At 55.9% G+C, this 57,671-nt stretch carries 58 protein-coding genes and 3 tRNA genes (2 of these 61 cut by a window edge); 37 read left to right on the top strand and 24 right to left on the bottom strand.

Translation table 11 applies throughout. From position 1 onward, the window contains the following. The 4 genes from HY868_04985 to HY868_04970 form a co-directional block, all read right to left on the bottom strand. On the bottom strand, positions 1 to 1,084 hold the 5' portion of the coding sequence (locus HY868_04985) for an ATP-binding protein (protein MBI5301471.1). 710 nt of this gene lie to the left of the window's left edge; 1,084 of the gene's 1,794 nt are visible here — the first part of the coding sequence; it begins with the start codon at positions 1,082 to 1,084; the stop codon falls past the left edge of the window. A gap of 218 nt (positions 1,085 to 1,302) precedes the next feature. Beyond that, on the bottom strand, positions 1,303 to 2,142 hold the full coding sequence (locus HY868_04980) for a hypothetical protein (GenBank protein MBI5301470.1): 840 nt from the start codon (positions 2,140 to 2,142) through the stop codon (positions 1,303 to 1,305). Further along, positions 2,143 to 2,754 (bottom strand): hypothetical protein, encoded by a 612-nt coding sequence (locus HY868_04975; protein ID MBI5301469.1) that lies wholly within the window; start codon positions 2,752 to 2,754, stop codon positions 2,143 to 2,145. Between the two features lie 20 nt (positions 2,755 to 2,774). Next, on the bottom strand, positions 2,775 to 3,635 hold the full coding sequence (locus tag HY868_04970) for a deoxyribonuclease IV (protein MBI5301468.1): 861 nt from the start codon (positions 3,633 to 3,635) through the stop codon (positions 2,775 to 2,777). Positions 3,636 to 3,929: 294 nt separating this feature from the next. Between HY868_04970 and HY868_04965 the strand changes: the two genes are divergently transcribed. Together HY868_04965 and HY868_04960 are read left to right on the top strand one after the other, a co-directional pair. Continuing rightward, the gene (locus HY868_04965; GenBank protein ID MBI5301467.1) at positions 3,930 to 4,196 is read left to right on the top strand and encodes a hypothetical protein; all 267 of its coding nucleotides are present in this window, start codon (positions 3,930 to 3,932) and stop codon (positions 4,194 to 4,196) included. Beyond that, positions 4,126 to 4,599 (top strand): putative toxin-antitoxin system toxin component, PIN family, encoded by a 474-nt coding sequence (locus HY868_04960; protein ID MBI5301466.1) that lies wholly within the window; start codon positions 4,126 to 4,128, stop codon positions 4,597 to 4,599. Before HY868_04965 ends, HY868_04960 begins: the two co-directional genes overlap by 71 nt. Before the next feature lie 15 nt (positions 4,600 to 4,614). Here HY868_04960 and HY868_04955 read toward each other — a convergent pair whose 3' ends face one another. From HY868_04955 to HY868_04935, 5 genes are all read right to left on the bottom strand, one after another. Further along, positions 4,615 to 5,805 (bottom strand): glycine C-acetyltransferase, encoded by a 1,191-nt coding sequence (locus HY868_04955; protein MBI5301465.1) that lies wholly within the window; start codon positions 5,803 to 5,805, stop codon positions 4,615 to 4,617. A gap of 55 nt (positions 5,806 to 5,860) precedes the next feature. Then, entirely contained in the window at positions 5,861 to 6,892 is a 1,032-nt protein-coding gene (tdh, locus tag HY868_04950; protein ID MBI5301464.1) for an L-threonine 3-dehydrogenase, read from the bottom strand. 72 nt (positions 6,893 to 6,964) lie between these two features. Further along, the gene (locus tag HY868_04945) at positions 6,965 to 7,819 is read right to left on the bottom strand and encodes an alpha/beta fold hydrolase (GenBank protein ID MBI5301463.1); all 855 of its coding nucleotides are present in this window, start codon (positions 7,817 to 7,819) and stop codon (positions 6,965 to 6,967) included. A 133-nt stretch (positions 7,820 to 7,952) separates the two neighbouring features. Further along, positions 7,953 to 8,768 carry a PIG-L family deacetylase gene (locus tag HY868_04940; protein MBI5301462.1) on the bottom strand — a complete coding sequence of 272 codons (816 nt, stop codon included), beginning with the start codon at positions 8,766 to 8,768 and terminating at the stop codon, positions 7,953 to 7,955. Next, positions 8,768 to 9,109 (bottom strand): hypothetical protein, encoded by a 342-nt coding sequence (locus HY868_04935; GenBank protein MBI5301461.1) that lies wholly within the window; start codon positions 9,107 to 9,109, stop codon positions 8,768 to 8,770. The genes HY868_04940 and HY868_04935 overlap by 1 nt, the downstream gene beginning before the upstream one ends. A 148-nt stretch (positions 9,110 to 9,257) precedes the next feature. On the opposite strand from HY868_04935, the gene HY868_04930 reads away from it, so the two are divergent. From HY868_04930 to HY868_04855, 16 genes are all read left to right on the top strand, one after another. Further along, positions 9,258 to 10,760, top strand: coding sequence for an aldehyde dehydrogenase family protein (locus HY868_04930; GenBank protein MBI5301460.1), 1,503 nt, complete (start codon positions 9,258 to 9,260; stop codon positions 10,758 to 10,760). 202 nt (positions 10,761 to 10,962) lie between these two features. After that, positions 10,963 to 11,739, top strand: coding sequence for a metallophosphoesterase (locus HY868_04925; GenBank protein MBI5301459.1), 777 nt, complete (start codon positions 10,963 to 10,965; stop codon positions 11,737 to 11,739). Between the two features lie 89 nt (positions 11,740 to 11,828). After that, entirely contained in the window at positions 11,829 to 13,229 is a 1,401-nt protein-coding gene (locus tag HY868_04920) for a B12-binding domain-containing radical SAM protein (GenBank protein MBI5301458.1), read from the top strand. 4 nt (positions 13,230 to 13,233) lie between these two features. Next, on the top strand, positions 13,234 to 13,902 hold the full coding sequence (locus HY868_04915) for a glycosyltransferase family 2 protein (GenBank protein ID MBI5301457.1): 669 nt from the start codon (positions 13,234 to 13,236) through the stop codon (positions 13,900 to 13,902). Positions 13,903 to 14,073: 171 nt separating this feature from the next. Next, positions 14,074 to 15,570 carry a radical SAM protein gene (locus HY868_04910; GenBank protein ID MBI5301456.1) on the top strand — a complete coding sequence of 499 codons (1,497 nt, stop codon included), beginning with the start codon at positions 14,074 to 14,076 and terminating at the stop codon, positions 15,568 to 15,570. Further along, on the top strand, positions 15,560 to 15,886 hold the full coding sequence (locus HY868_04905; protein ID MBI5301455.1) for a hypothetical protein: 327 nt from the start codon (positions 15,560 to 15,562) through the stop codon (positions 15,884 to 15,886). Before HY868_04910 ends, HY868_04905 begins: the two co-directional genes overlap by 11 nt. Next, the gene (locus HY868_04900) at positions 15,883 to 17,241 is read left to right on the top strand and encodes a B12-binding domain-containing radical SAM protein (protein ID MBI5301454.1); all 1,359 of its coding nucleotides are present in this window, start codon (positions 15,883 to 15,885) and stop codon (positions 17,239 to 17,241) included. Before HY868_04905 ends, HY868_04900 begins: the two co-directional genes overlap by 4 nt. Before the next feature lie 74 nt (positions 17,242 to 17,315). Beyond that, a complete protein-coding gene (locus HY868_04895; protein ID MBI5301453.1) occupies positions 17,316 to 17,522 on the top strand; it encodes a hypothetical protein in 207 nt (68 codons plus the stop codon). 113 nt (positions 17,523 to 17,635) lie between these two features. Next, positions 17,636 to 18,007, top strand: a complete 372-nt coding sequence (locus HY868_04890) for a hypothetical protein (GenBank protein ID MBI5301452.1) — start codon at positions 17,636 to 17,638, stop codon at positions 18,005 to 18,007. After that, positions 18,004 to 18,189 (top strand): hypothetical protein, encoded by a 186-nt coding sequence (locus HY868_04885; GenBank protein MBI5301451.1) that lies wholly within the window; start codon positions 18,004 to 18,006, stop codon positions 18,187 to 18,189. Before HY868_04890 ends, HY868_04885 begins: the two co-directional genes overlap by 4 nt. A 4-nt stretch (positions 18,190 to 18,193) precedes the next feature. Further along, the gene (locus HY868_04880; GenBank protein MBI5301450.1) at positions 18,194 to 18,409 is read left to right on the top strand and encodes a hypothetical protein; all 216 of its coding nucleotides are present in this window, start codon (positions 18,194 to 18,196) and stop codon (positions 18,407 to 18,409) included. 8 nt (positions 18,410 to 18,417) lie between these two features. Next, complete coding sequence (locus HY868_04875) at positions 18,418 to 19,881, top strand: radical SAM protein (protein ID MBI5301449.1); 1,464 nt, start codon at positions 18,418 to 18,420, stop codon at positions 19,879 to 19,881. A gap of 23 nt (positions 19,882 to 19,904) precedes the next feature. Further along, complete coding sequence (locus HY868_04870) at positions 19,905 to 20,498, top strand: Uma2 family endonuclease (GenBank protein MBI5301448.1); 594 nt, start codon at positions 19,905 to 19,907, stop codon at positions 20,496 to 20,498. A 109-nt stretch (positions 20,499 to 20,607) separates the two neighbouring features. Next, positions 20,608 to 21,249, top strand: coding sequence for an O-methyltransferase (locus HY868_04865; protein ID MBI5301447.1), 642 nt, complete (start codon positions 20,608 to 20,610; stop codon positions 21,247 to 21,249). 18 nt (positions 21,250 to 21,267) lie between these two features. Continuing rightward, on the top strand, positions 21,268 to 22,401 hold the full coding sequence (locus HY868_04860; GenBank protein ID MBI5301446.1) for a radical SAM protein: 1,134 nt from the start codon (positions 21,268 to 21,270) through the stop codon (positions 22,399 to 22,401). A gap of 37 nt (positions 22,402 to 22,438) precedes the next feature. Continuing rightward, positions 22,439 to 22,510, top strand: a tRNA-Gly gene (locus tag HY868_04855). A gap of 65 nt (positions 22,511 to 22,575) precedes the next feature. On the opposite strand, the gene HY868_04850 is transcribed toward HY868_04855, so the two are convergent. Both HY868_04850 and HY868_04845 read right to left on the bottom strand, forming a co-directional pair. After that, the gene (locus HY868_04850; protein MBI5301445.1) at positions 22,576 to 23,154 is read right to left on the bottom strand and encodes a hypothetical protein; all 579 of its coding nucleotides are present in this window, start codon (positions 23,152 to 23,154) and stop codon (positions 22,576 to 22,578) included. After that, complete coding sequence (locus tag HY868_04845; GenBank protein MBI5301444.1) at positions 23,151 to 23,324, bottom strand: hypothetical protein; 174 nt, start codon at positions 23,322 to 23,324, stop codon at positions 23,151 to 23,153. The genes HY868_04850 and HY868_04845 overlap by 4 nt, the downstream gene beginning before the upstream one ends. A 198-nt stretch (positions 23,325 to 23,522) precedes the next feature. Here HY868_04845 and HY868_04840 point away from each other — a divergent pair, with 198 nt between their 5' ends. The 11 genes from HY868_04840 (at position 23,523) to HY868_04790 (ending at position 34,510) form a co-directional block, all read left to right on the top strand. Continuing rightward, positions 23,523 to 23,855, top strand: a complete 333-nt coding sequence (locus tag HY868_04840) for a winged helix-turn-helix transcriptional regulator (GenBank protein ID MBI5301443.1) — start codon at positions 23,523 to 23,525, stop codon at positions 23,853 to 23,855. A 99-nt stretch (positions 23,856 to 23,954) separates the two neighbouring features. Next, positions 23,955 to 25,190, top strand: a complete 1,236-nt coding sequence (locus tag HY868_04835; GenBank protein MBI5301442.1) for an NAD(P)/FAD-dependent oxidoreductase — start codon at positions 23,955 to 23,957, stop codon at positions 25,188 to 25,190. A gap of 8 nt (positions 25,191 to 25,198) precedes the next feature. Further along, the gene (locus HY868_04830) at positions 25,199 to 25,867 is read left to right on the top strand and encodes a DUF1641 domain-containing protein (protein MBI5301441.1); all 669 of its coding nucleotides are present in this window, start codon (positions 25,199 to 25,201) and stop codon (positions 25,865 to 25,867) included. Between the two features lie 58 nt (positions 25,868 to 25,925). After that, entirely contained in the window at positions 25,926 to 26,240 is a 315-nt protein-coding gene (locus HY868_04825; protein ID MBI5301440.1) for a TusE/DsrC/DsvC family sulfur relay protein, read from the top strand. A gap of 90 nt (positions 26,241 to 26,330) precedes the next feature. Beyond that, complete coding sequence (locus HY868_04820) at positions 26,331 to 26,837, top strand: DsrE/DsrF/DrsH-like family protein (GenBank protein MBI5301439.1); 507 nt, start codon at positions 26,331 to 26,333, stop codon at positions 26,835 to 26,837. Between the two features lie 134 nt (positions 26,838 to 26,971). Then, positions 26,972 to 30,010 carry a hypothetical protein gene (locus tag HY868_04815; GenBank protein ID MBI5301438.1) on the top strand — a complete coding sequence of 1,013 codons (3,039 nt, stop codon included), beginning with the start codon at positions 26,972 to 26,974 and terminating at the stop codon, positions 30,008 to 30,010. Positions 30,011 to 30,226: 216 nt separating this feature from the next. Next, positions 30,227 to 30,961: a C-GCAxxG-C-C family protein gene (locus HY868_04810; GenBank protein MBI5301437.1), complete on the top strand. Its 735-nt coding sequence runs from the start codon at positions 30,227 to 30,229 to the stop codon at positions 30,959 to 30,961. A 124-nt stretch (positions 30,962 to 31,085) separates the two neighbouring features. Then, positions 31,086 to 31,736, top strand: coding sequence for a hypothetical protein (locus HY868_04805; GenBank protein MBI5301436.1), 651 nt, complete (start codon positions 31,086 to 31,088; stop codon positions 31,734 to 31,736). A gap of 361 nt (positions 31,737 to 32,097) precedes the next feature. Next, the gene (locus HY868_04800) at positions 32,098 to 33,012 is read left to right on the top strand and encodes a nuclear transport factor 2 family protein (protein MBI5301435.1); all 915 of its coding nucleotides are present in this window, start codon (positions 32,098 to 32,100) and stop codon (positions 33,010 to 33,012) included. A gap of 124 nt (positions 33,013 to 33,136) precedes the next feature. Then, positions 33,137 to 33,514, top strand: coding sequence for a hypothetical protein (locus HY868_04795; GenBank protein ID MBI5301434.1), 378 nt, complete (start codon positions 33,137 to 33,139; stop codon positions 33,512 to 33,514). A gap of 141 nt (positions 33,515 to 33,655) precedes the next feature. After that, on the top strand, positions 33,656 to 34,510 hold the full coding sequence (locus HY868_04790) for an SGNH/GDSL hydrolase family protein (protein ID MBI5301433.1): 855 nt from the start codon (positions 33,656 to 33,658) through the stop codon (positions 34,508 to 34,510). Positions 34,511 to 34,628: 118 nt separating this feature from the next. Here the strand turns inward: HY868_04790 and HY868_04785 are convergent, their stop codons facing one another. Then, positions 34,629 to 35,621, bottom strand: coding sequence for a multicopper oxidase domain-containing protein (locus tag HY868_04785; GenBank protein MBI5301432.1), 993 nt, complete (start codon positions 35,619 to 35,621; stop codon positions 34,629 to 34,631). 239 nt (positions 35,622 to 35,860) lie between these two features. Between HY868_04785 and HY868_04780 the strand changes: the two genes are divergently transcribed. Next, positions 35,861 to 36,865: a Gfo/Idh/MocA family oxidoreductase gene (locus HY868_04780; protein MBI5301431.1), complete on the top strand. Its 1,005-nt coding sequence runs from the start codon at positions 35,861 to 35,863 to the stop codon at positions 36,863 to 36,865. A 60-nt stretch (positions 36,866 to 36,925) separates the two neighbouring features. On the opposite strand, the gene HY868_04775 is transcribed toward HY868_04780, so the two are convergent. The 11 genes from HY868_04775 to HY868_04725 form a co-directional block, all read right to left on the bottom strand. After that, the gene (locus HY868_04775; protein ID MBI5301430.1) at positions 36,926 to 37,633 is read right to left on the bottom strand and encodes a Bax inhibitor-1/YccA family protein; all 708 of its coding nucleotides are present in this window, start codon (positions 37,631 to 37,633) and stop codon (positions 36,926 to 36,928) included. A gap of 146 nt (positions 37,634 to 37,779) precedes the next feature. Then, a complete protein-coding gene (locus HY868_04770; protein ID MBI5301429.1) occupies positions 37,780 to 38,988 on the bottom strand; it encodes a hypothetical protein in 1,209 nt (402 codons plus the stop codon). Between the two features lie 283 nt (positions 38,989 to 39,271). Beyond that, the gene (locus HY868_04765) at positions 39,272 to 39,808 is read right to left on the bottom strand and encodes a hypothetical protein (GenBank protein MBI5301428.1); all 537 of its coding nucleotides are present in this window, start codon (positions 39,806 to 39,808) and stop codon (positions 39,272 to 39,274) included. After that, positions 39,805 to 41,412, bottom strand: coding sequence for a D-aminoacylase (locus HY868_04760; protein MBI5301427.1), 1,608 nt, complete (start codon positions 41,410 to 41,412; stop codon positions 39,805 to 39,807). The genes HY868_04765 and HY868_04760 overlap by 4 nt, the downstream gene beginning before the upstream one ends. Positions 41,413 to 41,529: 117 nt before the next feature. Next, complete coding sequence (locus tag HY868_04755; GenBank protein ID MBI5301426.1) at positions 41,530 to 42,333, bottom strand: hypothetical protein; 804 nt, start codon at positions 42,331 to 42,333, stop codon at positions 41,530 to 41,532. Positions 42,334 to 42,396: 63 nt separating this feature from the next. After that, a complete protein-coding gene (locus tag HY868_04750) occupies positions 42,397 to 43,194 on the bottom strand; it encodes an SDR family oxidoreductase (protein MBI5301425.1) in 798 nt (265 codons plus the stop codon). Positions 43,195 to 43,198: 4 nt separating this feature from the next. After that, entirely contained in the window at positions 43,199 to 43,672 is a 474-nt protein-coding gene (locus tag HY868_04745; GenBank protein MBI5301424.1) for a Uma2 family endonuclease, read from the bottom strand. Between the two features lie 117 nt (positions 43,673 to 43,789). Beyond that, positions 43,790 to 44,254, bottom strand: coding sequence for a Uma2 family endonuclease (locus HY868_04740; GenBank protein MBI5301423.1), 465 nt, complete (start codon positions 44,252 to 44,254; stop codon positions 43,790 to 43,792). Positions 44,255 to 44,332: 78 nt separating this feature from the next. Continuing rightward, entirely contained in the window at positions 44,333 to 45,127 is a 795-nt protein-coding gene (locus HY868_04735) for a PhzF family phenazine biosynthesis protein (protein MBI5301422.1), read from the bottom strand. Positions 45,128 to 45,434: 307 nt separating this feature from the next. After that, positions 45,435 to 46,460 carry an aldo/keto reductase gene (locus tag HY868_04730; protein MBI5301421.1) on the bottom strand — a complete coding sequence of 342 codons (1,026 nt, stop codon included), beginning with the start codon at positions 46,458 to 46,460 and terminating at the stop codon, positions 45,435 to 45,437. A 126-nt stretch (positions 46,461 to 46,586) separates the two neighbouring features. Continuing rightward, positions 46,587 to 49,358 (bottom strand): UPF0182 family protein, encoded by a 2,772-nt coding sequence (locus HY868_04725; protein MBI5301420.1) that lies wholly within the window; start codon positions 49,356 to 49,358, stop codon positions 46,587 to 46,589. Between the two features lie 127 nt (positions 49,359 to 49,485). Here HY868_04725 and HY868_04720 point away from each other — a divergent pair. The 7 genes from HY868_04720 (at position 49,486) to HY868_04690 (ending at position 57,333) form a co-directional block, all read left to right on the top strand. Next, positions 49,486 to 49,558, top strand: a tRNA-Ala gene (locus HY868_04720). Positions 49,559 to 49,650: 92 nt separating this feature from the next. Beyond that, positions 49,651 to 49,723 (top strand) — tRNA-Ala (locus HY868_04715). A 573-nt stretch (positions 49,724 to 50,296) separates the two neighbouring features. Beyond that, positions 50,297 to 51,283 carry an NUDIX domain-containing protein gene (locus HY868_04710; protein ID MBI5301419.1) on the top strand — a complete coding sequence of 329 codons (987 nt, stop codon included), beginning with the start codon at positions 50,297 to 50,299 and terminating at the stop codon, positions 51,281 to 51,283. A gap of 38 nt (positions 51,284 to 51,321) precedes the next feature. Beyond that, positions 51,322 to 51,957 carry an alpha/beta fold hydrolase gene (locus tag HY868_04705; protein ID MBI5301418.1) on the top strand — a complete coding sequence of 212 codons (636 nt, stop codon included), beginning with the start codon at positions 51,322 to 51,324 and terminating at the stop codon, positions 51,955 to 51,957. 57 nt (positions 51,958 to 52,014) lie between these two features. After that, complete coding sequence (locus HY868_04700; GenBank protein ID MBI5301417.1) at positions 52,015 to 54,969, top strand: leucine--tRNA ligase; 2,955 nt, start codon at positions 52,015 to 52,017, stop codon at positions 54,967 to 54,969. Positions 54,970 to 55,103: 134 nt separating this feature from the next. Next, complete coding sequence (locus tag HY868_04695; protein ID MBI5301416.1) at positions 55,104 to 55,508, top strand: hypothetical protein; 405 nt, start codon at positions 55,104 to 55,106, stop codon at positions 55,506 to 55,508. 253 nt (positions 55,509 to 55,761) lie between these two features. After that, positions 55,762 to 57,333 carry a DUF2304 domain-containing protein gene (locus HY868_04690; GenBank protein ID MBI5301415.1) on the top strand — a complete coding sequence of 524 codons (1,572 nt, stop codon included), beginning with the start codon at positions 55,762 to 55,764 and terminating at the stop codon, positions 57,331 to 57,333. Between the two features lie 143 nt (positions 57,334 to 57,476). Here HY868_04690 and HY868_04685 read toward each other — a convergent pair whose 3' ends face one another. Next, positions 57,477 to 57,671 carry the end of a hypothetical protein gene (locus HY868_04685; GenBank protein MBI5301414.1) on the bottom strand. The gene runs 345 nt beyond the window's last position, so only the last 195 of its 540 coding nucleotides appear in the window; the start codon falls outside the window, past its right edge; its stop codon occupies positions 57,477 to 57,479.

Here is a 57,671-nt window from a genome sequence, read left to right as displayed (position 1 = left end):
CATCGAACGATGGCATCTTGGCGTTGTTCGATTTCTTTTCACGTGGCGTGGGTTCATCGGGTATTGGCTTGCCCAAATCTTCCCAGGATACGCCGAGGTTCGCTTTCTCCGCGACGCGTCGGGCGAAATCGCGATCAAACGAATCTTCGTCGCCAATCGCGGGATTCAAGTTGCGCGGTCCGCGCGGCATCCCAGGTTGCGGCGGCGCGCCGGCATCGCCCGCGTTCGCCAGTTGGTCGAGCGCGTCGAGAAAGGTTGCGGCGGTGTAATCTTGCCCTTGCAATTTTTCCCAGACGGTTTGAATCGCTTTGCGAATGTTCGTCGAGGTCTCGCCGATGCCGGTCATCTGGCAAATTTCGTCCGGTTCGAGTTTGGAAAATTGCAGCGTGAATTTTTTCGAGCCGCCGATTTCCTCGTCGGGGATGCGCCCGGCTTGCGTCGTCGGCAGGCGGAAAATTTCGACGTGATTCGCGAACGAGGTCGCGCGATGTTGCGTATCGCGGCGCATCAACACATAATCGCTGTTCGGATCGAACACGACGACCGTGCCACCGAGTTGCAACAATTTTTCGAGGATGACGCCGACGGTGTACGATTTGCCCGCGCCGGTCTGCGCGATCACCGCAAGATGGCGGCGCAAGCCGTTCGGGTTGAGCAACACGGGGACGCTCGGACGATTGATGAGTGTGCCGATCGCGATGCCGCTTTCGACCGCGGAGAAAAATTTGCGTAGCAATTCATCCGGCGCGTTGACGACGCTGGTGCCGGGCGTTGCCGCGTGGCGCGGAAAGCGGACGTTGTTTCCTTCGAGATAACCCAGCACTTGCGCGGTGCCGACGACTATCGGCGGCGAGGATTTGAGACGATTGAGGATGGACTCGACTTCGGTGTACGAGAGCGAGGTGTCGAGCAAGCGCGATGAAACACTAAGCGAGGTCACTTGCGCGAGCACGTCAATGTGCCGCGTCGGTTCTTCCACCGGCACGACGATGTACTCGAGACGCGGCGGCGCGATTTCGCGATTTGTCACAAACGTAAATTCATCCGTGCGTACTTCGCCGACGATATAACCGACTGTGTCCATTTCTACTCCTGTCGTCGTTACGTTTCTCCCTCCCCTGTTTGCGGTTGTTGCGTACGGGGAGGGCAGGGTGGGGGTTGCGTCACTCGACTGAACAATCGTTCTACTGCGAGCATTATAGCGAAACAAAAAACGAGTGTCAAGCATCGCGTAAAAAAACAAGCACACGAAGATACGCGAAAAATTCGTGTTCTTCGTGTGCTTCGTGGATGGATGAAGCGCTACGGCATGCGCTGACTACACACGGTCGCGGTGCCGTCCCAGATCATTTGATTGTAGATCGAGGTGTACACCCAGCCCGCCCATTGTCCTTCGTACCACAAGAGGTGATTGGGTTGATAACCATTGTAACTGCCGTAGCCGTGAATGCCCGCGCCGGTCACGTCCTTCACCGACAAATTGTCGAAACCGCGGAGCAATGTTCCGCGCGCATCCACACTCACGCTCAACAACGCGGCATTCGGTGGTTGATACGCCCAGTTCGGTTGCAGGTTCGTCGGATCGTACACCGCCATCACGAATCCCTCCAAAAAGTTTTCGCTCTGGTCGCCTCTGCCGCTCAACGAATTCGTTTGCCACACATCGCCGGGCGCGGTGCCCAGCATGTACCGATCCGCCGCGCCGAAGACCGCCTTGCCCGATGGTCTGGTCGCGGAGTTGAGTTCATCGTCGAGCCAAATGCGCGTGCGGCGGTCGCCGTACGATTCGAGCTTGAACCACCGATACGCGCCGGCGGGAATTCGGACTAGGGAACAATTCTGCAATTCCGGCGGCATCTCGCCTGCCACGAACGGTTGCCCGCCCCAGATGCCGCCGATGTTGATCGCGCGGCGCGGCGACGTGCCATCGCCGCTATTGCGGCTCGGCAAGCCGCCGGGCAAAGGACCGATCAAACCGAGACGCGCGATCATCGCTTCGTCGCCGGGAATCGTGACCATGATTGGAAATCCGCCAAACGGGTCTTCGTTGTTGCCGGGCTGATCGGCAAGAACGGGGAGCGCAAAAACGAAAAGCGCAACCAGGACAAAAAGGGGAACTAGGATTTTAGCTAACTTGCTCATTCATGCCTCCTTGAGGACTGCTTTGATTTGTTCGACGTGTCGCAACGTGGGCAGCCAGAATGCGCCGACGACGTTGCAGTGTTCGCGACACAGAACCACGTCGAGGTGTTCGCCCGCGAACGCGTGCCGTGTGTTCTTTTTTGCGCGTCCTTTCTGCGCGCGCGGACTGTCGAGAAACACATGCACCTGAATTGTACGCCGATTGCGGGTTACGAGCAAATCCACGCCGCTTTCAATGTCGCGCACCGCGTCGTACTCGACCGCGATGCCGTGCTCGCGCAACAGCGCGAACAAGTACAGGTCGCGCACGAACGAGGGATACGCGCGCTTGAGCCGCGCGACGAGTGCGCGTTTCTTGCGATTGCGTTCGACTTGGTCGCGCCAGCGTTCTTCGAACGCTTGATGCAATTCCTCGCGATGCCGCGCGAAATAATAATCGGCGAACTCGGTTTGCGATGGCACGCGTCTGCATTGCTCGACGAACGCGACGAACGCGGCGACGAACGGCGGCGGTTGATACTTCCACTCGATCTCGTCATCTTTGACGGAATCGAATTGCAATTTGTAATTTGCAATTTGCTTTTCGATAGCGGTAGTGGTGAGTTGAATCATCGGTAAAAAAGAATCCGCGTTTATCCGCGTTTATCCGCGTCCAGTAAACTCCGCAGCACGCGCAAGTTCATCTTGTCTTCTTTCAACTCCGGTCCCTTTTCCGTTTCGAGCAAGCCGGGCAAATCGCGCCAGCGTGGATCGTTCACGATGTTGCGGAATGCGCCGCGACCCAGTTTGCCCTTGCCGATGTGCTCGTGCCGATCCACACGCGAGCCGAGCGGCATTTTCGCATCGTTGAGATGCCACGCCTTGATGTGCTGAATGCCAATCGTATCGTCAAAGCGTTTGAACACATCTGTGTACGTCTCCGGCTTGCGGAGATCGTATCCTGCCGCGAACAGGTGGCACGAATCCACACACACGCCGATGCGTTTTTTCTCCGCGATGAGTTCGCGCATTTGCGCGAGTTCTTCGAACAAGTGACCCAGGTGATTGCCTTGTCCCGCCGTGTGTTCGAGCAAGGTCATCACGCGCACGTTCGGCAATTTCTCGTGGATGCGATTGAACGCGTCGGCGACGCGCTGGATGCCCCACTCGACGCCCTTGCCCATGTGCGACCCAGGATGCAGGACGAGGTACGGAATGCCGAGCAAGTTGCAGCGTTTCAGTTCGTCTTCCATCCCCGCGATAGATTTTTTCCAGAGCGCCGCGTCCGGCGACGCGAGGTTGATGAGGTACGATGTGTGTGCGACGACCTGCCGAATCCCAGTTTCGGCGAGTGCGGCGTTGAATCTGTCCGCGTCTTCCTGGGTGAGCAGTTTCGCTTTCCACTGATTGTTGTTCTTGGTGAACATCGCAATCGCGTCACAGCCGATTTGATGTCCGCTCAGAACCGCGTTCTCCACTCCACCGGCGATAGACATGTGTGCGCCGAGATGCATGAGACCTCCTGTAGTGCGGGCGGCTCGCCCGTATTTCATCAAAAAGTAGGCACTGTGGCATTGCGACCGTAAATCGGATTTAACGCAGAGACGCGGAGAACGCCGAGATCGCAGAGGGAAATTTTTCTAAAAAACTCGGTGTTCTCTGCGCCTCTGCGGTGAATATCTCGATCTCTCCGGTAACAATACTACAGTCTCAAAAAGTACATTTTTTCCGCACTGCCCAAAATTCCTCAATCGTGTTATAATTCAAATCGAACCGAGATACAAAAAGTTAGACGTGAGGTGAATGAAATGACCACCACCAATATCGAATTGACGTTCGAGCAACTGCTTGCCGCTATTGGCAAAATGCCAGTTGCCCAGCAAGTCAAGCTTTGGCGATTGTTAGACGCAAAACTAAATCGCAATGCGATCCGTCGGCAAGCCCGCGACGAGTTTGCAAAAACGGTTGAATCTATCCGTACTGCCAACGAAGGAGTCAACGAAGATGAAGTTATGGCAGATGTTACGGCGGTTGTTAAGCAAGTTCGGGCTGAACGCCGTGCGCGTCGTGGTTGATACGAATGTTCTTGTTAGTGGGACTCTGGCACATAAGGGATTCCCGGCGCGAGTGATTGACGCGGCAATTGCCGGTCAGATCCAATTCGTCGTTTCGACCACTTTGATAGAGGAGTACCTTGAAGTGATCCAGCGTCCGCATATCACCAAACGTTACCTCGAGATAGGTGATCGAGTTGCATCGGTATCATTTTATCTCGATACGAACGCGCTACACGTTTTCACAAATGAGATTGCGCGAGTTGTTCCCAGCGATCCCGACGACGATTTTCTGATTGCCTGTGCCGTTGAAGGTCAAGCCCGATACATCGTCTCCGGCGACGAGCATCTTCTCGAACTGGGTCATTCTCGCGGCGTCGAAATTCTCGCGCCGCGCGATTTTGTGGAGCAAGTGTTAAACTGACACCTGCTCCATTTTTTATTTGATCACCCCCAACTCTTTCCCCACCTTCGCAAACACGTCCAACCCGCGATTCAAATCGTCACGCGAATGCGCGGCGGAAATCATCACGCGGATGCGCGCTTTGCCTTTGGCGACGGTCGGAAAACCAATCGCCATCGCGAACACGCCGCGCTCCGCGTCGAACAGCGCGCGCGAAAATTGTTGCGCGAGCGGCGCTTCGCCAAGCATGATTGGCGTGATCGGCGTTGTGCTGACGCCCGTATCGAAACCCAGCCGCTTGATTTCGGTTTTGAAATAGCGCGTGTTCTCCCAGAGTTTGTCCACCAGTTCGGTGGATTGTTCGAGCAAGTTCACGGCGGCGAGACACGCGGCGGTGTCCGCCGGCGTGACCGCGCTAGAAAATAAAAATGGGCGCGCGCGTTGGCGAATCCAATCCACGACGATTTTCTTTCCTGCGATCACGCCGCCCATTACGCCGAACGCTTTCGAGAGCGTACCGATCTCCAAATCGAACTTGCCGTGCAAACCGAAATGATCCACGATGCCGCGCCCGCCGCGTCCAACTACGCCTTCGCCGTGCGCGTCGTCCACCATCGTGATGACGCCGTACCGTTCGCACACCTCGTACAATTTATCGAGTGGCGCAATGTCGCCATCCATCGAGAACACGCCGTCGGTGACGAGCAACGCGCGGCGATAGTTGCCGACGTTCTCGCGAATGACGCGCTCGGCGTCCGCGACATCGCAATGCGCGTAGATCAAAATTTTCGCGGACGATAAACGACAACCGTCAATGATGCTCGCGTGATTCAGTCGGTCGGTGAAAATCACGTCGTCCTTGCCGACCATCGGCGGGATCGCGGCTTGATTCGCGCAAAAACCGGATTGGACGTACAACGCATCCTCGACGCCTTTGAACGCGGCGATGCGTCGCTCGAATTCGCGATGCAGTTCGAGTGTGCCGGCGATGCTCCGCACGGCGGCAGGACCGACGCCCCAATCGTCAATCGCTTTTTTAGCAGCGTCACGCAAACGCGGATCGTTCGCCAGACCAAGGTAATTGTTCGTGCAAAAATTCAGCACGCGCTTACCATCCACGGTCATCCACGCGCCGCATGGCGACCCGATTGTGCGAATCGTGTTGAAAAGACCTTGCTGCTTGAGCGCGTCGAGTTCGTCGGAAATCCATTGTAGTTTGTTTGACATCATTGCCTCCGTGACTGCCGACCGCCGTAAAATTTCTGCGGTCAGCGGTCTGCCGTCACTCCTCCACCCAATTCAAAATCACCTTGCCCGAATTTCCCGACCGCATCACCTCGAACGCTTTTTCAAACTCGGTGTAGTGAAAACGATGCGTGATGATCGGGCTAATGTCCAAGCCGCTGTTCAACATGGATTGCATCAAGTACCACGTTTCGTACATCTCGCGCCCGTAAATGCCCTTGATCGTCAACATGCTAAAGATGACCTTGTTCCAATCAATCGCGATTTCCTGGTTCGGAATTCCCAGCATCGCGATTCTGCCGCCGTGACACATGTTCGCGATCATTTCCTTGAACGCGTCCGGGTTGCCGGACATTTCGAGCGCGATGTCGAACCCTTCTTTCATGCCCAATTCTTTTTGCACCTGCGCGATCCTTTTCTCGCACACGTTGAGCGCGACGGTAGCGCCCATCTTTTTTGCGAGATCGAGCCGATATGGATTCACATCAGTCGTGACGATGTAACGCGCGCCGGCATGTTTCACAATCGCAGTCGCCATCGTGCCGATGGGACCCGCGCCGGTGATGAGCACATCTTCGCCGAGCACCGGGAATGTGAGCGCAGTGTGCATCGCGTTACCGAATGGATCGAAGATGCTGAGGATGTCGAGCGGAATCCTGGGATCGGCATGCCACACGTTCGACGCGGGAATCGCGAGGTACTCGGCGAACGCGCCGGTGCGATTCACGCCGACGCCTTGCGTGTCTTTGCAAAGATGCCGGCGTCCCGCTAAACAGTTGCGACATTTGCCGCAAACGATGTGTCCTTCGCCGGAAACGATATCGCCAATCGCGAGATCGCGCACGTTGCTGCCAATTGCCGCGACCGTGCCGACGAACTCGTGCCCAATCGTCATCGGCACCGGAATCGTTTTTTGCGACCACGCGTCCCAGTTCCAGATGTGCACGTCCGTGCCGCAAATCGAAGTCTTGTGAATCTTGATGAGTACATCGTCAATGCCGATTTGCGGCACCGGCGCATCGTCGAGCCACAACCCAGGTCGCGCGTGTTTTTTGACAAGCGCTTTCATCGTTCCTCCTTGGCAGTAACAGTGAGCAGTGAACAGTAAACAGTGAACAGTGAACAGTCAACTGTTTACTGTTCACTGTTTACTGAGATTTCGATCCATCCATGCCGCGATATGTTCGAACGCCTCTGCACCGTGAGCGTCGGTCACAAACGAATGTCCCGACCCAGGAACGACGTACCACGCTTTCTCGCTGGGGATCGCGTCGAAAAGCTTGCGCGTGCTCGCGGGGTTCACGACGCGGTCGAGTTCGCTCTGGACAATGAGCGCGGGCACGCGCACGTTCGCCGCGCACGCAAGCGCGTCTTGCATGAACAGATTCGGAATGCTATCGGCGCAAATCCAGCGCTGCAAAAATCCTTGGCGTTCGGCGTTGATGCGCGCGTGATCGTCCGCGAAAATATCCTTATAGCCGACGCGGTAGGGGAGATAGAGCGGATGGCGCGTGAACGATTTTTGAAAACGGTTGAACGAATCCACGATTTTGTACAGCGACATTTCGCTCGGCGCGATTTCATCGCGCAGACGACCGACCGTTGCGCCGGCGACGACCGCGCGCACACGCGCGTCGCGCGCCGTCGCGCAAATCACCGCGCCGCCGCCGAACGAATGACCGAACAATGCGATGCGGTCATTGTCCACGGCTGGGTTCGCTTCGATGTAATCGAGCGCGTGGCGCAAATCCGCCACCCAGCGTTCTTCGGAAATATAGCCGCGCAGTCCATCGCTCGCGCCGTGACCGCGAAAGTCGAACGCGAGTGTCATGTAGCCGCGTTCGCAAAAACGCGCGGGGTAATCGCCAAACTCGTCGTGGGTGGAAAGTAAGCCGTGCGCGAAAACAATGACGGGATGTGGACGAGGTGTCATCGGTTCAAACAGCACGCCGCGCAGAGTGGTGGCATCGTCAGACTTGAATTCGATGCGTCGCATGGGATTACCTCGATGAAAAAACGTGGGGAAGATTTGGGGAAAGCATGGTTGGCATCATTGCCTCTCATGCAAATTATACCACATTCACGCGGCGAATAAAATAGTCGGGGCGACTCAGTGAGTCGCCCCGCTTCTAACGCAGTCCCGCAAACAAATCTTTTTCGCGCCGCGGCTTTTTGTTCAGCCGCGATTCGACGAGCAAGTAGTATTCCATGTTCCAATGCACCTGGCGTTCCTTGGTCAGCCAGCGAATGAAATCGGTGGCTTCACTCCGTTGACAATAGAGCGCCTTGGTCACCGAGCCGGTGAATGCCGAAACGTCAAGCGTCGTCGTAATCGTTTCGTCAGGCACCGAGAACAATCCCTGCGCGCCCCACTGGCTCACGACACTCGCCGGCAAAACGCAATAGTACAATTTTTGCGGCGAGTACGTGCCCAGCCCTTCGCGAAAGTGATGCGGAAACTTGTCGGGATTGCCCGCCGAGCGAAATGCGGCGGTGGTCACGCGGCTGATGAGTTGATGTTCTTTGTCGCCGGACAAACCATCGGGACCGAATGTGACGATGACCTGGGGTTGCAGTTCACGCACCAATCGCACGAGTTGATCTTCGATCACCGACTCGTCAATTTTGTCGAGATCGCCCGGCAGAATGTCAAAGTAGCACGCGCGCCGAATGCCGGTCGTGCGGCACGAGCACAACCGATCACGCGCCTCGCGCGCGTGTTTCAGCGCGTCGAGCGGCGCGACCGGCGCGGTTTTGCCGTGATGCAGATTTTTGCGCGTCGTCGTGACGAGCGAAACCTGGACGCCTTCGCTCGCGTATTTCGCCAGTGTGCCAGCCGGACCAAACGATTCGTCTTCCGGGTGCGCGAAGACGGCGAGCAGAGAAAGTTTCTCGCCTGTCAACGTGTGTTCGCGTAACGTCAAATCTGCTAATGCGCGAGCCATCAAGCCGCCTTTTTGAGAGATGCTGATACTTTGAACGCGCGCGCGATTTCTTTTTGCGCGGCGCGAAATCGGGTCAAGAGATCGGCTTCGTTTTCTTTGTTGAGTGTCGTCAAAACGAATTTGCTACAGCTGGCGCAGCCGCCGCGTTCACGGTAGCGTTTGATGTCGCACGTCACACAGCCATTCACCCGTACCATTGCCAGCGCGAACGCGAGCGCGTCGGGATCGGTCGCGGGCAGCGCGGCGACGCGCGTGACCAGGTCGCGCCAACGCGCGCCGCGTAAATCACGCAGCGCGGGCACCGCCCAATGCGCAAACAAGAATTCCGAGATCAGTCGCATACGCGCTTGTCCTTCATATCCCTAAGATTATAGCATAATTGGATAGAGCGCAACTTAAAGTTGCGTATGAAATGCCGTACCGCGTTGCCATTTTTTAATGAAGCGGTTAAAATAGCTGCGAAAGGAATCCTCAAAGAGGAGGTTTAACGTGACCGAGTTCAACAATTTTATCAATGGCAAATGGGTGCCCTCTCACCGCGGCAACACCTTCGAGAGCCGCAACCCGGCGAATGGGGAACTGATCGGCGTCTTACAAAAATCGGATGCGCGCGATGTGAACGATGCAGTGGACGCGGCGAGTACGGCATTCGAGAAATGGCGCAAGTACCCCGCGCCGAAACGCGCCGAGTTGATCTATCGCGTCGCGGAAATTTTGCGCGCGCGCAAACAAGAGATCGGCGAACTGCTCACGCGCGAGATGGGCAAGGTCATGCCCGAGGCGCTGGGTGATGTTCAAGAAGCGATTGACATGGCGCTGTACATAGCGGGCGAAGGTCGCCGCTTGAACGGTTTGCTCGTGCCGAGCGAACTGCCGAACAAGTGGGCGATGGCAACCCGTGATCCGCTCGGCGTCGTCGCCGCGATCACACCCTGGAATTTTCCGATCGCGATCCCAGCATGGAAAATGTTTCCCGCGCTCGTTTGCGGCAACACGGTCGTGTGGAAACCGGCGAGCGATACGCCGGTGCTCGCCGCGCGCATGATCGAGATTTACGAACAAGCGGGCTTTCCGCCGGGCGTCGTCAACTTGGTGACGGGTGGCGGCAGCGTTGTCGGCGACGCGCTCGTCGCGCATCCCAGGGTGCGCCTCGTCACCTTTACCGGCTCGACCGACATCGGACGCACGGTTTCGATCCAAGCCGCGCAACATTTGAAACGCGTGTCGTTGGAGATGGGCGGCAAGAACGCGATCATCGTGATGGACGACGCCGATCTCGATCTCGCCGTCGAAGGAATTTTGTGGAGCGCGTTCGGCACGAGCGGACAACGGTGTACCGCGTGCAGTCGCGTCATTGCACATCGCGCGATCAAACAGCAACTGCTCGATCGGCTTGTGCCGCGTACCGCGCGTTTGCGGCTTGGCGATGGTTTGCTCGCGACGACGGATGTCGGTCCGGTCATCAATCGTCCCGCCGCCGAAAAAATTCACGCGTACACCGATATCGCGAAACAGGAAGGCGCGGCAGTGTTGGTTGGCGGCAACATCGCAACCCAGGGTGAACTTGCGCGCGGTTCGTTTTACCAGCCGACGATTTTCGACAATGTGACGCCGACGATGCGCGTCGCGCAAGAAGAAATTTTCGGACCGTCGCTCGCGATCATCGAAGCGCAATCGCTCGACGATGCCATCGCCATCAACAATCGCACAAACTTTGGTCTCTCGACCTCCATCTACACGTCGAACGTGAATCGCGCGTTCGAAGCGATGCGTGATGTGACGACCGGCATTCTCTACATCAACGCCGGGACGATTGGCTCCGAAGTGCAATTGCCTTTCGGCGGCACGCGCGGCACCGGCAATGGTCATCGCGAAGGCGGAGGTCCGGTCGTACTTGACACATTTTGCGAATGGAAGACAATCTACGTGGATTACAGCGGGCGCTTGCAACGCGCGCAGATTGATACTGATGAGTTAGTCAAGAAAATCTAGTTTTCAGTCAACAGTGTTCAGTATTCCGTGCGCGTTTTCTGAACACTGAACACTGAATACTAGACTTTATCGGAAACAACTTTTACCTCTCGCCAAGACGCAAGGCACGCAAAGAATCATCTTAAAAAACTTGGCGTTCTTGGCGGCTTGGCGAGAGATGTCTTATTCCCGATAATGTCTACTGAATACTGCCGATTGAATTATGCCTACTCTCGTCCATCTCTCCGATCTCCATTTTGGTCCGGCGTATGTGCCGCATCTTGGCGAATTGATTCTCTCCGAGATTGCCATGCTCAAGCCGGATGTGGTCGTCGTTTCCGGCGATTTTACGATGCGGGGGCGGCACACGGAGTACGCGCACGCGCGCGCGTACCTCGACCGAATGACGACGCCGACCTTGACGATTCCTGGGAATCACGATCAACCGCTCTTTGCGCCGTTCGAACGATTGGTGCGCCCAATGGCGCGCTATGAAAAGTACATTCACAACGGCGCGGATGCAATGCTCGCGACGCGCGGCTGGTTTATCGCGGGGCTGAACGATAATCGTCCGATTCTGCCCGGCGGTTTTTGGTCGCGCGCGCAACGCGCGTGGTTGACGCGCGAATTCGCGAATGCGCCGCGCGCCGCAGTCAAAGTGCTCGCGACGCATCATCAACTCGACTGGGCGGGCAAGTGGAAACCGGCAGGGATCTGGTTCCCGTCGCGCGCGCGCGACTTGCTCGCACACGCCGGCGTCGAGTTGGTGTTGAACGGACACACCCACATTCCGAACGCAACTCAAACTCTGGAAGGCATCGTCATTGCGCGCGCCGGCACCGCGACATGTAATCGCCTGCGACACGGCAATTCGAATAGCTACAATTTCATCACGTTCGACGACAAAGAGATTTGCGTTTTTGTGCGACGATTCGACGAACGCGCGGATGCGTTTGTCAGTGACCGTGCGTTTACGTTTCAGCGAGGAAGGAAATTCTGAATTCTGAATTCTAAATTCGAAATTCGAAATTCAGGACCTGCCGTTTTGAATTTTGAATTTTGAATTACGAATTACGAATTGGATAAACGATGGACATACAGAAAATTGTGCTCATCTGGCCCGGACGCGAAGGTCGCTTGTGGGGCAAAGCGCCCGGCTCGCCCTATACGTTGATGCGTCTCGCGAGTTTGGTGCCCGACGGAATCCCGGTTGAAATCTGGGATGAAGATTTGATCGCGCTGCCGATGTCGCGCATTGACGCACACACCCTGGTCGGCATCACGAGCAAAACGTTGACGATTGAGCGCGCGCGCGACATTGCACTTGAGGCGCGGCGGCGCGGCGCGCGCGTCGTGATCGGCGGCACACACGCGACGTTGATCCCGGACGAAGTTGTGCAATGGGCGGACGTGACGGCGGTCGGCGAGGGCTATCACACGTGGCCCCAAATCATCGGTGACGCGCTGAAGGATCGTCTCCAAAAACTGTACGTGGACGAAACCTGGGCAAACCTTGCCGGCGTCGCGCCGATTACCGACCGCGTGCTCAAGATGGTGGACGAACATCGCAACTATTGGACGCCGTACATGGAAATCACGCGCGGCTGTCCGCGCGATTGTACATTCTGCACGGCAATTCGCGTGAGCGGCAAGGTGATGCGCCATCGTCCGATTGATGAAATCGTGGATGAAATCGCGCGGCGGCGGATCAAACGCTTTTTCCTGACCGACGATAATTTCGGTTTGAATTTTCGGACCAGCCCTGACTATATCACGCAGTTGTTCGACGCGCTCGCGAAATTGGATTTGAACGGCTGGACGGCGCAAGCCGAAATGATGGTCGGCAATTTTCCGGAATTACTCGCGCAGGCGCGCCGCGCCCATCTCGATAAATTCTTCATCGGCTTCGAGTCCATCAATGCGGGCAATCGCCGCGACCTGGGCGGCAAGAGCAAAGGCAACGTCGCGGAGTACAAGCGCGTAATCGAAACCGTGCACGCGCACGGGATCGGCGTCGTCGGTCTATTCGTCCTGGGTCTCGACGGGGACACGCCGGACGTATTCGAGAATACCTGGAACTTTGTGCGCGAGAGCGGACTCGACGCGGTGAGTTTCACGATTATGACGCCGTACCCGGGAACGGAGTTGCGCCGCGAGTACATCGAGCAAGACCGCCTCTTGTCGAACGAACCGTGGAGCAAGTACGACACCGCGCACGTCGTCTTTCGTCCGAAGCAGATGACGGTGGAACAATTGCGACGCGGGTACGATTGGATTTGTCGCCGCGCGTACGCGCCGCTCTCGATTGCGACGCGCGGGTTCCGCGCGTTGCGGCGTCATCCAGTTCATCAGTATCAGCGCCGCGCGTTTTCCAGTTTCAGTACCGATGTCGGTTATCGGCAGACGGTCAGTTATCGCGACCGCGAGCCGGATTTCAAGTGGCGCACACCCGCGCGTTTGAACCTCACCACCCCAACTTTTACGGACTAGCATTTTGCCTCGTCTCACTGTGCTCCTGCCGATCTACAACGAGGAACGCGAACTGCAAGCGTGTCTCGACCGCGTCCTCGCCTCGCCGGTGGCTTGCGAAATCATCGCGGTGGACGATTGCTCCACCGATGCGACGCCGCGCCTGCTTGAGCGTTTCAATGATCCGCGTCTCAAGGTGATTCATCACGCGGCGAATTGCGGCAAGGGCGGCGCGATTCAAACCGCCTTGCAGCACGCGACGGGCGATGTGTGCATCATTCAAGACGCCGACACGGAGTACGACCCGCGCGACTATGCGCGCTTGCTTGCGCCGCTCGAACGCGGCGAAGCGCAGGTGGTGTACGGCGTGCGCGATTTGAGCACACAACCGTTGATCGGTCATCTCGGCAACGCATTTCTCACGGCGATGACGAATCTATTGCTCGGCACGCGGCTTGCAGATATGGAAACGTGTTACAAGGTCGTGCCGACCGCGTTGCTGCGCGCGTTGCATTTATGCTCGCGCGGATTCGAGATCGAGCCAGAGATCACGGCGAAACTGGCGAAGCGGCGCGTCGCGTTCGGTCAAGTACGGATTGCGTATCATCCCCGGCGCGACAAGAAACTGCGCCGCGTGCGCGACGGCATCAAATCGCTCGCCGCGCTGATCCGCTACCGCTTTGCGGCGGCGTAGAATAAATATAAAAATTTTTATAAAAATCACGCTGCGCCGCGAGTCGAATAATTGACGCATCTCGCCCACGATGCTATAATGGCTGCGTCATCACTCTGATCGCTACTCTCCAATCTCTAATTTCCAATTTCCAACGTCCAATTTCCCATCTCCAGTTCTAGGAGGCACGCTTTGCGCGTTCTACTGATAAATCCACGCTTTCAACTTCCGATTGATACTCGCACGACGCCGCACCTGGGTCTGGCGTATCTCGCCGCGGTCAGCGAGCGGCGCGGTGACGAGGTGCGCGTCTTTGATATGGACGTCGAAGAAGTCAAACTGACCGATTTCGTGCGCGACTATCAGCCCGACATCGTCGGCATTACGAGCAACACGCCGCAGGTCAAGCAGGGCTGGTTCGCTGCGCGCGAAATCAAATCGGCGCTCGACGTGACGATTGTGCAGGGCGGTCCGCACGTTTCCGCGTTGCCGGAAGAATCCGCGTCGCGTCCGGAAATTGACGTTGTTGCGCGCGGCGAAGGCGAAGATACCTGGATCAATTTGTGCGAGGTCGTCGAACGCGCCAAAGCCGGCAATCCGAATTTCAAAACGCAAGACCTGCACGACCCCGCGCAAAAATTGCTCGACGGCGTGCTCGGCATTACGTACCAAACACGCGACGGCAAAATTCGCCACATGCACGAACGTCCCGCGATTGCCGATCTCGACGCACTGCCGTATCCGGCGTACCGGTATTTCAAGATGGAGCGCTACACCTCACTGCAACCGGCGATGGATGCGATTGAAATGGGCAAGTCGTTCAGCATTATGACCTCGCGTGGCTGTCCGTATCGTTGCACGTTCTGCTCGCAAAGCGTGATGGCGGAAAAGTGGCGCGCGCGTTCGCCGGAGAGCGTCGTCAAAGAGTGGAAACATCTCGTCGTCGAATTGGGCGCCCAAGAAATCGGCATCCTCGACGATTCGGCGAACATCAATCGCAAACGCTTGCACGAGTTGTGCGATTTGCTCATCCAAGAAAAACTCAATCACGTGCCGTGGATCCTCATCAACGGTATTCGCGCGAATCTTGCGGACGAGGAATTGCTCAGGCACATGAAAGATGCCGGATTGTTGCGGCTCGCGTTCGGCGTCGAGACCGGCGACGAGGATATTCTCGAATCCATTGACAAGCGCGTGACGCACGATCAAATCCGCGCCGCGTTCAAGAACGCGAAAAAGGTCGGACTCGAAACGGTCGGCTTTTTCATCATCGGCTTGCCGGGCGACACCGAAGCAACGATGGAAAAGACGATTCAATTCGCGTGCGAACTCGATCCGCTCGTCGCGAATTTTTCGATGATGACGCCGTATCCAGGGACCAAGGTCTGGGAGCAGGTGCATCGCAACGGCGGACGAATGCTCGTCAAGGATTGGCAGGACTATGTTTTCTTTGAAGGCAAGGCGCGGTTTGAACTAGGCGAAACTACGGCGAGCGCGCAAGAGAAAAAGTGGAAAGAAGCGTACCGCCGATTCTATTATCGTCCGCATCGCATCTTGATGACATTCATGCGTAAATCCACGTGGCAGAATTTTCCGCGTGTGTTGCGAATGGCATGGCACGTCGCGTTCCCCAGAAAAACCAAAGACGACGTGAAAGCGATGGTCGAGGAGACTCAAGTTGCGTGTTAAGCGCGGTGACGATCGCGACTGGATCGCCAAGTGTGAATTTACCGAATTGCTCAAGCTGCTCAACTACTACATGGTGGGCGGTTTGACTCTGGGGATCGCGGTCGCGACGGTCGTTCTGTACGGGGGCATTGTTTTCTTCAAAGATGTTGATGGGCTACCGATGTCTCCCAAATTCATCACCGTCGCCATCGTTCTGTTGATCGGTGCGCTGACTGGCTTACTGGCGTTCCTCATTCTGTTGCCGGCCGAATTGAAGCTGATCCGCCGACAACTAAAACCGAAAATTTTGGCGCAGAGGTTATCACGAAGGAAATGAAACGACTGTGGCTCGACCTGGGTGACCTGGGTGTGTTCGTGCGACCCGCCGGCGCGCACGACCGCTGGCAGGATCACGGCTTGGGTCTGCTTCGAACGGTGTTGAAAAGCAATGGCGTCGAAACCGATTTGGTTTCGACGCGCGCATTGCGAACCTGGGATGAGTTGCCCAAGATAGTCGCGAACTATGATTTGCTCGTGATGAATGTCCGCAGTTACACGTACCCGTTCGCGTACCAAGCCGCGAAAATTTTCAAGCAAGTGAATCCGCACGGCATCGTCATCACCGGCGGAATGCACGCGACGGTTGCGCCGGATGAAATGCAAACGGTCCACGAGTTCGATCACATCTGCCAAGGTCCGGGCGAGAACGTCATCGTGGACTTGCTAAAAGACCCGCGCGCGTTTCCGCGCGTCGTGCAAGGCATCGGCGCGAAATCCATGTCGGACTGGCTCTTGATGGATCGCACCTTGTGGCCCAATCCGAATTTGCCGGATTTTCCCTGGCCCCTCGAACCGGAATGCGGCTGGGGTCCTGGTCCGGTCGCGACGATCCTGACGAGCCGCGTGTGTCCGTGGCAATGCGTGTTCTGCAACGAGTCGTCGTACATTCCGAACATGGGACGCAAATCGGTAGACCAGGTGATTGACGAACTGAACTATCTCGACGACAAGTTCGGTCCGCTCGGCTCGTTCGTGATTCACGATTCGATGTTCTTTCAGCATCCGGCGTGGTTGCGTGAATGGATCGAAAAATATCCGCGCCGGGCGCATCGGCGTTGGTCGTACTGGGCGGCGGGGCGTTCCGATACGGTGCGGCAATGGCCCGATTTGTTCGAGGCGCTCGTGCGCGAAACGAATTGGAATATCATCTCGATCGGTTTCGAGTCGGGCAGCGATCGCGTATTGAAAATCCTGAACAAGGAATGCACTGCGGAGGACAATTATTTCGCGAGTGATCTGTTGAACAAAATCGGCGACGATGTCGAAGCGCGCGGCTACATCCCGCCGAAATTCTGGGCGAACATCATGCTCGGTATTCCCGGCGAAACGCCGGAGGACGCGTTCGACACGATTCGGATGCTCAAGCGTATGAAGCGTGTGCTCCCTTCGATTTCGTACTATGCGCCGTATCCTGGGTCGGCGCTTGGCTATCAACTGATCGCCGAAGGCAAGAGCCGCATGTCGAAAGAAAACTATCATCGCTATCCCGACGATGAAAAAGTCAAGGGCATTGACTACAAGTTCTACAAGCAATTGCTCAAGGGCAAGTTCGAGCGCGAGGTGAACGCGGAACTGCCGCAATTCTTGCGCGGCAAATCCGGCGTGTTCGAGGACGCGCTGATTAAAGCGTAATTCCGATTTCCTTCATTTGAAAAAAGGGAACGGAAGGAAATGAGGGAACGGAAGGAAATTTCTGGAAGGAAACGATGAGCAGTTTCAATAATCCGCACCACTTTTTCCTGTTCGCGATGAAGAACGGCAAAAAGAAATTGGCATACGGCACGACGGCAGAGGATGCGTTCGAAAATCTCAAACTCCGTTTGACGCCGAAAGAGATCGAGCAAATTATGCCGGAGCAGTACGTTCAATTTCCGCAACGCGAACTGCAAAAGCACGTTCACGAACTCGGCTAATTCATCGTCACAATGAGGCGAGGCGTCCTGAGCAGACTCGAAGGATCTCGCCTTTGTTTTTGTTGACCGCGATTCCGGCGCGGTGTATAATCGTTTCGCGAAGGAGGTGCGCGATGGCAAAACTCAAAGAAACGAAAGCAACCTATTCCGCCGAACCGATTACGGTCGTTACCGCGCGCGGCACGACCCAGATTCCGCGTGAGTTCCGCGAACGCTACCGCGTGACCTCCAAGTCGCGTTTGCGCTGGGTAGACACCGGCAAGGGGTTGTTGATTGTCCCAGTCGAGCAACGCGTCGCACCGAAGAATGGCAAACACCAAGTTAGTAAACTTGCCAAACCAAAGACCAAGCCGGAAAATCTTGAAGCGATCAGGATTCTCCGTGAGTGGATGCAAGAACCGGATGATTGGACTCCAGAGCAGTGGGATGAATTTGAACAAGAACTCCGTACACGGCGGTTACGTTTCCGAGACATTGAACTATGACAACATATCTTCTCGATACCAACATCATCTCCTTGCTGTTGCGGCGTAATCAATCGGTTGAACAACGTGCCGAAGACTCGTTTGTTGCGAATGATGTGCTTGTGCTCTCGCCAATTGTGTATTTCGAAATCAAACGCGGTTTACTCAAGCGCGATGCGCAAAAGCAATCGGCGTTTTTTTGAAAGGTTGATCCCCAAGTTTGTTTGGCATGAGGTTGAGCCGCAAGACTGGGCGCGCGCCGCCCAACTGTGGTCGCAACGCGAACTTGATGGCAGACCGATTGCCGACGCGGATGTTCTCATCGCCGCGCAAGTAAAACGACTCGGCGCGATTCTCGTGACCGATAACGAAAAAGATTTCGACGACCTGGGTCTCCAGGTTGAGAATTGGAAAAGTGGGTAAGAAAAAGTATGCGTATTCTGCTCGTTTCTCCCGAATCCAAAGTGTGGAACTCGCGCGCCCATATTCATAACGGCTTGGGCTATCTTGCCGGTTCGCTTCTGGCGAACGGCTATTCCGATGTGACCTTGCACGATGGCGCGGTCGAGGACGACTCGGTCGCGCAAGTGTTGGATCGTGCGCGCGCGGAGAATCGTCCGTACGATGTCGTCGGCGTGTCCGCGCCGACGGTGCTCATCAACGAAGCGTGGAAGGTCGCATCTGAGACGCAAGCGCGCGGCGCGGTTTCGATTCTCGGCGGACCGCATCTCACGCTTCAGCCGGACGAATCCATGCAACATCCCGAAGTGGATCTGGTCGTGCGCGGCGAAGCGGAAAGTACGCTCGTCGAAATTCTGCGCGTGCTCGAAACGACCGCGCAGGGCGGTTCGCGGTCGGCAATCAACGATTCACGATTGCGAAACATTCTCGGCTTGTCCTGGCGCGATGCGACGGGAAACGTGATGCACAACCTGGATCGCCCGCTGCCACTCGATCTCGACAGCATCCCGACGCCGGCGTATCACCTGTTCAAGATCGAACGCTACACCAACTTGAATCCGCTCACCGATGGACTCGATCCGAATGCGCGCGCGTATACGATTGTTACCTCGCGCGGCTGTCCGTACAAATGCACGTATTGCTCCAAGCCGATCACCGGCGACACGTGGCGCGCGCGTTCCGTCGAAAATGTGATGCGCGAATGGCGGATGCTCGTCAAGGATTTGCGCGCGACCGAAATCGGCGTGACCGACGACATTTGGAATCTCGACTTGAAACGCGCGAAAGAATTGTGCCGCGCGATTATCGCGGAAGGGCTGAATACCGTACCCTGGGTGACGGTGCACGGGATGAAGGTGAATCACACCGATCTCGAATTGTTCAAGTTGATGCGGCAAGCCGGTTGCAAGCGCGTGGGCTTTGGCGTCGAAAGCGGTGACGAGTTTATTTTGAAACGCGTCGTCAAGAAATCGCAAACGTTCGATCAGGTGCGCGCCGCGTTCAAGCACGCCAAAGCGGCTGGGTTGCAAACGATGGGCTTTTTCATTTTCGGAATGCCGCACGAGACCGAAGAAACAATGGAAAAGACGATTCAACTCGCGCTCGAACTCGATCCCGACCTCGCGAACTTTATGATCGCCGCACCGTACCCGGGCACCGAGTTGTGGAAGTTGGTCGAGAAGGAAGGCATTCTCTTTTCGCACAACTGGGACGATTACGCAATTCACGCGGACAAGGCGCATTTCCAGGTTGGCGATCTTACCGCCGAGGTCGTCGAACGCAAGTGGCACGAAGCGTACCGGCGATTCTATTTTCGTCCATCGCGACTGGCGCGGCGCTTGTTGATGCGCGATACGTGGATGAACGCGCCAGAGCGCGTCAAGGATGCGTTGCGCTTTTTCCGCGGCGCACGCGCGAATGCGCAAGCGCATTGACTTGGCTCTCAAGGGGGACACTGATGATTAATCCGCGTCACCGATTGTTCACACCCGAAGAGTATTTGTTGTTAGAAGAAAAATCCGATCAGCGGAGTGAGTACTGCGATGGTGAAATTTTTGCTATGTCGGGCGGGTCGGTCAATCACAATCAAATCACCTTCAATGTTGCCAAGTCGTTTGATTGGTTTTTGTCTTCCAAACCCTGCCGGGTGTTTAGCACGGATGTCCGTTTGCGTGTTCAGAAGAGCGGTTTGTACACCTATCCCGATGTGACGGTGATCTGTGGAAAAATCGAATTTGTGCCGGGACGCGATGATACGGTTCTCAATCCGATTGTGCTGGTCGAAGTGTGGTCGGATTCGACCAAAGAGTACGATCGCGGCGCGAAATTTGCCATGTATCGCCACATTCCCAGTTTGAAAGAATATGTGATGATTGATCAGACGAAACCGTACATCGAACATTTTCATCGTGATGGAAATTTCTGGGTTCTGGAAACGTTGGAACAAATGGACGCGATCTTGAACCTGCCTTCGTTGGAAATCCAGATTCCGTTGATGACCATCTACGAAAAGGTCGAGTGGCAGGGCGAGAAAAGCGACAGTTTCGGATAAATCGCGGCGCTTGTTGATGCGCGATACGTGGCTGGACGCGCCAGAGCGCGTCAAGGATGCGTTGCGCTTTTTCCGCGGCGCGCGTGCGAATGCTGAAGCACATTGATAGATGGAGTGCAGGTTGATTTCATCTCAATTACATGACTATCTGGATGCGCTAGTTCCAGCGCGCCCAGTTGAAATGCAAGCGATGGAGCGATACGCGGCAGAAACCGATTTCCCAATCATTGGTCCCGCGGCAGGATACCTTTGTTATCAAATTGCGCGGATGATTCGCGCGCAACGTGTTTTTGAAATGGGTTCTGGTTTTGGATACTCGACGGCTTGGTTCGCGCAAGCGGTCAAGGAAAATGGCGGCGGTCAAGTGCACCATGTCGTGTGGGATGAAGAACTATCGCAACGTGCGAGGCGCCATTTGGCGGTGCTGGGCTTGCAAGCCATTGTGCAATACCATGTTGGCGAGGCGGTGCAAAAACTTGAGACCATGTCGGATTCGTTCGATTTGATTTTCAATGACATTGACAAACATGCTTATCCAACTGCATTGCCGATCATTGCTGAGAAATTGAGACCCGGTGGTGTGCTTATTATTGACAACATGATTTGGTATGGTCGAATCTTTGATGCCAAAGATAACTCGCCGGACACGCAAGGTGTTCGTGAATTCACGCGCCAGATTACGACTGACCCAGGATGGATTGCATCGCTCGTGCCGATCCGTGATGGTATGATTGTCGCGTACAAAAAATGACCCACGGAAATTAGATCAATGCTCGCCTCGCTTCTCCCCAAGATTCCACTCTACTGGTCGTTCTATCGTTTCGGCTTTCCGAAATTGTTGCCGTTCAGCATCGTCGTCAGCGTGTCGTACCGGTGTAACTCGAAATGCCGGACGTGCGACGTGTGGCGCAAACCGAACGACGATCTCACGCTCGACGAATGGACGCGTGTTTTCCAGAATATCGGACATGGTCCGATTTACTTGACGTTCACCGGCGGCGAACCCTTTCTCCGCAAAGATTTGCCCGAGATGGTGCTCGCCGGTTATCAACTCTGTCGCCCCGAGTACATCACAATTCCGACGAATGGCATTCTCACGCAACGCATTGCGGAAGGCGTCGCGAAGATTTGCGCAGGCGCGCCGCGCTCGCGCATCGGCATCAACCTTTCACTCGATGGCATCGGCGCGGAGCACGACGATATTCGACTGGTGCCGGGAAACTGGAACAAGGCGATGGAGACGTGGCGCGCGCTGAAGGATTTGCAGAAACAGCACTCCAATCTCGTGTTGAGCATTCACTCGGTCATTTCGCAATTCAACGTTCAACGCTTTCGCGATATTTACGCCGGCTTGCAACCGCTCGCACCCGATTCGTACATCACCGAGGTCGCCGAGGAACGCGTCGAACTCGATACGGTCGGGCTGGGCATCACGCCGCTCGCGCGCGAGTACGCGCCGATTGCGGATTTTCTCAGCGCGCGCGCACGCGCGACTCACGCGCGCGGCTTTGCGCGCATCACGCAATCGTTTCGCGCGCGTTATTATCAGATGGCGAAACAGACATTGATCGAACAACGGCAGGTCATTCCTTGCTTTGCCGGCTGGGCGAGCGGACATCTTGCGCCGAACGGCGACGTATGGTCGTGTTGTATTCGCGCCGAGCCAGTTGGCAACTTACGAATTACCAATTACGATTTGCGTCCAATTTGGTTTGAGAAAATCGGAGCACTCAAGAACTTGCGCGCGAGCATCGCGGCGGGCGAGTGCGCGTGCCCGATGGCGAACGCGAGTTACGCGAATATGTTGTTGCATCCGCCGACGTTGCTGCAGGTTGCCCGCGAGTTGCTCGTGCGACCGAATGTGCCGTTGGAGCGACACGCCGAGTCCGCGATTTCGTCTTGACGTGATGCGAGTTCTCGCGTATAATCCAGGCAAGATTGCGGGAGTAGTTCAGTGGCAGAACGCCACCTTCCCAAGGTGGATGCCGTGGGTTCAAATCCCATCTCCCGCTCTGGAAATAAAAAATCCGTTCCACGAAAAATGTGGAGCGGATTTTTTTCGCCTGCCCATATTTGTTTACACCATCCCCACCACCACCATCCACAACAAATGCGCTAACGCGATCACCGGCGAAAGCGTAACGAGCGCATACAACTTGCCTTGCTCCGACAGACGCGCCTTGCTAATGCGATCAAAGATCGCGTAGAAAATCGCCGCCGCGCCGCCCCACACGAACGGGGCACCCAGCGGCACGCCGCCGAACATCATGCGCGGCGCGCCAGTGTACACCCACCACTCGGCTTGCGCCGCGGTCGCCTCTAACGCCAAGCCGATGCTCGCCGCGACGGCAAACATGATGACCGCGATCCATGCCGGGCGCGTGACCAATCGCCGCGCGAAATGGTACGCGAGATATAGCACACTCGGGTAGAGCAGAATCATCGCGAGCGGCACGATGCCGAGCCGCAACATGCGCGCCTCGAAAATGTACGTTTGCAAAACGACCTGGATGATCGTCTCGCGGATCGCCGCGAACATCGCCGCGGCGATGAACCATTGTTGCGCCCACGCGCGACCCAGGTAGTGGACCGCGTGCCAGAGCGAGCCGATCAACAAAACGATTGCGCCGAATTCGAGCATGTTCGTATACATCATTGCCTCGCCGGTGCTTTGCCGAATAAAACATCCAACCCGATCCACAACGTTGGCGCGAGCAAGGTCGCCAGCACGCGCGCATCGCGCGTGAAGGCAAGGTCGGTGGCGAGCAACAGCGCGAGCAGAAACGCGACGAGCGCGATCGGCAGATGATACGCGAGCGATTTCATAACGAATGCTCCTTGAGATTGTCGGGCAGGTTTCTCTACTTGCCCGGCGCGATTATAACATAACGCCGCCAAGCCGCGCGCCAAACTTTCACTTTTCTGGGTACACGGCTTTGACCAGATTCCGACCTTGCGATTATATGATTGTGCGTGAAGTTAGATATACGCATTAACGAATATGTGTCAATCCTGGAGAACGTGATGGATAAAAAACTACTCGGCGAGATTAATCATCTCCACGCGGAAATCTGCGGAGGACTGTCCGATCCAAAACGCATCGCGATTTTATACGCCCTGTTCGAAAATCCCCAAAACGTGATGGAACTTGCCGAATTATTGGAGATGCCTCAACCGACGGTGTCGCGGCACTTGAAGATTCTGCGCGAGCGCGGCATGGTGATCGCCGAACGCAAAGGAGCGAACATCATCTACACGCTCGCCGACAAACGCATCATCAAGGCGCTCGATTTGCTGCGCGAGGTGCTCGCCGATCATTTGAATAAACGCAGCGCGCTCGCGGACGCGATTGCCTAAAATGGGCGGAACAATTTTTGAGGTGAGGATTGCCTCTTCGACAAATTCGCGAAGAGGTAATTTTTTGTACACAACCCAATTCCCAAGTGGAGAATATCAATGAAAAAACTGTTAGTCCTCGGCGCTGGCACGGCTGGCACGATGGTTGTGAATCGGTTGAGCCGGTTGTTGGATTCGGACGACTGGCACATCACCATCGTAGACCAACACGAAACGCACTATTATCAGCCAGGTTTTCTGTTCATCCCGTTTGGGATGTACAGCAAGAACGACGTCATCAAACCCAAGCGCGATTTCATTCCGCCCGGCGTCGAGTTCATCACGTCCGCGATTGACGTGATCGAACCGGAACACAATCGCGTCAAGTTGGCGAAGGACGGGCGCTATCTCAATTACGATTTCCTCGTGATTGCGACCGGCACGCGCACGCACCCGGAGCAAACGACCGGTTTGAACGAACACGAGTGGTACAAATCCATCTACGATTTCTACACCGTCGAAGGCGCGCTGGCGCTCGCCAAACATTTGCGAACCTGGCAAGGCGGACGCTTGGTGCTCAACGTCGTCGAGAATCCGATCAAGTGCCCGGTCGCGCCGCTCGAATTCATCATGCTCGCCGATTGGTTCTTTCACGAGCAAGGCATGCGCGACCGTGTCGAGTTGATCTACGCGACGCCGCTCCCCGGCGCGTTCACCAAACCGACCGCGTCCAAACATCTCGGCGATATTCTGGATCGCAAAGGCGTCAAGATCGAACCCGAGTTCATGTTGATGGAAGTTTCTCCCGACGCCAAGAAAATCATCTCGTATGACGAACGCGAGATCGAGTACGATTTGCTCGTCAGCGTGCCGGTCAATATGGGCGACGAAGCGATCGCTCGTTCCGGGATGGGCGACGAACTCAACTATGTCGCAGTGGACAAGCACACGTTCGTCTCGCCCAAGTACTCGAACGTGTTCGCGCTCGGCGATGCCGCGTCATTGCCAACCTCGAAAGCTGGTTCGGTCGCGCACTTTGCGGTGGACTGTTTCAGCGAGAACTTTACGCGTTACATTGACGGCTTGGACATGTTGCCGACGTTCGACGGTCACGCAAATTGTTTCATCGAATCGGGTTTCGGCAAAGGGTTGCTGATTGATTTCAATTATGATGTCGAACCCTTGCCCGGTCACTATCCGCTACCCGGCGTCGGACCATTTTCGTTGTTGCAAGAATCGGAAGCGAATCACTGGGGCAAGTTGATGTTCCGCTGGATGTACTGGAACATTCTGCTCAAGGGACAAGAACTGCCGCTGCCGGCGAAAATGAGCATGGCGGGCAAGTGGAGCAAATAGGAGGCGCAATGGATCAGACGATGGCTGACCTCAACCAAAAAGTAGACGCGCTCTCGACGCAAATTCAGTACTTGACCGAGCAAGCCCAAGCCGCCGAACGCGGTCGCCGTGATCGCGAAGAATTGATGCGCGATCTGATGCCGATCGCAAACGACGCATTTCGCTTGACCGTCGAGCAGTTGGAAGAGGTGCAAGAGTACGTTGACCTCAATGATTTACTGCGCTTGCTCAAACGATTGCTACGCAACGGACGCAATCTCGAAAAAATGCTCGACCAACTTGAAAGCGCGATGGAACTAATCGAGACGATGAGTCCGCTCACCGACCAGGCATTCGGCAAAGCAGTGGACACGCTCGAGGTGATGGAACGCAAGGGCTATTTCACCTTCGCGCAGGGCGGCATCCAAATCATGGACAACATCGTCACCTCGTTTAGCGAGGACGATGTGAAAAAGCTGGGTGAGAATGTCGTCCTGATTCTGAACGTCGTCAAAGACATGACCCAGCCGGAGATTATGACGTTCGTGCGTAACACGTTGATGATCGCGCAAAGCGAAATCGAAAAGCCGGTGGACACGTCGCTGTTCGCGCTGATGAATCAAATGCGCGATCCGGCGGTGCGCCGCGGCTTGGCGCTGACGATGCGCGTGCTGAGTGTCGTCGGGTCGCAAGCGTGACCGTAGGGCAAGTTTCCAACTTGCCATGAAATTTGTTATACATTTAAGGAGGCAAACGATGGCAACGAAAACAATCGCGGGCAAGACCGTGCAAGTGAACGACGAAGGATTCATGACGAATCCGAGCGAGTGGAGCAAAGAGATCGCGGTAGAGATGGCGAAGGAAGAAGGCATCGCCGAATTAACTGCGAATCACTGGAAGATCATTGATTTTTGTCGCGCGAGCGCGGGCAGCGGCAAAGCGCCGACGTTGCGTCAAATCACAACCGGCGCTGGCGTATCCACCAAGGATTTGTTCGCGTGGTTCCCCAAAGGTCCCGCGAAAAAAGTCGCGAAAATTTCCGGTCTCGGCAAACCCGAAGGTTGCGTGTAAAAAAAACTGTCCCACGAAGAACACCACGGTCACGAAGAATCTCTCCAAAACCTTGGCGCCCTTCGCGGGCAATGAATTTTCAAAGGAGAAATCGAAATGGCAGACGAGAATCGCAAGGTCGCATTCATTTGTTCGAAAGGCAACTTGGACATGGCGTATCCCGCACTCGTGATGGGCTGGGCGGCGCTGGGCAATGGCATTGACGTGACGATCTTTTTCACGTTCTGGGGCTTGGACATGATTAACAAGGATCGCGTGGACCATCTCGAAATCCCGCCGATTAGCAACGCCAGCATGAAGATGAACATGATGGGTGTGCCGGGTTACATCGGCATTCCGCAAATCGCGGGCGTGATTCCAGGGATGACCGCGTTTGCGACAACCTTGATGAACAGCAAGATGAAAAAACTCGGCGTGCCGACCGTACGCGAGTATTTGCAAATGCTCGTGGATGCGGGCGCAAAAATGTACGCGTGCAAAATGTCGGTGGACATGTTCGGACTGACGAAGGACGATTTCGTTGACGGCGTGCTTGACATCGTCACCGCCGGCGATTTCATGGACATGACCGAAGGCGCGCAGATCATTTTCATCTAACGCGTGACGCGTACAGAAATGAACCCGGTGTCTCTCATTGAGACGCCGGGTTTGCATTTCATTGACAGGATCAAACATCTGTCGTACAATTTGGGTACTCGGTGTACGATGACATTTTTTGTCGGGAGGCAAAAATGGCAAGCCAACGTACTCCCACAAATGTACCTTCACTCCAGTTTTTTCTCCTCGGCGCGTTTCGCATCCAGCGAAACGGAGAGGTCGTTCGCCTCCCCACGCGCAAAATCGAATCGCTCCTCGCCTATCTTTTACTCTTCCCGGATGAACATCCCCGCGAAAAACTGGCGGCGCTTTTCTGGGGCGACGTGCTTGACGAGCATGCGCGCTCCTCGCTCCGCACGGCACTTGCTACGATTCGCAAACATCTCGGCGATGATATTCTTGTCGCGGATCGCGAGACGGCGCAGATCAATCCTGGGTTCCCACTCTGGGTGGACGCGCGCGAAATTTTCGATTTAGCGAGTCAAGCGCAAAGCGAAAACCTAAAATCGAAAATCGAAAATTATCGCGGCGACCTGCTTCCCGATTTCTACGACGACTGGGTTCTTGCAGAACGCGAATGCGTGCGCGCGCAGTATCACGCGGCGCTGTTACAGTTGATTCAACACGCGCGTTCGCAGAGCCGCTATGCCGACGCGATCGCGCTTGCACAGAAACTCCTCGCGCGCGATCCGGCGAACGAAGCCGCGCATCAACATTTGATCGTCTGTTATATCGCGATGGGCAACCGCGCCGCTGCACTCAAGCAGTACGCCGAGTGTGAGCGCATGTTACGCGCGGAGTTGAATGTCGCGCCATCGCGTGACACTATTGCGTTGTACGAAAAGATTCGCGCCGAAGAAACCGGTCGTCCGTCGCATGCCGTCTGGTTAGGGAATCTACCGATGCCGCTGACCAGTTTTGTCGGAAGAGAAAGGGAACAAAAGGAACTGAAGAAATTGGTGGGGAAAACGCGGTTGCTGACTCTCTCCGGCGCGGGTGGATGCGGCAAGACGCGTCTCGCGATCCAAGTGGCGACGGATCTCGCGGCGACCAATCATTTCCGCGATGGGGTGTGGTGGGTTGATCTCGCCGCCTTGAGCGATCCCGCGCTCGTGCCGCAAACGGTTGCGATGGTGTTTAACCTGAGCGAATCGCCGGGGATGGCGTTGATCAGTGTGCTCACCAATTATTTGCGCGCGAAAGAATTGTTGCTCGTCGTTGACAATTGCGAACATTTGCTCGGCGCGTGCGCACAGTTGATCGGAACGCTGTCAAGCGCGTGTCCCAAGTTGCGAATAATGGCGACGAGCCGCGAAATCCTGAACATCAGCGGCGAAGTCGCGTGGCGTGTGCCGTCGCTGGCATCGCCGGACGCGGAACACCTGCCGCCGCTCGACCAATTGCGCCAGTACGATGCGATTCAACTTTTCACTGAACGCGCCATGTCCGTCGCGGCAAACTGGCGGCTGGTGGAAAACGCCGCGCCTGCCGCACAAGTGTGTTCGCGTTTGGATGGAATTCCGCTTGCCATCGAATTTGCCGCCGCGCGGCTTCAAGTCTTGTCGGCGCAAGAAATCGCGGCGCGGCTAGATGATTGTTTCAATCTGCTGACGCGGGGTAGTCGCGACGCATTGCCGCGTCATCGAACCCTGCGCGCGGCGATGGATTGGAGCTACGATTTGCTGTCCGATGCCGAGCGCGTGTTGTTGCGGCGATTGTCGGTATTTGCCGGCGGGTTTTCGTTGAAAGCAGTCGAGGCGGTGTGCGCACAAAAAGATGAAAGCGGAACGCTTCGCGTGAAGGATGAAAGTGAAATGAACGCGCTTCATCCTCCGTTCCTCATCCTTTATCCTTCTAGGGTCTTGGATTTGCTCACCTCACTCATAGACAAGTCCCTCGTCGTCGTCGAGCACAAGGACAGTGAGACGCGCTATCGGCTGTTGGAAACGGTGCGGCAGTACGCGCGCGAAAAATTCGCGCAAGCGGAGTCAGGCGAAGCAGAGCAGGCGCAAACGCGGCATCGCGATTATTTCGTCGAATGGATCGAGCAAGCGTATCCGCATCTGGGACGCGCGGATGCGCTGGAGTGGAAAGCGCGGATCGAATGGAATTACGCGGATTTGCGCGCGGCATTCGAGCACGCGCTTGAAACGGATCCCCGGATCGCACTGCGAATCGCGTGGGGCTTACGCAATTTCTTTTCCTGGCGCGGTTTGGTGCCAGAGGGACGCGCGTGGCTGGAACGGCTATTGCCCAAGACCGAAGCGTGGGGGCAGGATGCGTTGCACGCGCATGCGCTTAACCTTGCGGGTTTTCTCGCGGCGAGGCACTTTGATCCGGCGAGCGCGATTCGTTTTTGCGAAGAGGGGCTCGCCATCGCGCAATCTGCGGAAGACGGTTGGAAAAGCGCTTTTGCCTTCGAACAATTGGGCTGGGCGTACGGATTTTTGCCGATGGCGGTTCCCGGTGGGCGCAATCCCGCAGATTGTTGCGCTGCCAGTTTGAAGATATTCCAGGACCTGGGCGACGAAACTATGGCGGCGTGGGTAATGTCGTTCCTGGGATTCTTCCTTGCCAAAAAAGATCACGAAAACGATCTGGCGCGCGGTGTGCTGTTGATGCAACAAGCGATGGACAAACATCGCGCGCTGGGTAATCAAATTGGCGTTGCCGCTACCGCGATCTATTTGGGGATTGCTCTCACCTACGCGCGGGATGTCTACAGAGCGGAGCCGTATACCCTCGAAGCGATAACGATCTGCGAAGAGTTGCAGCACGTTGGCTACCATTCGATTGCCGCGATGATTCAAGCGGCGGCTGTTTTTTGGAAAGGCGAATTACATCGGGCAATGGCTTGCGCGATGAGAGCATTGCAGTTGTATCGTCAAGCCGGAAATATCTCTGCCATTGTGATGACTCTGCAAATGATCGCGCTCTGCATCGGTCCGCTCGGCAAACCAGAGCCAGCGGCGCGAATCCTCGGCACGTTGGATTTTCACTGGGAGACTCAGCGTGCATACCCGATGACCATCAAAGGCACCTACGATGAAGAGTGGGGAGCCATCCGCGCACAATTGGGTGACCCGGTGTTTGAGAAGGCGAGATCCGAAGGGCGCGCGCTCTCGCTTGATCAAGCAGTCGAGTACGCATTAGAGAATGCGAAAAACGTGTAGGAAACGCAAAGACCTTCCAGGTTTTAGAAACCTGGAAGGTCTTTTTTGTTTTCCAATTTCACGGTAATTTCACGGTGACCTTGTAAGATGAAGTTCAAAAGCGGGTCTAGCAGGCAACGATGTGGCGCGCCCATTGTCCGGCAGGCACTCGCAAAAAAAATTAGCGAGAGGACACCTAGCGCGCGGCATTGTTCCTTCTGCAGGAGGAAAATCAAGATGGACGAACAAACAATTTCTCGCCGCCACTTTTTGATTAATGCCGGAACGCTCGCGACCGGTTTCGTCACCGGCGTCAGTATTGTTGGCGTCACCTCTTGCGCGCCGAAAGAGATTGTCAAAGAAGTACCGGTTGAAGTCATCAAAGAGGTCGTCAAAGAAGTGCCAAAGGAGGTTGTCAAGGAAATCGTTAAAGAGACGCCGAAATGGCCCTGGCACTACGCCAAACTTGATCCCGAACTTGTCCGCAAAAAAGGACACCTCCGGTGCGCTGGGGGCGGGTGCGGTTATGGCGCATTTGCGGCGATCATCGAAGCATTGCGCGAAACAGTGGGATTCCCGTACACCCAAATCCCAACCGAGTTGTTGTATTACGGCAAGGGCGGCGTCGTCGCGTTGGGGAGTTTTTGCGGCGCGCTGAATGGCGCATCGGCGGCGATCACGTTGGTCACCTACGCGTATGGCGGGCTGGTCAAGGAGCTGTCGGATTGGTACACCAAATTCGCCTTCCCCAGCGAGCAGAGCAATCAGTACGCCAAGGATCGCGCTTTCCAGGTTGGGTCGGACAAGGTGCTGGTGACGAGTGTTGCAAACTCCCTGCTCTGCAAAGATTCGATCGCGAATTGGTGCAAAGAGTCCGGTTTTAGTTCCGGCTCATCTGAACGCAACGAACGATGTTATCGTTTGACTGGCGACGTTGCCGCGCAAGCGGTGACGTTGCTCAATAATCTGTGATGTCGCGCCGATTGTCCGGCAGGCACTCGCGGCAAATGTCGCGAGGGGACGAAAAGCGCGCGATGTTTTGAAATGGCGTAGGACAAATTTGCAAATTTGTCCTACGAAGGAAAGGAGAGTCACCATGCAACTGAATCCGGAAGTTCTATGGGCTGCCTTCGCCAAGTACAACCTCACGATTTGGCCCCTGCAAGTGGTCGCGTACGTGCTTATCATCGCTGCGCTGTTCGTTGCTGCCAAGAAGGTCAAGCATTCCGATCGAATCGTCGCGGCGATCCTCGCGTTTTTCTGGCTCTGGTTGGGGATCATGTTCTGGATGCCCTTCGCGCAGATGTTCGCGCCGGCATACGCCCTTGCCGCGTTGTGCGTGATTCAAGGCGTCCTGTTTCTGATTGGCATCGCTAGACCCAGCATGTCGTACCGAATCGGGACGGATGTCTTTTCAGTCACAGGGCTGGCGCTCGTCATGTACGCGACGATCTTTTATCCACTGGTCGGATATGCCGTCGGGCACATCTACCCGCGCGCGATGTTGGTCGGCGTGTTCCCTTGTCCCACGACGGTCTTAACGTTCGGGCTGTTTCTATGCACGGAAAAAAAGTTGCCCAAGTACCTGCTCGTGGTCCCATTCTTGTTCGCGCTGCTCGGTATTCTATGGGCGTCGCGGGGGATCGTCGAGGACGTTGGGCTGGTCATCGCCGGAATCCTGGCAACCGCGATGCTCGTCTATCGCGATCGTAAAGTGATGATCGGAACCGCGCCGCGACCGGCGTGACCGCCGCGCGCGTCCAGCGTGCAAAAAGAAGAGTGCGGGTAATTCTCCGGCGTGCCTGCCGTCCGAGAGTTCCCGGCTTGAGTCGGAGGGGGATCCACCTCCGGCTCTTGTAGCGCGGACATGCGCGCGAGCGCGATCCGGAGGCAGGCATCGGATAGTATTGAAGATTGCCAGCCCGGCTCGCGGAAACGCGAGGCGGGTTTTGGTTTTCAGAAAGGAGGAAGATGCGAATTTCTGTTTTCCAACAGTGTCATTTCGAGCGTAGCGAGAAATCTCGTTGTCGCAAGTAGATTTCTCGTCGCTCCGCTCCTCGAAATGACAAGCATGCGTAACATCCAATTTCCAAATCAAGGAGGAGAAAATGAAAACGAAATTGTTTTTGATTTGCGTGCTCGCGCTCTGCTTCATCGCGCTCGTCGCATGCGCCGCGCCGCTACCGACCGCAACGCCAGTGCCGCCACCACCAACACCGGTACCGCCACCCGACCCAGCGTCGCTGATCAAAGATCTGGTGGGCGTACTGAATGCCGGCAACGTGGATGCGGTGATGGCTTTCTTCGCGGATGCCGCGACTCAGACCATGCAGCCCCCGCCCGCGGGTCAATCGGGCGTTTGGACTGGCAAAGAGCAAATCCGTGGTTTTTTCCAGGGCTTGATCGCCGACCACTTTAGCGTTGAGTTGAGCAATGTAAAGGTGGCAGGCGACAAGATCACCTACACCTGTACATTTTCCACGGACAGCTACAAGAAACTGGGCGTCGCTCCAATCGTCGCGGTGGAGGATGCTGTGTTTGAGGGAGGCAAGATCAAGTCTAAAACAATAACCGTGACGCCCGAGTCGCTGGCGAAGATCCAAGCCGCGATGGCGGCGGCACAAGCCAAGGCGGCGCCCGCGCCAACCACCGCGCCGGTTGCTGGATCAGAAGTTCAGGCAAGTAAGAGCGAGGATGTGCTCGGCGTTTGGCTCGTGATTTCTGCTTCTGGAGAGAGTCATTGGGAACATGCGGCAAACGGTGAAAGGTATGCCACCGCCATCAGCGGTGCGCTGAAAGGAATCAAAACAGTTGCTAAGTACTGGTTTGAGAGCGATCTGTACAAAATCCAATACCCGCAGAGTACTGGCGAGCCGAATTCCACCGCGGTCGGCACATACCGGGTCTATGTGACGAAACAAGGAGCAAACGCCATTCAACTTCGCTTTGTGGTGGTGGATGATGCGTATACGCAACGCGTTACCCGGATGACCTACCGACCGTGGACGCGCGTTGAGCAATAGCCGCTAGCGCGTTGAGACGGAGAAAGGACAAGTGCTATAAGTCAATACTCCTATCGTCAATCGTTGACCATCAACCCGCCGTGCGCTTGCGCGGCGCACGCAAATCACGTAAGGAGATGCTTGTATGAAACTCAATATCGTATTGCTCGTTTGGGCTATCATCGTCGCGCTGTTCGGGCTCGGCTTTTTCTTCGTCCCTGAAATGCTACTGGCTGGTTACGGAGAAACCGCCACCCCAGCGCACGTTGCTATGGCGCGGTTGTATGGAGGCGCCAGTCTGGCATTGGCAGTTCTGGCATGGCTCACGCGTAGCATCACCGACCCGTCGGCGCGCCGGAAAATCGTCACTGCCATTCTCGTTTACGCGCTAACGAATCTGGTGGTGTTTCTGAAAACCACGCTCATTGATGGCAACAATAAACCGTCTGCCTGGTTCAACGTGATTCTGGTGACGGTGTTTGTGTGTATCTACGGCTATTTCTACATCACGAAAAAGGAATAGCCAATTATGTGGGGGGGATGCTGACGCAGGCATTGCAATTGCATTCGAGTTGTCGAACCCGACTCGTGCTGTTGCGAGCCGGGTTTTGTTTTTGAGCTGGACAAATTTGGAAATTTGTCCAACCGTTCAAGGATGACAAAAATGAAAACGAAACTGTTTTACGCAGGCGCGCTCGTGCTCGCGCTCTGCGTCATCGCACTCGTCGCGTGCGCCGCGCCGACGCCAACCGCGACGCCAGTGCCGCCGACACCTTCGTCTGTTCCACCGACGCATGCACCCACTGTACTTCCAATTCCTACGCGCGTACCCTTGACAGCGCCAACCGTTATCGCCGCGATGGGTAGCAAGGAATGGAATTACGCTGTGCTGGGTGATTCTTCATCCTGGGGTTTTATGCGAGTCTTTCCCAAATACATTGAGGAGGATTTAGGTGTCAAAGTCAAACTGCTTGTGTGGGCGTTCGGAAATCTTACCAGCGCAAACGTGTTGGAACAATTGCGTAGCGACAAGCAGGAACGGCTTGAGGTTAGTCAGTCGCAAGTAGTGACCTTTTACGGCAACCCATTGCATCTTATTGGCACGCGCATTACCAGCGGCAACGCCAGTGACAAGTACGATTGCTCATCGCAAGCAGTCGCACAGTACAAAACAGAAATGGGCGCGATTGCCGACGAGATTTTGTTACTGCGCAAAGGACAGCCAACCATCATCCGAACCTATACTCGATTCATGCCGTTTTACCGCATTTGGCATGCCACGGGTCAGTTCGAGGAATATCGGCGGTGTGTAGCGGCTCTCGACGCGGCAATTCTCCAGGTCGGAAAGGAACGAGGTATTTTGGTGGCTGACACAGGTTTGGCGCTGAACGGACCCAATCACGACCAAGACCCCAATGACAAGGGTTATCTCGCCGATGGAATTCACGAGAACGACGAAGGCGCCAAAGTTGTCGCAGATGTTTTTCGGAAACTGGGCTACGCGTACATCGTTCCCTAGTTCGCACTTGCGTACGCTGCCGCGCGTTATCTCGCGGCATTGCAACGCCGCGCGCAGCACAGATACAAGTGGGCGAAATTGTCGCGCGGCTGGGAGCCGGTTGATTGTTTAACTTGCTCTAGCGTACTACCAACGCGGTGATCATCGTGACCGCGCCGCGCGTGATGTCGCTCGGCGCGCAATCCACGACCCACATTCCCGATTCCTGGGTTTGGACGATCACGTCCACGCGCGCGCCCGGCGCGAGGTCGAGCGTGTCGGTGGGGTACGGCGAGGAGAGTATCCAGCCGTTCGTCGCGATCACTTGCATCGCGATGCCGTGTAAGTGAAGTGTGTGTGCGCGATAGCCCGCGTTCAACCACCGCACGCGCACGCGCTCGCCCGGTTTCGCGATGATCGGCGCGGTCATCGGAAAGGTTCGCCCATTGAGCGTCACGCCCGCGCGCGTATCGTTCAACAGCAGCGTGTAATCGCTATCGAAAGCCGGTTCGCTTTTCTTTTCCTTCGGCTCGACGATGATCGCGCCGGCAAGCCCTTTCGCGATTTGTTCCGCGGCGTTGTGATGCGCGCGATACAAATGCGTGCCCGCCGGTCTCGCGACGAACTCGTACGCAAATCGCTGTCCCGGTCTGATCGGCGGTTGCGCGACGTACGTCGCCCCGTCCATCACGTTCGATGTGAACAGACCGTGCCAATGCACCGTTGTGCTTTCCTTCAAATTGTTTTGCACGATCACGCGCACCTTGTCGCCCTCGGTCACGCGCAACTCCGGCGCGGGCAACGCGCTGCCGAACGAGAACATTGGTACTTTTTCTTGCAATTTGATTTCCCACGAAATTTCCTGGGTCGCCAGTTCAAAGACGCGCGTGTCACCTTCGACGCGCGGCGTGAGACGGCGCGGAAAAAATGTCTTGACCTGGTCTTCGATGTTGGCGACAAAGTACCGCACCGCTTTTTCGATGGCGGCATCCATTTCGTCGGCGGTTTGCGCGGCGGGCGTCGGCGTCGCCGTGGTTGGCGTGTCGCGCGTCGCGCACGCGGCGAGTCCTGCGCCGAGGGTGCTCGCGCCGGCGAGCGCGATAAATTGGCGGCGCGATAATTTCGATGGCATGATTCCTCCGTCACTCGTATTGGCGGGCGCATTATAACGCAAGCCGGGTTCGATGCAAGTTTTCTCTGCCATAGAGGTCATAGAGAGCATAGAGTTTTTTCGCTTTGACCTCTATAAAAGTTGTAGGAAAACACCAGATATTTGTCAATTGACGTATCGCGTAATCTGCCGATAATCAAGTACGTTCGTTCAATCGAAAATCAAAAATCCAAAATCGAAAATTAGGATTGGGGGCAATGATGAACCAAACACTTCGTTGGGGCGTTTTGAGCACAGCCAGAATCGGCGTCAACGCGGTGATTCCGGCGATTCAACAATCGCGCAACGGCATCGTCACCGCGATAGCGAGTCGCGATGCCAAGACCGCGCAGGACGCGGCGCGCGCGGCAAATATCCCGCACGCGTTCGGCTCGTACGAGCAGTTGCTCGAATCGGACATGGTGGATGCGATCTACAATCCTCTGCCGAATCATCTGCATCGCGAGTGGACGATTCGCGCGGCGGAGCACGGCAAGCACATTCTGTGCGAAAAGCCGTTTGCGCTGAACACCGCCCAAGTGGACGCGATGATCGCGGCGGCAAAGCAACATCGTGTCCAACTGATGGAAGCGTTCATGTATCGCTTTCATCCGCAGGTCGCACGCGCAAAAGAATTACTCGCCCAAGGCGTGATCGGCAAAATCAAAACGATTCGCAGCGCGTTTTGTTTTACGTTGAATCGTTCCGAGGACATTCGATTGAAAAAAGAAACCGGCGGCGGTTCGCTGATGGACGTTGGGTGTTATTGTGTGAACATGACGCGCTTGTTCGCCGGCGCGGAGCCGACTCAGGTTCAGGCGAGCCAGGTCACGCACGCGGGCGGTGTGGACGATTCATTCTCCGCGCTCTTGCAGTTTCCCGATAACGTCGTCGGCGTCTTCGATTGCAGTTTTCGCACGGACTATGTCGAGTGGGTGCAGGTTCAAGGCACGGAAGGACGTTTGGACGTATCGCGCCCGGTCAAACCGTTGTTGAATCCGGGTGAAATCATATTGCGCCAGGGCGAAAAATCGGATCATCTGGCGACGGTGAATACGATCACGACACCCGCTGCGAATCATTATCAATTGATGTGCGAGCATTTCGCCGACGCGGTGTTGACGGGTGCGCCATTGGCGTATCCGCCCGAATTGGATCGCGGCAATATGCGCGTGATCGACGCGCTCTACGAAGCGGCGCGCACTGGACGAGCCGTCCAACTGTAATTCGCTTCGCGCAAAAAAAGAGACCCGCTTGATGAAAGCGGGTCTCACTTTGTGTACCGATTACCGTCGTCGTCCGAACAAGCGCAACAGTAACAGGAACAAGTTGATGAAATCGAGGTACAGCGCGAGCGCGCCCATGATCGCGCCTTTTTGTTCGACCTCGCCGTTGTCGTTGACCATGAGACTCATCTGCTTGATCTTTTGCGTGTCGTACGCGGTCAAGCCGACAAAGATGACGATGCCGGCGAACGTCGTGACCCAGTAGATAACCGAGTTGGCGAAAAAAATGTTGATGACCGACGCGAGAATCAACCCGACGAGCGCCATCATCAACAGACTGCCCCACGCGGTGAGGTCGCGTTTGGTGACGTAGCCGAATGCGCTCATCGCGCCGAACATGCCCGCCGTGATGAAAAAGGTCGTCGCAATAGACGACAAGGTGTACGCCAATACGATGAGCGAGAGCGTTACGCCGTTCAGCGCGGCGTACGCGATAAAGCCGACCATCGCGGTCGTCACAGAGAGTCGCGCGATCATTCCGCTTAACGACCAGACCAACGCGAGTTCGATCAGAAGCAAGCCCCAGAAAAGCAAGCGGTTGGTGACCAATGCCATGACCAAGTTTTGTTGCGTCAGCGTGAACATCGCCGCACCCGCGGTCACGAGCAGACCCAGCATCATCCAAAAATAGACGCGGGTCACAAAGGCGCGTTGAACTTCGGCAATCATTTCGGGAGTGTACGATTGGGAAGACACGTTCGTGTTCATGGAATTCTCCTTTGCGTGAACGGCTTGGTATTTTCGTTGCGTCTATTTTATCACGATTGCCGATACCGTCAATAGTTTTGGGGTTAAATTTTTCTAACTTGGCGCAATTGTTTCGGCAGAATGCCCGCGGCGCGTGAATGGTTGGCTTAGGGCGCGATGGTCGCGCCGGCGAAATCGTCCAGAAGCGCATTGCCCGCGTCAATGAACCAGAGTCCGACCCGTCCTCCCTTGTTATCGAAGAACGAATCTACGCGCCCAAAGCCGATCCCTCTGCCGTTGACGTACACATCCACGATCCCGTTTCTGCCGGCGCGCGCGCCCAGTTGGTCGCCATCGTTCAAGGTGCGCGAAAAAGTTCGGACCGTGTTCCAACCCTTGGTCGGCACAAAGGTCTCGATGCCAATTTGCTTGGTGATTGCGTTGTAAAAGACGGCGATAACCCCAGTCCGCCACCCGCCTCCCTGTACTTTGAGCAAGAGACTCTGATGGACTCCATTCAGGTCTACATTGATGAATGTGAAAGAGGCGCCTTGGTTCGAGCCAAAGATGGTGGGATTCCAAATGACCGGACCGCCGCTGTTGACCTCGATCCGATTATCTGCGATGTGGTAGCCACTCTTTCCGGTACCAATCCAATTGCTCCCTAGTCCGCCTTCCTGCCGATTGAACACATCGAGGGGTGAAAACGTGACGGTCATTTTCACTTGATGGTAGCATCCAAAGAATCCGCATCCAGAGACACCGTGCGAAGGCGCTTGCAACGCGACGACCACTCGTTTGTAGGGACTATTCTGGATCACGACCTCGTTGGTACCCCAGAGGAATCCAGTATAGCTGTGACTCCCGCTCGTGACGGTTGGGCCGGAGCAATACGCCGGCGATGGAAACTCAATGTACTCTGGCGCCATTCCGCCGCCGCCGATATACTCCCAATTGGATTGGTCGGTTCGTTTCCCAAAGACGCTGTAGTTAAGGTGGTGATGTTCGCAGTTTCCACCCGGCGGCTGGGTCGCATTTGGGACGAAGGTCGTCGCGGGAATGATCGCAAAGGATTTGCCGAGTGGGTTGGCAATCTCGGTGTACGCCCAATTCCGACAATCTGTCTGATCCGAATCAGATACACCGTAGGCATTCCAATTCGGGGGAGCGACGGGAGATTCGAAATGATAGAGTACCGCGGTGACTGCTTCTTGATCAATCCGTGCGGCGCAGGTCTTGGAAAGCGCCTCCAGATCAATCTGCGCGTGAGCGACCTGGATTGGTTCTACTCTCGCCGCGATGCCTACGATCAGTATGGCAGCCAGCAACGTGGACGCACGAACGATGTGCCGGCGCGTGATTGTGAGTTGGCGCATGTCACACACTCCTTTTCCTCTAGTTGTGCGTGTGGGCGGTTGACGTACCAGCCCAGAGCAAATGTGCCGGAACGCGTTGAAGGAAAGAAACAAAAATGCCAATGTCCGCATCGGACATTGGCGTGACTTGATGTCAAAGTTGGGACGACCATTGTCCCTTCTGCAGTCTCAGCGGAACTCCGGCAACCGATTCTACTTCAACTACTGCAGATTACCGACACTATACCATAGTCTCGCGCCGCGTGTGTGTCAAGAAATTATCAGAGACGCGATGCGATCGAATCTATAACTTGTGCGGCAAAATAAACTGGTCATACCATTGGGCGACCGTACTCGAATGATCTCGCGCCCACCGCCTCCAGACCAACTGCACGTACTCGCGCACGCGCACTGTGCGCGCATCGAGAGTAGGCGCGCGCACAATGTCCGCGATGGTGAGACTGCCGGCGAAGGAGGGCGGCGAGAGCCACGCGAACCGCGCGTGTTTGGGCGGTTTGCCCTCGCGCACCGCGCGCAAACGAATCCACAGCGCGTTTTCCGGCGCGATGCCACGCACGAGGACGCCGTACAACGTCAGCAGATGCACCGCCACCGATTGAATCGCTTGATCAGAGGGTATGCCCGGATGTTGCGCGGCGTACGCATCGCGCAATAAATCGTTCAGGGGATCCGGCGCGAGAGGCGGTTCGCCGCCGTTCGACAGCGCGGCGAACATTTCCCAGCAACTCGACGACGCGCCGATGTAACGATGCGTCGCACCCGCGCCTTTGGGCAGACGCACGTCACAGCCGGGACACTGTTCGAATGTTTCGTCTGTCATCGCGATTTACGCAACACCTGTCCCGCGCGCGCATCGGTGTGCGTGCCGTGATCAATCGTGAGCGTGCCGTTGACGAAAACGTAATCCATGCCGAGGGGAAATTGATGCGGCTCGGTGAACGACGCGGTGTCCACGATGGTCGCGGGATCGAACACGACGACGTCCGCGAAAAATCCTTCGCACAGTTGCCCGCGCCGATCCAGACCTAGCATTTGCGCGGGAGCGTTCGTCATTTTCGCGATGGCTTGCTCCCAGGTCAACACCTTGGCTTGGCGCACGTACTGCGCGAGGACGCGCGGGAAGGTGCCATACGTGCGCGGGTGACACTGCACCTCGGAGAGCGGTCCTTGCGGCGCGCGCGCGGTTGAATCGGAACCGATAAAGACCCAGGGCGTTTTCATCACGGTTCGCACATCGTCTTCGTTCATGCTGAAAATGACAACCTGGACAGTGCCCTGATTCGCGATGAGCAAATCGCACGCGGTTTCAACCGGGTCTTTGCTCCACATCTCTGCGATTTGCCAAACCGATTTGCCTTGCAAGGCGCGATCACTGCGCGCGCCGACGATGATGATGTTGTGCCAGCCGGAATCCACCGCCGGATTTTCCCAGCCCGGTCGCGCGACGCGCACTTCGTCCGCGATGCGTGCGCGCGTGGTCGCTTCGCGCAATCGCACGACCATCTTCTCCGCGCCGCCCTCGTGCGCCCAGTCGGGAATGACCGTGCTCAGTCCGGTGCTCGACGCGATGTACGGGTATTGATCCGCACACGCGACGACACCGCGTTCGCGTGCGTGCGCGATGCGCGCGAGACTCTCGTTGACCTTGCCCCAGTTGCGTTTCCCCGCAGCTTTGTGGTGCGACAGTTGCACCGGAATCCCCGCGCGTTCGCCAATCGTCAATGCCTCGTCCACCGCTTCGAGCAAGCGGTCGCCCTCGTTGCGAATGTGGCTCGTGTAGATCGCGCCGTGTTCGGCGGCGACGCGCGCGAGCGCGACGAGTTCATCCAGGGTCGCATACGACGACGGCGGATAAATCAAACCGGTGGACATGCCCCACGCGCCTTGTTCGATTGAACGCGCGAGCAAATTTTGCATCGCTTTCATTTCGTCGTCGGTCGGCGCGCGCATGGCATAGCCCATCACGCTCGCGCGCAACGTGCCTTGTCCGACGAGTGTAACGTAATTCGTCGCGATGCCGGTCTGCTCGACGCGCTGCAAATACTCGTCGAGCGTTTCCCAGTCGAGTTGGATATTGTCGTACTGTTCGAGTGAGCGAATCATCTCATCGCGCGCGGAGCCGAGCAGCGGCGCGGCGGACTCGCCGCAATTACCGGTCACCTCGGTCGTGACGCCTTGATGGATTTTGCTTTCCATCCTGGGATTGAGAAAAATCGTTTCGTCCGTGTGTGCGTGCATGTCAATGAAACCAGGTGTGACGTATCGTCCGGTCACATCGAGCACGCGCGCGGCGGACGCGTGCGCGAGATCGCCGATGGCAACGATAGTGTTGCCGGCGATGCCAATGTCGGCGCGACGCATCGGCGCGCCTGTGCCATCAATGATCGTGCCGCCGCGCAAGACGAGATCGAGGTTTGGTTGCATGGAGTTTGCTTTTTGTAGGGCAAGTTTCCAACTTGCCAGGTCGCCAATTGGAAATTTGCGCCACAGGTAGGGCAAGTTTCCCACATGCCGGATCGCAAATTGGAAATGGGCGGTGCGTTACGCCAGGTTGAGGTTGTTGGTCGAGCAAGCCATCTCATCGTGCGTGGACAAGATCGGCGCGACGTTGGGATGGGTTGTGGCATCGCCAATTTGCTTGAGCAAGCGGCAAGTGATGAATCGCGATGCGGCGCGTTGGTATGCCTGTTCCCATTCGCGATAGTTTCGTTCTTGGCGCACATTCTCCCAGGGATAGCGCGAGGGCGGCTGATTCGCGCCGCAGCGCCAGGGCTTGGGCGTCAAGCGCGCGCGAAAACTTTCCTGTTGACGACAGAGCGTAACGTACAGGGGATCCGATTTGAGTCCACGCAAAACGGCAAGACTGCTTTCCTGGGTCGGGTCGAAGATTTCATTCGTAATCAAACAGCGCATTCCGCCAAAGGTGCGATAGACGCGTAGGGTCCAATCGCGATGCGCCTGCGCCCATTGTTCAATCGTTTGGAGATAGACGCGTTCCGATGCGGATACCGCGCGCGACTCCTTGTCCGAAAAATCAATATCAATGAACATGGCTTGCGCGGCATTGAGCACGAGTGCGCCATACAGATTTCGTGTGACGATGCCGATCTCGTTGCCGTTCGCGTTCTTGATGGACTGGACGATTTCTTCGCGCAGAGGATTTCTGCCGTAGGAATATCGATCGAGTTGTTGACCGTTCTGAAATTTCAACGCGATTTCGCGCGCCTTGTCGTTGGCGAGTTGCTGGGCTTGTTCGTAACTCGTGTCCGACCAACGCCAAGCGGTGAAGGATTCATTGGTGTCCAGCGAGTACTTGCCCTGTGCCCAGTACTTTGGAATCTTCATCATCGCCTCCGCGTCACAGAAATCATGTAGGGGCGATGCATTGCATCGCCCCATTCGCATTTTTCACAACGGATTTGGATGCGGCGGCGAGTCGTAGCACCCATTCACCGATTGATCGAAATCAATGATCGAGCCGGTCATCAGTCCCGATTCATCGCTGGCGAGAAACGCAATCGCTTGCGCGACCTCGCGCGGTTTGAGCAGTCGGTTGAATGGCTGTGAACTTTCTGCGCGCGCGAGCCAGGTATCGTCCGCGCCGTGAAACTGCTTTTGCGTTTGATCCTCGCCGGGCGTATCCATCCAGCCGATGTTCAATCCGTTCACGCGAATCTGGTCGCGCATCAAGGAGTACGCCGCGTTTTTGGTCAGCGCGGACAGCGCGGCTTTCGCGCCGCTGTACGCAAAAATAAACGGTTGCCCGCCGTGACTCGCCATGCTGAGAATGTTGACGATGCTTCCGGCGATTTTCTCGCGCCGCATGATCTTCGCTGTTTCTTGCATCAAAATAAATGGCGCGCGCGTGTTGATTGCAAACATGCGGTCGAAGAGTTCGGGTGACGTGTCGAGGATGGTGCCGCGATCGGTGATGCCCGCCGCGTTCACAAGAATATCCACGCGACTAAACGCGCGGTCGGCTTGTGCGATGACGTTTTGACAATCGCTCACCTGCGCCAAATCGGCTTGGACGAAAATCGTTTGGCACGGTAATTCTTGCGCGATGGCTTGACCGCGCTGGGCGTTGCGTCCGCAAATGACGATGCCCGCCGCGCCGCGTTCCGCGAACAATCGCGCGGTCGCTTCGCCCAGTCCTTGCGTGCCGCCGGTGATGACGGCGAATTTGCCGGTGAGTTGAGTGACCATAGTTTTACTTGAGATTGAGTTTGAAACGCGGAGCTAGTTTGCTCGATTTCATCGCGCCATCATTTGTAAAGAATTTCAGATTGCCTTTTTCGTCCACGATCCAAACTTCTTGCGCGCCGCGCGCCAGATACAATTCGATCTTGAATTCGATGGCGGCGTTGGAATTGGATGGCGAAACGATTTCGATGCAGAGTTCGGGTGCGCGCGGGTAGGGCGTTTTGTCGCCGTACTTGGCGATGAACGCGTCGCTTGCCCACGCGACATCGGCAACCTTGACGCCATCCGAGGTTTGAATCGAGCATTCGTTGATAATCCGTCCATCGCGTTTTTTCTTCGACAGCGCGAGTGCGACGGCGACCTGCAACATGCCGTGCCGATTGGACGCTGGACTCATTAACAGTTGCCCAAACTTGTTCAATTCAATTTTGAAGGGAAGATTCTGCAAGAGTGGATTGTTGATGACTTGAGACCATTCCATGCTTGCCTCCTTCACATTACGGTTGTGCGGAGCGTCGCTTCGTTCCGCGAACCGCCGTAACGAATGATTTTTTCGACCTGGGCGTGATAGTGTTGGATGAGTTGGATGGACATTGGGCTATAGTTTTACCGGGGTGACCATTTCGGATTTGGGTATTTCGCTGACGACGTTAAAGAACCGCATCTTACCGTCTTCGTCCACAACCCAGACTTCGGTTGCGCCTTTGGCGAGATACAAATCCACTTTGTGGCGAATCTCTTCGTTTGAATTGGATGTCGAAACAATCTCGACGCAAATTTCCGGTGCGCGCGGGTAGGGTGTATTGTCACCATACTCGGCAGCGAAGTCATCACTTGCCCACGCGACATCGGCAACCTTTACGCCGTCGGATGTTTGAATCGAACACTCGACGATAATCTCGCCGCCTTGCCGACCCTTCTCAATCGCTTTGCCGACGCGGTATTCCATTTTGCCATGTTTGTTTGATGCCGGACTCATCAGTAGTTGACCGAATTCGTTTTGTTCGATCTTGAATGGCAGATTTCTAAAAAAAGGATTGTTGATGACCTGCGACCATTCCATCTTCACCTCCCAGCAAGATCATTCTTTGTTACGGCTGGTAGCATAACATTGATTTTACAGCCGGTCAAGCGAAACCAATCACACTCCCAGCTCTCCCCTGAATATCGTGACCGCCTTGCCACGCAAGATGACGCGGTCGCCATTCCACTCGCATTCGATGATGCCGGTTCTAGCGGATGCTTGAAAACCGATCAGCGATTTCTTGCTCAACCTGGTTTCCCAGTAGGGCGCGAGGTAACAATGCGCCGAGCCGGTCACCGGGTCTTCGTTGACGCCAACGCCCGGCGCGAAATAGCGCGAGACAAAATCGTAATCGCTCGTTTGTGAACGGCTTGTGACGATGACGGCGCGAATGCCGCTGTTCGCCAACAACGCAAAATCGGGAGCAAGGTCGCGGACTATTTGTTCCGATTCTACTTCAATCAAGTAGACATCGTTCCGCGCAGATGCTTTGTGGGTGAATTTCGGAGTCGTTCCCAAAGCGTGATTCAGGTCGAGGTTTGCTTCTACGGTGACGGTGAATCGCGCGGGGAAATCCATTTCGATTTGAGCGCCGTTTTTCTTCGCGATGAGTAAGCCGCTTTGCGTGTGAAACCTGGCTGGCTCTTCAATCTTGAGATACTGTTCTTCGTACAAGATGTGCGCGGTCGCCAGCGTCGCGTGACCGCAGAGACTAACTTCGCGCTTGGGCGTGAACCAGCGCAAACTAAAATCGCTCTCCTGCTTGAGCAGAAACGCGGTCTCGGACAAATTCATTTCTTGCGCGAGTGATCGCATCCAGTCATCGGGTTGGCTCTCGTTCATCACGCAGACGCACGCGGGATTACCGCGAAAGGGTTGGTCGGTGAAGGCATCTACTTGATAGATTTTCATCTTGGTGTCATCTCCATTTAGCGAGGATGTTTGGGACGCGGATATACGCGGATCAATGCGGATATCTTTTCTGATCCTTGAAAATCCGAGACTGTGGCATTGCTACTGCGAATTTGGTGTTTACCGCCAAGACGCAGAGGGCGCAGAGAAAAATCAAAAGAACTCTGCGTTCTCAGCGTGCTCCGCGCCTCTGCGGTAAAATTTCTGACGCATCAGTAACGGTGCTACAGTGTCGGATCAACGCGGATATTTTTCTGATCCTTGAAAATCCGCGTCCCAATTATTTTTTGGTTGCGGTTCTGTCGCGCTATGGCATCTCTAATTTATCCACATTCTCGCCGAAAATCAAATCGCGGCGCACGAAATCGTTCCAGAATGTATGCGGATACAACGGCGGGAGTGGGTTCGCATCCGCAAGACGTTTCAACTGTTCGTCGCTCAACGCGAAATCGAGCACACCCAGGTTGTCCTGTATTTGGGCTTCGCGTCGCGCGCCGAGAACCGGAATGATGTTCGGCGCTTGCTGACGCACCCAGTTGATCGCGACCTGGGACGGCGTGTGTCCGATTTCGCTCGCGACTTGCATGACCATCTCCGCGATTGATTTGGCTTGCGCCTCGGCTTCTGTGACGCGCGTGGATTCGCCGGGTCCGCCCGGTTGATTGAACTTGCCGGTGAGTGTGCCGCCGCCGAGCAATCCGAACGCGAGCACGCTCATCTCCATCGCGCGCGTCATCGGCAGAACATCTTGCTCCGCGCCGCGTTCGTTCAAACTGTACTCGGCTTGGTACGCGACCAAGCGATTCCAGCCGAGTAGTTCGGCAATCGCTTGCGCGTACGAAACAATCCACGCCGGAGTATTCGAGATGCCGACGTACAACACCTTGCCCGCGCGCACCAAATCGTCGAACGCGCGCAAGACTTCTTCAACCGGCGTCGTGCGATCCCACATGTGCAGGTAGAGCAGATCAATGTAATCGGTGTTGAGTCGCTTGAGCGATTGCTCGACCGTGCGCAACATATTCTTGCGATGATTGCCGCCCGCGTTCAAATCCTTGAAATCCGAACCAGGTCGGCGCAACGTGTATTTCGTCGCGACGACAAACGCATCGCGTTGGCTTGCGGCAAACTCGCCGACGAATTTTTCCGCCGCGCCATTCGTATAGTTCGACGCCGTGTCAATGAAATTTCCGCCGACGTTCACGAACGCGTCGAAAATTTTGCGGCTCTCTTCTTTCGACGCGCCCCAGCCCCAGTCTTCGCCAAACGTCATCGTGCCGAGGCACAGTTCCGAAACACGCAGTCCCGATTTGCCGAGCAGTTTGTAGCGCATAATTCTCTTTCATCCACGAAGAACACAAAGGACACGAAATTTCTTTTTCTTTGTGTGCTTCGTGTCCTTCGTGGAAAAAATAAATTACTAACACTACGGCGAGCGTTCCCTACTGTTCACTGTTCATTATTTCTGCCCGGTCAACTGACTCAACTGATTCAACACCTTTTGCAGTTCCTGCATCTCTTTGCCGTACGTTGCCCAGTCCGCGGTCTTGAGCGCGTCCTGCGCTTTGGTGTAGCGCTCGTTCGCTTGCTTGACCAACTCGGCGACGGTTGCGTTCGTCGGCGTGGTCGTCGTCGGTTGCGTGGTCGTCGTGGGCGCGGTGACGACTGGCGCGGTGCTCGCGCCGAACACGCGCGCGAGCGCGTTGGCGAGCGAGTCTTCCATCACGATGTTGTTCGACGTCGCGACGACGATACGTTTGAGTTGTGGAATCTGGGATTGCTCCGCGAGCAGGTACATTGGTTGCACGTACAGCACCGATCTCTCGATGGGGATCACGAGCAAGTTGCCCCACACAATCCGACTGCCGCGTTGATTGAGCAAGGTCAGCTCGGATGAAATTTTTGGATCTTGATTCAAGCGCGCGTGAATTTGTTCGGGACCGTAAATCAGTTTGTCCTTTGGAAAACGATAGACGAGCCGCTTGCCATAGTCCTCGCCATCGCATTTCACGGAAAGCCACGCGATCATGTTCTGCCGTTTCGCCGGGGTGAATGGTTGCATCAACATGAATTCTTCTTTGGTCTCACCGGGCAATCGCATAATCACATAGTACGGCTCCATCGCTTGCGGCGTACCATCGGCGGACTCGTTCGGAATCGCCCACAAGTCTTCCTTGTTGTAAAACACCTGCGCGTCTTGCATGTGATACGTCTGATACATCTTGGCTTGAATCGAGAACAAGTCTTCGGGATAACGCAGGTGCGTGCGCAGAGATGCCGGCATCTGGTCAATTGGTTTGAAGAGCGCGGGGAAAATCGCGCGGTACGCTTTCAGGATCGGCTCATCCGGCTCGGCGATAAAAAAATTCGTCGTGCCATGGTAGGCGTCAATCACGATCTTGACCGAGTTGCGAATATAGTTCGTGCGTGCGTCGTAATGCTCGCTCATCGGATAGCGATCCGAAATCGTGTACGCGTCTTGAATCCAGTAGAGTTGCCCGTCGGCGATGACGAGGTACGGGTCTTGATCGAGGCGCAGGAACGGCGCGACGCGAGTGACGCGCGTTTGAATGTTGCGATTGAACATCACGCGACTGTCGGCGGTGAGTGCGTCCGTGAGCATGATGTTGAAATCGCCAAAGCGCAGCGCGAACATCAATTGATCGCCAATCGTCGCGATGGGCACGCCGCCCTTGCCGGTGTACGTCGAGAAGGCGTTCTCATCGCCTTTGGGATAATCGAATTCTTTTTCCTTCGTCTTGACGAAAACATAGGACGATGTTTGCTCGCCGAAATAAATTTCCGGACGTGTGATCGGAATCGTGCCGGTCGGCGGAATATCTTTCACGAGTAAACTCGGCAAGCCGTCGGCGGTGAATTCGTTGACGGGTGACAGCGCGACGCCATAGCCGTGCGTGTAGAGCAAATGCAGGTTGACCCAGGTCTGCGCTTTTTCCGGCAACTTGTTCAGCGCGAGTTCGCGCGCGCTGATCATCGTTTGCCGATACTTGCCGTTGATCGTGTACCGATCCACGTCCACGTCGTTGAAATCATAGTACGTGCGAATCGTTTGAATCTGATCGTATGTTTGCAAGAGCGGGCGATAATCGGCGAGACGAATGTTGTTGATAATGTCCGCGCTACGTTGAATGTCCTGCGGCGTCGGCGCGTCTTCGGCAGGGTAGGGCGCGTCCTGAATCCCGTCGAGCGCGTACGCTTGACGCGTCAAGACGATATTGTTTTTGATGTACGGTTGCTCTTTGGTAAATTCGTTGGGCTTGACTTCGAAATTCTGCACGAAATCCGGATACGCTTGACCCAGCAAGATCCACGCGCCGATCCACAGCGCGACCGCGATGCCAATCGCTTTGAGCGCGCGCGTGAACACGTTGACGAGCAACAACCCGGCGAGCGCCAGCGTAATTGCGGTGAGGATGTTGTACGCCGGAATTTGCGCGTTCACGTCGGTGTAACTCGCGCCGAACACCACGCCGCGCGTCGAATAGACCAGGTTGTAGATTTCGAGTTGATAGTTCCACGCGCTCAACGCCAGGAATGCGACACCCAGCGCGGATAAATGCCCCTTGACTGCCGCAATCCAGCGCAAGTGACCCAGCCCCATCACGTACGTGACGGCGACCCCCAGCGCGGTGAGAACGATCGCGCCGCTAAACCAACTGATGATGAACTGGTACACCGGGAGTGTGAACACGTAGAACGCCGCGTCCTGATTGAAAACAGGATCGAGCGCGCCGAACGGTACCGCGTTGAGGTACCGCAGAAGCACGAGCCATTGTCCCTGCGCGATCAAGCCGACGAAAATGGCGAGCACGAGTCCGCCGGCGAGCAGGAGAAAGTTGATGGACTTGCCGGCGAACGCGGCAAACTGCGCGAGGCGCGACGATTCGTCGGTGACGCGCGGCGTCAAGCGCCGCGCGATCGCGATGTTGATCGCGTAAAAGATAAAGAACGCGAGCGCGGCGCTGAAGAAAATCGCGACGCGTGCTTGCAGTTCGGTCGTGAACACGCTCGCGTACCCGAGTTCCTCGAACCATTTGAAATCGGTGTAGAGGCGCGGCATAAATTGGAGCACAATCCAAACCAAGAGCAGCGCCGCGCCAATCAAGATTGGGCGCGTCAGGTTCGGCGGTTGCCGCCGGAAAATTTCGTCCCAATTGACTTGGGGCATGTCATCGCGATTGATGCGTCGTCCGCCACCGTAAAATCCCACTATACACCTCCCAAGGAGAATTGCCGAGTGTTTTCATTCTACACGTAATCCAGAATTCGGTCAACGGAATCGCGCCAATTCAATTTGACAATCCAACCCCATTCGCATATACTGCCCTCACCTTCGGGGGGCCGTAGCTCAGCTGGGAGAGCGCTTCAATCGCACTGAAGAGGTAGTGGGTTCGAGTCCCATCGGCTCCACAAGTAATTTATGATTTTCGATTTTCGATTTATGATTTCACTCGGTTGCTGGTAAATCGAAAATCATAAATCAAAAATCGAAAATTCTTTTTGGGGCTGTAGCTCAATTGGGAGAGCGCTTCAATGGCATTGAAGAGGCAGTGGGTTCGAATCCCATCAGCTCCACTGGCAGATTTCTGTTTTTCGATTTTTGATTTCAAAGTCGAAAATCGAAAATCATAAATCGAAAATGGCAATGAGCGGGAGTAGTAGGTCATCTCCTCAGCGAGTCGAGAAAGAAAGGGTGCAAGCTCGACGATGGTGTGAAGGGAGAACGCCACAAGACCGAACTCGCCCGGGAGCCGCGACGATGAATGCAATAGTCGTCGCCGTGTCACGCGCGTTAAGCGTTCGAGTGAGTGTGTTAGTAAGATAGTGCGATAGTTGAGACGCGCGTGTCGAGCAACTATCGAACTATTCAACTATCGAACTATCGCACTAACCAGGGTGGTACCGCGGAGAATCCTTCGTCCCTTGCAGGGCAAGGATTTTTTTGTTGTGGGGCAAGTTTCCAACTTGCCGAATCGCAAATTAGAAATTTGCGCCACGCGTGGGGCAAGTTTCCAACTTGCCGAATCGCAAATCAGGAATATGCGCCACGCGTGGGGCAAGTTTCCAACTTGCCGAATCGCAAATCAGAAATATGCGCCACGCGTGGGGCAAGTTTCCAACTTGCCAAATTTTGGCAAAGGATGTCACTTGATAGATACACGTCCGAACTATGTGGGTTGGTTGAGAAAGTACGTTGGCAATCAAAAACTGATCTTGACCGGCACCGCCGCGGTGATTCGCGACGAGCACGGGCGTGTGCTGTTGCAACAACGCCGCGATAACGGCTTGTGGTCGTTGCCGGGTGGCGGCACCGAACTGGGTGAGAGCGTACTCGATACCAATCGGCGCGAGGTGCGCGAAGAGATGGGCGTCGAGGTCGCGGTCAAACATTTGATCGGGCTGTACACATCGCCACGCCTCGACGTGAGTTACCCGAACGGCGACGTGTCGCAAATTGTCGTGCCGTGTTTCGAGTGCGCGATCACCGGCGGCGAATTGAAAAGGCAAGAGAGCGAAGTACTCAACGTCGGTTGGTTCGACCTGGGGCAGACGCCGCCGCTCACGTCGTTCGCGCAAGTCGTGTTACGCGATGTCGAACGATATCGCGGACAAGCATTCTTCGAATTGGATGAAGACCGCGAGGTGCCGCATCGCAATGGCAATAACACACAATCGTACGCACAATGGATCCGCCAGTCCATCGGGCGACAAAAATTCATCATCTCTGGCACTGCCGCGTTGATTCGCGATGATCGCGGACACGTGTTACTCCAAAAGCGCCGCGACAATTCGTTGTGGGGATTCCCCGGCGGCGCAATCGAATTGGGCGAGAGCGCGACGGATGCCGTGCGGCGCGAAACATGCGAAGAGATGGGACTCGATGTCGAGCCGCAACGATTGATCGGCATTTACACTGCGTCCGAATTCGACAAGACGTATCCGAATGGCGACCAAGTGCAAATGTTCATCTCGTTCTTCGAGTGCCAGGTGGTTGGCGGCGCGATCCGCATGCAAGCGGACGAAGTGCTTGACGTGGGCTGGTTCGATCTGGACGATTTGCCGCCGATGCAACATTGCTGCGCGGTCAAAGCGCGCGATGTGCGGGTATTTCGCGGCGAGGCGTTCGTGCGATAGTCGGGCAAATTGGAAATTTGCCCCACGGATTTTGAAAAATGGACAGCAAATTTATCTCCACACCCTCCGGTAAATTTCACGCGATTGTCGCGGGTGAAGGCGCGCCCGTCATTTTGATTCACGGTTACAGTGTCCGCAACTCGTGGCGAACCTGGGTCGAGAATATCGCGGCGCTCGCCGAGGTGGCGCGCGTGTACGCGCTCGACCTGCTTGGCTATGGCGAATCGGACACACCGGAACCCGCGCTCGATGCGCCTCGACAAGCGAACGCGATCATCGAATTGCTCGACGCGGAAAACCTGGAACGCGCGGCTATCGTTGGTTTGTCCTGGGGCGGTGGCATCGCGCAAATGATCGCGACGACCGCGCCGACGCGCGTGAGCAAACTCGTGCTCGTTGATAGCACGTACAGCGCCAAACCGGAAAATCTCGCGCGTTTGAAAACACTCGCGTGCCCGACCTTGATCGTGTGGGACGAAGACGATGCGCGAATTCCCGTCGCGGGCGCGCAGGTGCTCGGCGATGCGATTCCCAATGCACGCGTCCGCATTTTCAAACGCGAGGAACGCGATCCCGATGCCGACCCGAACAATCGGCACTGGTCGCAAGTGTCGCATTCGCGCGAGTGGAATCGGCTGGTCGCCGACTTTCTCCGCGACCCGAAAGGGCTTTGATGTCCTTTCGGGTCTGAGCAAAGCGTAAACAAGAATCGGAATAATACGGAGGTCAACATGGCTACCAAAAAGAACACGAAAACGAACACGAAAATCGCGAAAGAAACGAAAGCCGCGAAAAAGACGCAAGCCACACCGCGCAAAAAGACGATGGCGACGCGCAAGGCAACCACGCGCGCGAAATCAACTAAACAACTAACGCACCAACCAACCATCGAACTAAACAAATATATTCCCAAACAAATCGAATCGAAATGGCAAGCGCGCTGGGAGAATGAAAAACTGTGGCACACGGATCTAGGCGATACGCGCAAGAAATATTTTTTCTTGACGATGTATCCGTACCCCAGCGGCGATCTGCACATCGGTCACTGGTACGCGATGGGTCCGAGCGATGTCAAGGCGCGCTTTTTACGGATGAACGGGTACAACGTTTTCTTCCCCATCGGCTTTGACGCGTTCGGTTTGCCGGCGGAGAACGCGGCGATCAAACGCAAGATTCATCCGCATACCTGGACGATGAACAACATCGCGAACATGCGGCGACAGTTGCGCTCGATGGGCGCGTCGTTCGACTGGGAGCGCGAAGTCGTGACGTGCGACCCGCGCTACTACAAATGGAACCAATGGTTCTTTACGCAAATGTTCAAGCGCGGCTTGGCGTACAAAAAAATGGCGGCGGTGGATTGGTGTCCCAACTGCAAAACCGTTTTGGCGCGCGAACAAGTCATCGGCGAAGATCGCCGGTGCGAGCGATGCGACACGCCCGTTATCAAAAAAGATTTGGAGCAGTGGTTCCTAAAGATCACTGCGTACGCGGACGAGCTGTTGGATTTTTCCAAGATCGAATGGCCCGAACGCGTCAAGACCTTGCAAACGAATTGGATCGGGCGGAGCGAGGGTGCGCAATTCACGATGCGCGTCGCGGACAGCGACGCGAAATTCGACGTGTTCACGACGCGCCAGGACACGGTGTTCGGCATGACGTTCGCGGTGCTCGCGCCCGAACACGCCTTGGTCGAAAAAATCACGACGCCCGCGCAACGCGATGCGGTGAACACCTACGTCGTCAAGACGCGACGCGAGACGGAGATTGATCGCTTGTCCACCGAAAAAGTGCGCGATGGCGTTTTCACCGGCGCGTACGCGATCAATCCGATGAACAATGACCGCGTGCCGATCTGGATCGCGGATTACGTGCTGACGACGTACGGCACCGGCGCGATCATGGGCGTGCCCGCGCACGATGAACGCGATTTCGATTTCGCGCTGAACTATGGTCTGCCGATTCTGCCGGTGATTGATCGTCCCGATCAACGCACCAAATCGTTCGTGCTGGGCGGGACGATGAACGACGGATTCGCCGACGCTCTGCGCGCGGAACAAATTCCGTTCGAGGAAAAACAAGGTTCGTTGTACGCCACGATCCCGCCGGAGAAAATTGATCGCTATGTCGCGCTGGCGAAACAATTCGTGCGCGCGAATGCGTGGAACGAAGTCGTCGGCACGCGCTGGCAATTCATCTTTCACGATGCCGTGTGGTCGCTGGACTCGTTGGAAAGCGAGCGGCGTATCCTGGCGCGCTGTCACGAATTGGAACCGGACGTGCGCGGCAAACGTACCGTGATGGAAATGCTGTCGGCGGTCGAGTTCTATCGCGATGTGTTGTATCACGACGAGTACGGCACGATGATCTTTTCCGGCGAGTTCTCCGGCGCGACCGCTGATGTGGCGCGCTCGCGCGTCGCGCAAGTGATGGAAGCGCGCGGCATCGGCAGGCGCGCAATCAACTATCGCATCCGCGATTGGCTGATCTCGCGGCAACGCTACTGGGGCACGCCGATCCCGGTCGTGTATTGTCCCGATCACGGCGCGCAGCCGGTGCCGGACGATCAACTGCCGGTCGTCCTGCCCATCGAAGGCGTCGAGTTTATGCCGACCGGCGAATCGCCGTTGTTGAAGCACAAGGAATTTCTGAAGGCGAAATGCCCGGTGTGCGGCAAAGACGCGCGCCGCGAGACGGACACGATGGACACGTTCATTGATTCGTCGTGGTATCCGTTCGCGTACTTGGACCCGTACAACATCGAACGACCGATCAATCCTGACCTGACGAAAGCATGGATGCCGGTGGATCAATACACGGGCGGCGTCGAGCACGCGACGATGCATCTGTTGTACACGCGCTTCTGGATCAAAGTGATGCGCGACATCGGTGTGATTGATTTCGGCGAGCCGATGACGCGGTTGTTCAATCAAGGCACGATTCTCGCACCGCGCGTAGAAGGTCAGAAGCTGGCGAAGATGTCCAAGTCGAAAGGGAATGTCATCAGCCCGGACGACCTGGTTGCGAGTTACAGCGCGGACACAGTGCGCGTGTACTTGATGTTCATCGGTCCCTGGGATCAGGGCGGACCCTGGGACGGTACGGGAATGGACGGCGTGCATCGTTGGTTGCAACGCGTGTGGAATTTGGTTGTCGAAGCGCCCAATCCCCAAGAGCAAAATCCTAGTGCGGAGGCAGAGAAAGAGCTGCGCCGCACGACGCATCAAATCATCAAGCGTGTGACCCAGGAGTTGACCGCGTTCAAATTCAACACGACCGTCGCCGCGTTGATGGAGTTTACGAACCATCTGCAAAAGGCGCGCGAGACCAGTGTCATCAATTCGCCCGCGTGGCGCGAGTCCATCGAAGCGTTGTTGCTGATGTTAGCGCCTGCCGCGCCGCACATCACGGAGGAACTGTGGGAGCGCATCGGTAAACCGTACAGCATCCATCAGCAAGCGTGGCTGCAGTGGGATCCGAAAATCGCGGCGGATGAAATGTTCACATTGATCGCACAGGTGAACGGCAAGGTGCGCGACCGCATCGAACTGCCGGTCGGCGTGAATGAAGCGGAAGCCAAGTCCGCCGCGCTGAACTCGCCGAGCGTGCAAAGACATCTCGACGGCAAAACTCCGACACAAGTGATCTATGTGCCGGGGCGATTGGTGAACATCGTCGTCAAGTAATCGAGACCTGGAAGGTTCGCCTTGAGCGAAAACCTTCCAGGTCTTTTTTTGCATTGCAGCGATGACCACGATATAATTTATAGAGTCGCGTAGTTGAAACGACGCGCCGCTATCTTTCAACGCAGGATCAAGTGATGAGAATGAGATTTCAGTTCGGTCTGTTCATTTTGTTGGTCGTTCTTGTGTTCGTCGTCGCGTGCGAATCCGCGCCCAAACGTCGCGCCGAACCGACGCGCACACCAGCAACGGTGAACGTGGCACCCATCGCCGCGAATGCCGCGCCGACGGTCGCGCAATCGGCAAGCGCGACGCCGACCGCGCCGGAAGACGATGGCGATTGCATGGCGGGTTGCCACATTCCGGATCCGAACGAAGAATTTGCGAACGGTGCAGCGCCGCAACCGGCGGATCACAAGGAGTACAAGACGTGTGTCGAGTGTCATGTCAAAATCACCAAGCCAGTGTACCCCGCAACCCATGTCGGTCGAATGGATCCCGCGTGTCCGCTGTGCCACACGCTCGAAGCAAAAGTGAAATGACGTGAATGGTTGATGCGCTTTGCGGAAACGCAGGCGCATTTTGTTTTGTGTGGATACCTGATTGCACACATTTTTATTCTGCCACCGAGGTCATGGAGAGCATCGAGTTTTTCCTCTATGCTCTCTATGACCTCGATGGCAAGATGCGGCAATCACCAGCCGGATACCCGTTGACGTGCGCCAATGGGTATGCTAGAATCCTGCCCCAATCGGTCTGGGAATGTGAACTCAACTCTGATGAAGGAGTTTTGTGATGGAGCAAATTCGCAAGGCAATTTCGCGCGCGGCGGTTCCCACGGCAATCGTAGGAACCGTTTTTGGATTCATCGGCGATGTGCTGCAACCACTGATTGATCTCGCGCCCATCGTCGCGGTGATTTCGTTTGTCGGCGCGTTGCTCGCGCTCGGCTGGTTCGTCTACTTGCGTCGGCAAAAAGGCAACGATGCCTGGGATTCGCTTGCCGGTGGGTTGTTCATCTTCTTTGTCGCCGGCACGATCATCTTTTCCGTGCTGGCGGTCTTTTTTGCGGCAGGACCCGAACGCGGTTATCTCGCAAGCAACGTGGACGCGATTGCCAAATTGCAAACCGATGTGCTCGGTATTCGTAGCGATGTGTCCGCGATTAAAACGACGACGCAGTCCACACAACAACAAGTGGTCGCGATCGCGACGACGCAGGCGCAAGGATTCGCAGAGATGCAACGCTCGTTCGCGGCGCTGCAATCGGGGCAAGGCAACCTCGTCACCAGTCCGCAAACACCGCAAGAGTGGTACAGCAACGCGCGACTCTATCAATTGCGCGGCGACACCGCGAACGCGCTCAAGGCATACGAGGGATATTTCAAGTTCAATCTTGAATTCGTTGGTCCGTACGGCGAATATGTCGCGATGCTCAAAGCGACCGAGGGTATCGCGCGGACGCGACAAATCGTCGGCACGATGGCGAGCGCGCGCCGCGACAGTGCGACGCTCGATCTCGTCGCGACGCGTTTGCTCGATTCGCCGACAGAACGTCTCACGCGACTCGTCGCGCTGACGACGCGCGCGCCGCAATTCGGACCGGGATGGCAGGAACTGGGGCAAGAGTACACGCGCGCAGTGGGCGACAAGCGCACCAAGGATATGACGGACAAGCAAATCGCCGCGTTCAAATCGCTCCTAACGCTCGAAGAACGCGAACAAGGATTCACGCGCTATTACATTGACAAAACGCTCGCGGACAAGGACCTGGTTAGCGCGCGCCAAGCATTGCAGGACGCGGAAAATTGGGCGCGCGGTGCGGGCACGGCGAATGTGCGATTCACTTTTCTACGCGATCAGGTTATCTTCACGTTCGATCTTGCGGAGCAGGGTCTGCGTAAACTCATGTTCAGCATTGACGATCCGCAACCCAAGACGGAGACCGGGATGATTCCCGGCACGAATGTGGTGAACCTGACGATTACCGGCGTCCCGGTGCCGGTAGGCGAGCACACGTTTTATTTTCAGTACGTGGATGCGAACAGCGTGGCGAGCGCGGTGCAGAACAAAAAATTCTGGGTAGATCCCATCGCGATTGATCCGCGTCTGGGCGACCGGGATTTTTCGACAAACACCCAAACGATGTGGTTTGCCATCGGCGTCGTCGGCGCAAAACCAACCGATCGTTATCGTTTCAAGTATAGTGTGGATTCGCCCGCGTTAAACCAAACCGAAGATGGTATGAGCGCCGCCTCGATCACGATCAAAAGTCTCAAACCGGGCGAACACAAATTGTACATTCAAGCGACGCGCGCGGATGGCGTTAAAACACCAGTGGTCGAGTACGTGTTTACGGCTCCGTGATTGCAAACTCATTTTTAGACTTTCCGAAGTTTCTGAAAACTTCGGAAAGTCTAAATGGGCAAACTCATTTTGGCGAAGATATTGTCATGTGAGAAACCGGCTTAAATGACAAGCCACTCGATTGCGAGTGGCTTGTCGTCTGCTTATTTGTTTTTCCCTTTTCCCTTGTCTTGACCGTTCCCCTTGTCGTTGTCGTTGTTGCCGCGGTCTTTTTCCTGAGACTCTTTACCGCGGTTGCCGGGCGCGCTTTCGTGAGGATTCTCCTTGTCTTTTCCTTTCGAGTCGCGCATCAACTCACCCAGGTTCGGTTCCCACTTGCCCGGGTCAACGTCGAGCGA

Source organism: Chloroflexota bacterium, assembly GCA_016219275.1.
Lineage (GTDB): Bacteria > Chloroflexota > Anaerolineae > UBA4142 > UBA4142 > JACRBM01.
The sequence above is the reverse complement of the archived record's forward strand: the minus strand, read 5'-3'. Positions and strand labels throughout refer to the sequence as shown.

Bases quoted from the DNA above. Each gene is read 5' to 3' on its own strand.
- HY868_04780 (MBI5301431.1), top strand. From the start codon at position 35,861: ATGAACCAAACACTTCGTTGGGGCGTTTTGAGCACAGCCAGAATCGGC.
- HY868_04850 (MBI5301445.1), bottom strand. From the start codon at position 23,154: ATGATGTATACGAACATGCTCGAATTCGGCGCAATCGTTTTGTTGATC.
- HY868_04760 (MBI5301427.1), bottom strand. From the start codon at position 41,412: ATGCAACCAAACCTCGATCTCGTCTTGCGCGGCGGCACGATCATTGAT.
- HY868_04885 (MBI5301451.1), top strand. From the start codon at position 18,004: ATGACAACATATCTTCTCGATACCAACATCATCTCCTTGCTGTTGCGG.
- HY868_04920 (MBI5301458.1), top strand. From the start codon at position 11,829: ATGGACATACAGAAAATTGTGCTCATCTGGCCCGGACGCGAAGGTCGC.
- HY868_04900 (MBI5301454.1), top strand. From the start codon at position 15,883: ATGAAACGACTGTGGCTCGACCTGGGTGACCTGGGTGTGTTCGTGCGA.
- HY868_04810 (MBI5301437.1), top strand. From the start codon at position 30,227: ATGGACGAACAAACAATTTCTCGCCGCCACTTTTTGATTAATGCCGGA.
- HY868_04695 (MBI5301416.1), top strand. From the start codon at position 55,104: ATGAGAATGAGATTTCAGTTCGGTCTGTTCATTTTGTTGGTCGTTCTT.
- HY868_04935 (MBI5301461.1), bottom strand. From the start codon at position 9,109: ATGCGACTGATCTCGGAATTCTTGTTTGCGCATTGGGCGGTGCCCGCG.
- HY868_04955 (MBI5301465.1), bottom strand. From the start codon at position 5,805: ATGTCAAACAAACTACAATGGATTTCCGACGAACTCGACGCGCTCAAG.
- HY868_04790 (MBI5301433.1), top strand. From the start codon at position 33,656: ATGAAAACGAAACTGTTTTACGCAGGCGCGCTCGTGCTCGCGCTCTGC.
- HY868_04860 (MBI5301446.1), top strand. From the start codon at position 21,268: ATGCTCGCCTCGCTTCTCCCCAAGATTCCACTCTACTGGTCGTTCTAT.
- HY868_04865 (MBI5301447.1), top strand. From the start codon at position 20,608: ATGGAGTGCAGGTTGATTTCATCTCAATTACATGACTATCTGGATGCG.
- HY868_04805 (MBI5301436.1), top strand. From the start codon at position 31,086: ATGCAACTGAATCCGGAAGTTCTATGGGCTGCCTTCGCCAAGTACAAC.
- HY868_04750 (MBI5301425.1), bottom strand. From the start codon at position 43,194: ATGGTCACTCAACTCACCGGCAAATTCGCCGTCATCACCGGCGGCACG.
- HY868_04730 (MBI5301421.1), bottom strand. From the start codon at position 46,460: ATGCGCTACAAACTGCTCGGCAAATCGGGACTGCGTGTTTCGGAACTG.
- HY868_04975 (MBI5301469.1), bottom strand. From the start codon at position 2,754: ATGATTCAACTCACCACTACCGCTATCGAAAAGCAAATTGCAAATTAC.
- HY868_04765 (MBI5301428.1), bottom strand. From the start codon at position 39,808: ATGACAGACGAAACATTCGAACAGTGTCCCGGCTGTGACGTGCGTCTG.
- HY868_04800 (MBI5301435.1), top strand. From the start codon at position 32,098: ATGAAAACGAAATTGTTTTTGATTTGCGTGCTCGCGCTCTGCTTCATC.
- HY868_04795 (MBI5301434.1), top strand. From the start codon at position 33,137: ATGAAACTCAATATCGTATTGCTCGTTTGGGCTATCATCGTCGCGCTG.
- HY868_04740 (MBI5301423.1), bottom strand. From the start codon at position 44,254: ATGGAATGGTCGCAGGTCATCAACAATCCTTTTTTTAGAAATCTGCCA.
- HY868_04840 (MBI5301443.1), top strand. From the start codon at position 23,523: ATGGATAAAAAACTACTCGGCGAGATTAATCATCTCCACGCGGAAATC.
- HY868_04945 (MBI5301463.1), bottom strand. From the start codon at position 7,819: ATGCGACGCATCGAATTCAAGTCTGACGATGCCACCACTCTGCGCGGC.
- HY868_04755 (MBI5301426.1), bottom strand. From the start codon at position 42,333: ATGAAGATTCCAAAGTACTGGGCACAGGGCAAGTACTCGCTGGACACC.
- HY868_04825 (MBI5301440.1), top strand. From the start codon at position 25,926: ATGGCAACGAAAACAATCGCGGGCAAGACCGTGCAAGTGAACGACGAA.
- HY868_04835 (MBI5301442.1), top strand. From the start codon at position 23,955: ATGAAAAAACTGTTAGTCCTCGGCGCTGGCACGGCTGGCACGATGGTT.
- HY868_04895 (MBI5301453.1), top strand. From the start codon at position 17,316: ATGAGCAGTTTCAATAATCCGCACCACTTTTTCCTGTTCGCGATGAAG.
- tdh (MBI5301464.1), bottom strand. From the start codon at position 6,892: ATGAAAGCGCTTGTCAAAAAACACGCGCGACCTGGGTTGTGGCTCGAC.
- HY868_04770 (MBI5301429.1), bottom strand. From the start codon at position 38,988: ATGCGCCAACTCACAATCACGCGCCGGCACATCGTTCGTGCGTCCACG.
- HY868_04875 (MBI5301449.1), top strand. From the start codon at position 18,418: ATGCGTATTCTGCTCGTTTCTCCCGAATCCAAAGTGTGGAACTCGCGC.
- HY868_04970 (MBI5301468.1), bottom strand. From the start codon at position 3,635: ATGCATCTCGGCGCACACATGTCTATCGCCGGTGGAGTGGAGAACGCG.
- HY868_04870 (MBI5301448.1), top strand. From the start codon at position 19,905: ATGATTAATCCGCGTCACCGATTGTTCACACCCGAAGAGTATTTGTTG.
- HY868_04845 (MBI5301444.1), bottom strand. From the start codon at position 23,324: ATGAAATCGCTCGCGTATCATCTGCCGATCGCGCTCGTCGCGTTTCTG.
- HY868_04735 (MBI5301422.1), bottom strand. From the start codon at position 45,127: ATGAAAATCTATCAAGTAGATGCCTTCACCGACCAACCCTTTCGCGGT.
- HY868_04965 (MBI5301467.1), top strand. From the start codon at position 3,930: ATGACCACCACCAATATCGAATTGACGTTCGAGCAACTGCTTGCCGCT.
- HY868_04925 (MBI5301459.1), top strand. From the start codon at position 10,963: ATGCCTACTCTCGTCCATCTCTCCGATCTCCATTTTGGTCCGGCGTAT.
- HY868_04980 (MBI5301470.1), bottom strand. From the start codon at position 2,142: ATGAGCAAGTTAGCTAAAATCCTAGTTCCCCTTTTTGTCCTGGTTGCG.
- HY868_04785 (MBI5301432.1), bottom strand. From the start codon at position 35,621: ATGCCATCGAAATTATCGCGCCGCCAATTTATCGCGCTCGCCGGCGCG.
- HY868_04890 (MBI5301452.1), top strand. From the start codon at position 17,636: ATGGCAAAACTCAAAGAAACGAAAGCAACCTATTCCGCCGAACCGATT.
- HY868_04775 (MBI5301430.1), bottom strand. From the start codon at position 37,633: ATGAACACGAACGTGTCTTCCCAATCGTACACTCCCGAAATGATTGCC.
- HY868_04940 (MBI5301462.1), bottom strand. From the start codon at position 8,768: ATGGCTCGCGCATTAGCAGATTTGACGTTACGCGAACACACGTTGACA.
- HY868_04830 (MBI5301441.1), top strand. From the start codon at position 25,199: ATGGATCAGACGATGGCTGACCTCAACCAAAAAGTAGACGCGCTCTCG.
- HY868_04815 (MBI5301438.1), top strand. From the start codon at position 26,972: ATGGCAAGCCAACGTACTCCCACAAATGTACCTTCACTCCAGTTTTTT.
- HY868_04690 (MBI5301415.1), top strand. From the start codon at position 55,762: ATGGAGCAAATTCGCAAGGCAATTTCGCGCGCGGCGGTTCCCACGGCA.
- HY868_04745 (MBI5301424.1), bottom strand. From the start codon at position 43,672: ATGGAATGGTCTCAAGTCATCAACAATCCACTCTTGCAGAATCTTCCC.
- HY868_04960 (MBI5301466.1), top strand. From the start codon at position 4,126: ATGAAGTTATGGCAGATGTTACGGCGGTTGTTAAGCAAGTTCGGGCTG.
- HY868_04705 (MBI5301418.1), top strand. From the start codon at position 51,322: ATGGACAGCAAATTTATCTCCACACCCTCCGGTAAATTTCACGCGATT.
- HY868_04700 (MBI5301417.1), top strand. From the start codon at position 52,015: ATGGCTACCAAAAAGAACACGAAAACGAACACGAAAATCGCGAAAGAA.